Source organism: Methylibium sp. Root1272, from assembly GCF_001425905.1.
Taxonomy (GTDB): Bacteria; Pseudomonadota; Gammaproteobacteria; order Burkholderiales; family Burkholderiaceae_C; genus Methylibium.
The window spans coordinates 107700-163250 of sequence record NZ_LMDY01000013.1 but is presented as its reverse complement, the minus strand read 5'-3'; the positions used below and the strand labels follow the sequence as shown (position 1 = coordinate 163250).

52 protein-coding genes (2 of these 52 running past the window's edge) are annotated in these 55551 nt (G+C 69.8%); 18 read left to right on the top strand and 34 right to left on the bottom strand.

The annotated features are described in order from the left end of the window. The 6 genes from ASC67_RS09805 to ASC67_RS09780 all read right to left on the bottom strand — a co-directional run. Window positions 1-375 carry the 5' portion of an alpha/beta fold hydrolase gene (locus tag ASC67_RS09805; RefSeq protein WP_056318831.1) on the bottom strand. It extends 531 nt beyond the left edge of the window, so only the first 375 of its 906 coding nucleotides appear in the window; the start codon lies at window positions 373-375; its stop codon lies off the left edge, out of view. Between the two features lie 35 nt (window positions 376-410). Beyond that, window positions 411-758, bottom strand: coding sequence for a hypothetical protein (locus ASC67_RS09800; RefSeq protein WP_056318828.1), 348 nt, complete (start codon window positions 756-758; stop codon window positions 411-413). Continuing rightward, entirely contained in the window at window positions 755-1297 is a 543-nt protein-coding gene (gene gloA, locus ASC67_RS09795; protein ID WP_056318825.1) for a lactoylglutathione lyase, read from the bottom strand. The genes ASC67_RS09800 and gloA overlap by 4 nt, the downstream gene beginning before the upstream one ends. Before the next feature lie 107 nt (window positions 1298-1404). Next, window positions 1405-3105 (bottom strand): nitric oxide reductase activation protein NorD, encoded by a 1701-nt coding sequence (locus ASC67_RS09790; protein WP_056318821.1) that lies wholly within the window; start codon window positions 3103-3105, stop codon window positions 1405-1407. A gap of 14 nt (window positions 3106-3119) precedes the next feature. Further along, window positions 3120-3962 (bottom strand): CbbQ/NirQ/NorQ/GpvN family protein, encoded by an 843-nt coding sequence (locus ASC67_RS09785; protein ID WP_200946884.1) that lies wholly within the window; start codon window positions 3960-3962, stop codon window positions 3120-3122. 16 nt (window positions 3963-3978) lie between these two features. Then, window positions 3979-5019 carry an aliphatic amidase gene (locus ASC67_RS09780; RefSeq protein WP_056318819.1) on the bottom strand — a complete coding sequence of 347 codons (1041 nt, stop codon included), beginning with the start codon at window positions 5017-5019 and terminating at the stop codon, window positions 3979-3981. Window positions 5020-5217: 198 nt separating this feature from the next. On the opposite strand from ASC67_RS09780, the gene ASC67_RS09775 reads away from it, so the two are divergent. Beyond that, complete coding sequence (locus ASC67_RS09775; protein WP_156466718.1) at window positions 5218-5565, top strand: (2Fe-2S) ferredoxin domain-containing protein; 348 nt, start codon at window positions 5218-5220, stop codon at window positions 5563-5565. A gap of 40 nt (window positions 5566-5605) precedes the next feature. Here the strand turns inward: ASC67_RS09775 and ASC67_RS09770 are convergent, their stop codons facing one another. Further along, entirely contained in the window at window positions 5606-6088 is a 483-nt protein-coding gene (locus tag ASC67_RS09770) for a GyrI-like domain-containing protein (protein ID WP_056318807.1), read from the bottom strand. Window positions 6089-6244: 156 nt separating this feature from the next. On the opposite strand from ASC67_RS09770, the gene ASC67_RS09765 reads away from it, so the two are divergent. Then, complete coding sequence (locus ASC67_RS09765; protein ID WP_056318803.1) at window positions 6245-7345, top strand: RNA methyltransferase; 1101 nt, start codon at window positions 6245-6247, stop codon at window positions 7343-7345. 158 nt (window positions 7346-7503) lie between these two features. Here ASC67_RS09765 and ASC67_RS09760 read toward each other — a convergent pair whose 3' ends face one another. The 4 genes from ASC67_RS09760 to ASC67_RS09745 all read right to left on the bottom strand — a co-directional run bounded on the left by ASC67_RS09760 (window position 7504) and on the right by ASC67_RS09745 (window position 12432). Beyond that, window positions 7504-9945: a DNA/RNA helicase domain-containing protein gene (locus ASC67_RS09760; protein WP_056318799.1), complete on the bottom strand. Its 2442-nt coding sequence runs from the start codon at window positions 9943-9945 to the stop codon at window positions 7504-7506. A gap of 13 nt (window positions 9946-9958) precedes the next feature. Continuing rightward, the gene (locus tag ASC67_RS09755) at window positions 9959-10309 is read right to left on the bottom strand and encodes a nucleotide pyrophosphohydrolase (RefSeq protein ID WP_056318795.1); all 351 of its coding nucleotides are present in this window, start codon (window positions 10307-10309) and stop codon (window positions 9959-9961) included. 127 nt (window positions 10310-10436) lie between these two features. After that, the gene (locus tag ASC67_RS09750; protein WP_056318792.1) at window positions 10437-11120 is read right to left on the bottom strand and encodes a hypothetical protein; all 684 of its coding nucleotides are present in this window, start codon (window positions 11118-11120) and stop codon (window positions 10437-10439) included. Between the two features lie 46 nt (window positions 11121-11166). Further along, window positions 11167-12432 (bottom strand): hypothetical protein, encoded by a 1266-nt coding sequence (locus ASC67_RS09745; RefSeq protein WP_056318788.1) that lies wholly within the window; start codon window positions 12430-12432, stop codon window positions 11167-11169. Window positions 12433-12593: 161 nt separating this feature from the next. Between ASC67_RS09745 and phaP the strand changes: the two genes are divergently transcribed. From phaP to ASC67_RS09730, 3 genes are all read left to right on the top strand, one after another. Next, complete coding sequence (gene phaP / locus ASC67_RS09740; RefSeq protein ID WP_056318784.1) at window positions 12594-13130, top strand: TIGR01841 family phasin; 537 nt, start codon at window positions 12594-12596, stop codon at window positions 13128-13130. A 19-nt stretch (window positions 13131-13149) separates the two neighbouring features. Next, window positions 13150-13491: a hypothetical protein gene (locus tag ASC67_RS09735; protein ID WP_056318779.1), complete on the top strand. Its 342-nt coding sequence runs from the start codon at window positions 13150-13152 to the stop codon at window positions 13489-13491. 81 nt (window positions 13492-13572) lie between these two features. Further along, the gene (locus ASC67_RS09730) at window positions 13573-13935 is read left to right on the top strand and encodes a DUF1161 domain-containing protein (protein WP_082535929.1); all 363 of its coding nucleotides are present in this window, start codon (window positions 13573-13575) and stop codon (window positions 13933-13935) included. 9 nt (window positions 13936-13944) lie between these two features. Here the strand turns inward: ASC67_RS09730 and ASC67_RS09725 are convergent, their stop codons facing one another. Further along, complete coding sequence (locus tag ASC67_RS09725; RefSeq protein ID WP_056318776.1) at window positions 13945-15258, bottom strand: amidase; 1314 nt, start codon at window positions 15256-15258, stop codon at window positions 13945-13947. Between the two features lie 197 nt (window positions 15259-15455). Here ASC67_RS09725 and ASC67_RS09720 point away from each other — a divergent pair, with 197 nt between their 5' ends. Beyond that, complete coding sequence (locus ASC67_RS09720; protein ID WP_056318772.1) at window positions 15456-15809, top strand: DUF1428 domain-containing protein; 354 nt, start codon at window positions 15456-15458, stop codon at window positions 15807-15809. An 83-nt stretch (window positions 15810-15892) separates the two neighbouring features. Then, window positions 15893-16384, top strand: a complete 492-nt coding sequence (locus tag ASC67_RS09715) for a LapA family protein (RefSeq protein ID WP_056318768.1) — start codon at window positions 15893-15895, stop codon at window positions 16382-16384. A gap of 101 nt (window positions 16385-16485) precedes the next feature. Here the strand turns inward: ASC67_RS09715 and ASC67_RS09710 are convergent, their stop codons facing one another. Next, window positions 16486-17943 (bottom strand): acetamidase/formamidase family protein, encoded by a 1458-nt coding sequence (locus tag ASC67_RS09710; protein WP_056318764.1) that lies wholly within the window; start codon window positions 17941-17943, stop codon window positions 16486-16488. A gap of 184 nt (window positions 17944-18127) precedes the next feature. Here ASC67_RS09710 and ASC67_RS09705 point away from each other — a divergent pair, with 184 nt between their 5' ends. Next, window positions 18128-20662 carry an acetamidase/formamidase family protein gene (locus tag ASC67_RS09705; protein ID WP_056318761.1) on the top strand — a complete coding sequence of 845 codons (2535 nt, stop codon included), beginning with the start codon at window positions 18128-18130 and terminating at the stop codon, window positions 20660-20662. Here the strand turns inward: ASC67_RS09705 and ASC67_RS09700 are convergent. Further along, window positions 20635-21651: a 1-aminocyclopropane-1-carboxylate deaminase gene (locus ASC67_RS09700; RefSeq protein ID WP_056318756.1), complete on the bottom strand. Its 1017-nt coding sequence runs from the start codon at window positions 21649-21651 to the stop codon at window positions 20635-20637. The genes ASC67_RS09705 and ASC67_RS09700 overlap by 28 nt on opposite strands. A gap of 142 nt (window positions 21652-21793) precedes the next feature. Between ASC67_RS09700 and ASC67_RS09695 the strand changes: the two genes are divergently transcribed. After that, window positions 21794-22315: an Lrp/AsnC family transcriptional regulator gene (locus ASC67_RS09695; protein WP_056318751.1), complete on the top strand. Its 522-nt coding sequence runs from the start codon at window positions 21794-21796 to the stop codon at window positions 22313-22315. A gap of 336 nt (window positions 22316-22651) precedes the next feature. Here ASC67_RS09695 and ASC67_RS09690 read toward each other — a convergent pair whose 3' ends face one another. Further along, complete coding sequence (locus ASC67_RS09690) at window positions 22652-23746, bottom strand: fatty acid desaturase (protein ID WP_200946880.1); 1095 nt, start codon at window positions 23744-23746, stop codon at window positions 22652-22654. A gap of 194 nt (window positions 23747-23940) precedes the next feature. Between ASC67_RS09690 and ASC67_RS09685 the strand changes: the two genes are divergently transcribed. Continuing rightward, window positions 23941-25158, top strand: a complete 1218-nt coding sequence (locus tag ASC67_RS09685; RefSeq protein ID WP_056318747.1) for a multidrug effflux MFS transporter — start codon at window positions 23941-23943, stop codon at window positions 25156-25158. 43 nt (window positions 25159-25201) lie between these two features. Here ASC67_RS09685 and ASC67_RS09680 read toward each other — a convergent pair whose 3' ends face one another. From ASC67_RS09680 to urtA, 8 genes are all read right to left on the bottom strand, one after another. Beyond that, on the bottom strand, window positions 25202-25516 hold the full coding sequence (locus ASC67_RS09680; RefSeq protein WP_056318742.1) for a hypothetical protein: 315 nt from the start codon (window positions 25514-25516) through the stop codon (window positions 25202-25204). Window positions 25517-25616: 100 nt separating this feature from the next. Next, window positions 25617-25967, bottom strand: coding sequence for a zinc ribbon domain-containing protein (locus ASC67_RS09675; protein WP_056318740.1), 351 nt, complete (start codon window positions 25965-25967; stop codon window positions 25617-25619). Between the two features lie 107 nt (window positions 25968-26074). Continuing rightward, window positions 26075-27304, bottom strand: coding sequence for a formamidase (gene fmdA, locus ASC67_RS09670; protein ID WP_056318736.1), 1230 nt, complete (start codon window positions 27302-27304; stop codon window positions 26075-26077). 43 nt (window positions 27305-27347) lie between these two features. Then, the gene (gene urtE, locus ASC67_RS09665; RefSeq protein WP_056318732.1) at window positions 27348-28037 is read right to left on the bottom strand and encodes an urea ABC transporter ATP-binding subunit UrtE; all 690 of its coding nucleotides are present in this window, start codon (window positions 28035-28037) and stop codon (window positions 27348-27350) included. A 13-nt stretch (window positions 28038-28050) separates the two neighbouring features. Further along, window positions 28051-28794 carry an urea ABC transporter ATP-binding protein UrtD gene (urtD, locus tag ASC67_RS09660; RefSeq protein WP_056318728.1) on the bottom strand — a complete coding sequence of 248 codons (744 nt, stop codon included), beginning with the start codon at window positions 28792-28794 and terminating at the stop codon, window positions 28051-28053. Window positions 28795-28810: 16 nt separating this feature from the next. Further along, window positions 28811-30025, bottom strand: coding sequence for an urea ABC transporter permease subunit UrtC (urtC, locus tag ASC67_RS09655; RefSeq protein WP_056318726.1), 1215 nt, complete (start codon window positions 30023-30025; stop codon window positions 28811-28813). A gap of 31 nt (window positions 30026-30056) precedes the next feature. Then, window positions 30057-30971, bottom strand: a complete 915-nt coding sequence (urtB, locus tag ASC67_RS09650; protein ID WP_056318722.1) for an urea ABC transporter permease subunit UrtB — start codon at window positions 30969-30971, stop codon at window positions 30057-30059. A gap of 75 nt (window positions 30972-31046) precedes the next feature. Continuing rightward, on the bottom strand, window positions 31047-32303 hold the full coding sequence (urtA, locus tag ASC67_RS09645; protein ID WP_056318718.1) for an urea ABC transporter substrate-binding protein: 1257 nt from the start codon (window positions 32301-32303) through the stop codon (window positions 31047-31049). 204 nt (window positions 32304-32507) lie between these two features. Between urtA and ASC67_RS09640 the strand changes: the two genes are divergently transcribed. The 5 genes from ASC67_RS09640 to ASC67_RS09620 all read left to right on the top strand — a co-directional run bounded on the left by ASC67_RS09640 (window position 32508) and on the right by ASC67_RS09620 (window position 39833). Beyond that, complete coding sequence (locus ASC67_RS09640; RefSeq protein ID WP_056318715.1) at window positions 32508-35885, top strand: ATP-binding protein; 3378 nt, start codon at window positions 32508-32510, stop codon at window positions 35883-35885. Continuing rightward, the gene (locus ASC67_RS09635) at window positions 35869-36789 is read left to right on the top strand and encodes a response regulator transcription factor (RefSeq protein WP_056318712.1); all 921 of its coding nucleotides are present in this window, start codon (window positions 35869-35871) and stop codon (window positions 36787-36789) included. The genes ASC67_RS09640 and ASC67_RS09635 overlap by 17 nt, the downstream gene beginning before the upstream one ends. 166 nt (window positions 36790-36955) lie before the next feature. After that, window positions 36956-38119: a homoserine O-acetyltransferase gene (locus ASC67_RS09630; protein WP_056318709.1), complete on the top strand. Its 1164-nt coding sequence runs from the start codon at window positions 36956-36958 to the stop codon at window positions 38117-38119. Beyond that, window positions 38116-38700, top strand: a complete 585-nt coding sequence (gene metW, locus ASC67_RS09625) for a methionine biosynthesis protein MetW (protein WP_056318705.1) — start codon at window positions 38116-38118, stop codon at window positions 38698-38700. The genes ASC67_RS09630 and metW overlap by 4 nt, the downstream gene beginning before the upstream one ends. Window positions 38701-39023: 323 nt before the next feature. After that, window positions 39024-39833 carry a TenA family transcriptional regulator gene (locus ASC67_RS09620; RefSeq protein WP_056318701.1) on the top strand — a complete coding sequence of 270 codons (810 nt, stop codon included), beginning with the start codon at window positions 39024-39026 and terminating at the stop codon, window positions 39831-39833. A gap of 83 nt (window positions 39834-39916) precedes the next feature. Here ASC67_RS09620 and ASC67_RS09615 read toward each other — a convergent pair whose 3' ends face one another. The 3 genes from ASC67_RS09615 to ASC67_RS09605 are packed head-to-tail and all read right to left on the bottom strand — an operon-like array spanning window position 39917 to window position 45891. After that, complete coding sequence (locus ASC67_RS09615) at window positions 39917-41416, bottom strand: efflux transporter outer membrane subunit (protein WP_056318698.1); 1500 nt, start codon at window positions 41414-41416, stop codon at window positions 39917-39919. After that, entirely contained in the window at window positions 41409-44630 is a 3222-nt protein-coding gene (locus ASC67_RS09610; RefSeq protein WP_056318696.1) for an efflux RND transporter permease subunit, read from the bottom strand. The genes ASC67_RS09615 and ASC67_RS09610 overlap by 8 nt, the downstream gene beginning before the upstream one ends. Window positions 44631-44646: 16 nt before the next feature. Next, a complete protein-coding gene (locus ASC67_RS09605) occupies window positions 44647-45891 on the bottom strand; it encodes an efflux RND transporter periplasmic adaptor subunit (protein WP_056318693.1) in 1245 nt (414 codons plus the stop codon). A gap of 306 nt (window positions 45892-46197) precedes the next feature. On the opposite strand from ASC67_RS09605, the gene ASC67_RS09600 reads away from it, so the two are divergent. From ASC67_RS09600 to ASC67_RS09590, 3 genes are read left to right on the top strand one after another with little or no spacing between them, the layout of a single operon-like run. Next, entirely contained in the window at window positions 46198-47706 is a 1509-nt protein-coding gene (locus ASC67_RS09600; RefSeq protein ID WP_056318688.1) for a M20 family metallopeptidase, read from the top strand. A 60-nt stretch (window positions 47707-47766) separates the two neighbouring features. After that, window positions 47767-48144: a CidA/LrgA family protein gene (locus tag ASC67_RS09595; protein WP_056318683.1), complete on the top strand. Its 378-nt coding sequence runs from the start codon at window positions 47767-47769 to the stop codon at window positions 48142-48144. Further along, complete coding sequence (locus ASC67_RS09590; RefSeq protein ID WP_056318679.1) at window positions 48141-48908, top strand: LrgB family protein; 768 nt, start codon at window positions 48141-48143, stop codon at window positions 48906-48908. The genes ASC67_RS09595 and ASC67_RS09590 overlap by 4 nt, the downstream gene beginning before the upstream one ends. A gap of 16 nt (window positions 48909-48924) precedes the next feature. On the opposite strand, the gene ASC67_RS09585 is transcribed toward ASC67_RS09590, so the two are convergent. The 8 genes from ASC67_RS09585 to ASC67_RS09550 form a co-directional block, all read right to left on the bottom strand. Then, entirely contained in the window at window positions 48925-49440 is a 516-nt protein-coding gene (locus ASC67_RS09585; RefSeq protein WP_056318676.1) for a hypothetical protein, read from the bottom strand. Then, window positions 49437-50198: a 5'-methylthioadenosine/adenosylhomocysteine nucleosidase gene (locus tag ASC67_RS09580; protein WP_056318672.1), complete on the bottom strand. Its 762-nt coding sequence runs from the start codon at window positions 50196-50198 to the stop codon at window positions 49437-49439. The genes ASC67_RS09585 and ASC67_RS09580 overlap by 4 nt, the downstream gene beginning before the upstream one ends. A gap of 29 nt (window positions 50199-50227) precedes the next feature. Next, complete coding sequence (locus tag ASC67_RS09575; protein WP_056318668.1) at window positions 50228-50740, bottom strand: hypothetical protein; 513 nt, start codon at window positions 50738-50740, stop codon at window positions 50228-50230. Window positions 50741-50870: 130 nt separating this feature from the next. Further along, window positions 50871-52544, bottom strand: coding sequence for a long-chain-fatty-acid--CoA ligase (locus tag ASC67_RS09570; protein ID WP_056318663.1), 1674 nt, complete (start codon window positions 52542-52544; stop codon window positions 50871-50873). Window positions 52545-52689: 145 nt separating this feature from the next. Beyond that, on the bottom strand, window positions 52690-54111 hold the full coding sequence (locus ASC67_RS09565; protein ID WP_056318660.1) for an NAD(P)(+) transhydrogenase (Re/Si-specific) subunit beta: 1422 nt from the start codon (window positions 54109-54111) through the stop codon (window positions 52690-52692). A 3-nt stretch (window positions 54112-54114) separates the two neighbouring features. Then, on the bottom strand, window positions 54115-54435 hold the full coding sequence (locus ASC67_RS09560; protein WP_011831143.1) for an NAD(P) transhydrogenase subunit alpha: 321 nt from the start codon (window positions 54433-54435) through the stop codon (window positions 54115-54117). A gap of 18 nt (window positions 54436-54453) precedes the next feature. Next, window positions 54454-54816, bottom strand: a complete 363-nt coding sequence (gene panD / locus ASC67_RS09555; RefSeq protein ID WP_056318657.1) for an aspartate 1-decarboxylase — start codon at window positions 54814-54816, stop codon at window positions 54454-54456. Further along, on the bottom strand, window positions 54813-55551 hold the 3' portion of the coding sequence (locus ASC67_RS09550) for a Re/Si-specific NAD(P)(+) transhydrogenase subunit alpha (protein ID WP_056318654.1). It continues 380 nt past the right edge of the window; the window shows 739 of its 1119 coding nt (coding positions 381-1119); its start codon lies off the right edge, out of view — the gene reads right to left on this strand; it ends in the stop codon at window positions 54813-54815. The genes panD and ASC67_RS09550 overlap by 4 nt, the downstream gene beginning before the upstream one ends.

Sequence of the window (55551 nt, the reverse complement as noted above, 5' to 3'; positions counted from 1 at the left end):
CTTCGGATGGTCCAGCGCCAGCCGGTGCGCCACGCGCCCGCCGCGGTCGTGGCCGGCCACGAAGAAGCGCTCGTGGCCCAGTGCGCGCATCACGCCCAGCACGTCGGCCGCCATCGCGCGCTTGCTGTAGTTGGCGTGGTCGTGCGTGCCCGGCGGCTTGGCCGAGCGGCCGTAGCCGCGCAGGTCGGGCATCACCAGCCGGTAGCGCTCACCGAGCCGCTGCGCTGCGCGATGCCAGATCGCGTGCGTCTGCGGGTAGCCGTGCAGCAGCAGCAGCGGCGGCCCGTCGGCCTGGCCGCCGTAGCGGGCGAACAGCGGCACGCCGTCGATGTCGAACGTGCGGCTCTCGAAACCTTCGAACCAACTGCTGCCCATCGTCGTCACCCCGTTCGTTGTCCGTTGATGCGCCGTCATTCCTCGTCGGCGGTGATCACCAGCCCCAGCCGCGCGGCGCGCTGCGTCTGCGCCACCGCGGTCAGCCGCAGCGGCTGGCCGGCCGGCACCTGGCGGCGCAGCCGCACGTCGAGCGAATCGCGGCCGCCCGGCTGCGTGCTCACGCGGCGCGACCACGCCAGCGCGCCGTCCACCAGCACCCGCAGCTCGTGCCAGGCCTCGCCGCTGCCCTGCGCCTTCACGGCCAGGCTGCAGTAGATCTCGAAGCCCCGCTCGCGGCTCGCGTGCGGCGGGATCTCCAGCCGGGCCACGTCGCGCTCGCCGGCGTCGGCAGACCAGCGCTCGGGCGCCGCGGCGTCGCTCAAGCCGGGCGTCCCAGCTTCGCCAGCCGCGCCGGCTCGACGATCTCGATCCAGTAGCCGTCGGCGTCCTTGATGAAGGCCACGTCCTTCATCTTGCCCTGCTCGGGCCGCTTCACGTAGGTCACGCCGTTCTCGTCGAACCAGCGCACCGCGGCGTCGAGGTCGGGCACCGAGATGCAGATGTGGCCGAAGCCCTGCGGCTTGGCGTTGCCGTCGTGGTAATTGAACTCGGCGTCGTTCTCGGTGCCCCAGTTGTGCGTCAGCTCCAGGATGCCGCGCTGCGCGAAGGTCCAGGCGGTGCGCTCGCCCACGTCCTGCGGCGCCGTGGCGGCCTCCTCGGCCTGCGCCAGGAAGTAGAGCGAGAAGCTCATCTCCGGAAAGTCCAGCTTGCGCAGCAGGCGCATGCCGAGTACGCGTGTGTAGAAGTCCAGCGCAACCTTCGGGTCCTTCACGCGCAGCATGCTGTGGTTCAGCGTGAAGCCCTTCGTCGCGGCCGGGGCCTGTTCGCAGACGCCGGGCTGGGGTTCGGTGTTGAAGCTCATGGGAAGGGTCCTGTGTCGGGGTCGGGGAGGGCGGGGCCCACGATGATGCCGCAGCACGCCGCCCCTGGCAGCCGGCCAAACCAAGCCCCGCCGCCCGCGCGGGGCGTTCAGCGCCCGGGGCTCGCCAGCGCCGCGCGCGCCAGCAGCGCCGGCAGCGCGTCGGCCCTTGCCGGCACGCAGTAGCCGCCGGCGCCGAAGATGCGCCGCAGCGCCGGAGCCGCCGCCGGGTCCAGCCCCACGCAGCGCACCGTGATGCCACGCCGCGCCGCAGCCTGCACCGCGCGGCGCGCGTCCTCCACCAGGTAGCGGGTGTCGTGCGTGTCGATGTCGTGCGGCTCGCCGTCGCTCACCAGCACCAGCGTGCGCCGCGTGGCGCGTTGCCGGCCCAGCAGCGCGGTGGCATGGCGCAGCGCCGCGCCCAGCCGGGTCGACAGGCCGGCGGCCAGCCCGTCCAGGCGCGCCGCCGCTTCGGCGTCCAGCGCGTCGCCGAAGTCCTTCAGCCGCCGGTAGTGCACCGCCTCGCGGCCCTCGGAGCAGAAGCCGTGGATCGCGCAGGCGTGGCGCGGCCCCTGGGCGCTGCGGGCCGCCAGCCAGGCCGCCTGGCGCGCCGCCTGCAGCAGGCTGGTCGCACCGTCGTGTCCGCGCACCGGCCCCGCACTGGAGGCCGACGCATCGATCAGCCACAGGCTGGCGCGCGGCTCGGCCTGCCGCGCGCGGCGGCGGTGCACGCGCGCGTCGGGGGCCAGGCCGGCGCGGCCGGCGGTGGCGGCCTGCCCCAGCGCGTCGAGGTCGAACTCGTCGCCGTCGTGCTGTGCGCCGCGCGCGAACGCCGGCGTCACCGGCACGCGCGGCGGCCTGCGCCGCGCGGTGCGGGCGGCCACCGCCTCACGCCCCGATCGCGGCAGGGCGAGCGGCCGCGTCTCCAGCACCGTGCACCAGGCGGGCCGCTGGCGCGCGATCAGCCGGTCCCATTCGGGGTAGCGGTAGCGCGCGGCCTCGGGTGGTGCCTGCGCGGGCTGCGGCGGTTGTCGTTCATCGCTCGCGCCGGCCGCCTGCGGCTGCGGCACCGGGGTCTCGGCCGCCGGCGCGGCCTGCTCGGGCAGCCACAGCCAGGCGTTGTCGTCGCGGTAGCTCGGCTGCACCAGGTACTCGCGGTCGTTGAAGCCGGCGCGCATCTGGCCGATGTCGTGGCCCAGCCGCGCGGCCAGCGTGCGCAGCGCGGCGGTGTGCGGTACCGCGAGCACCTGGCCGTGGTCGTCCAGGAAGAACAGCCGCCGGCCCTTCGCCACCCAGGGGTGCGGGTCGCCGTAGCCGGCGTCGAGCAGGCTGCGCGCCAGCCGCTGCATCAGCGCCTCGAAGCCGTCGCCCAGCGCCGGGCTGGCGGTGTGAAAGCGCAGCCACAGCCGGCGCAGTCCGGGCAGCTCGCGGCAGGCCAGGTGCTCCACCCGCGCGTCCTCCAGCAGCCCGACCAGCGCGCGCACCACCGGCCCGCTGTGGCCGCGCGCCAGCGGCTGGCTGCCGTAGGCGCGGTGCGCGGCGGCGTGGGTGGCCGCGGCGCGGTACCAGTGCCGCGCCGCGCCGTCGTCGGCATCGTGCGCGGCCAGCGCCACCGTGGGCGGCAGGTGCACGCCGCGAGCCGACAGCCAGGGCCGCGGCGCGTCGGCCTCGGCCAGTGCCGGCGCGGCGCGCCACAGCGTGCGCAGGTAGGGGCCGAGCTCGGCGCGCATGTCGGCCAGCGCCAGCCACGGCGGTGCGCCCGCAGCAGGGGAGGAGGCAGCGGCCGCGCGGGCCGGCAACGGGGCGGCCATGCGCGGGGCGGCGATCAGAAGCTGGCGTCCACCGCCGCCCGCAGCGCGGCGCCGAGGTCGGGGTCGTCGGACAGCGGCGCCACCAGCGCCATGCGGCAGGCCGCGGCCGGCGCGGTGCCGCCGGCGATCAGCTGCGCGGCGCGCACCAGCATGCGCGTCGACGCGCCTTCGTCCAGGCCCTCGCCCTGCAGGCGGCGCGTGCGCACGCCCAGCGCCACCAGGCTGGCGGCCAGGTCGGTGGGGATGCCGGACTCGCGCGCCACGATCTCCACCTCCACCTCGGTGCCGGGGTAGCTGCAGTCCAGCGCGCAGAAGCGCTGCCGGGTGGCAGCCTTCAGCTCGCGCGGCGCGCCCGGCGTGCCGGGGTTGTAGGACACCACCAGCTGGAAGTCGGGGTGCGCCTTCAGCAGCTCGTTGCGGCGGTCGATGGGCAGCAGGCGCCGCGTGTCGGTGAGCGGGTGGATCACCGCCAGCGTGTCGGCCCGCGCCTCCACCACCTCGTCGAGGTAGCAGATGGCGCCGTGCCGCACCGCCAGCGTCAGCGGGCCGTCCTGCCAGTGCGTGCCGTCGGCGTCGAGCAGGTGGCGGCCCACCAGGTCGCCCACGCTGGTGTCGTCGTTGCAGGCCACGGTGATGAGCGGGCGCTGCAGCGCCCAGGCCATGCGCTCCACCAGCCGCGTCTTGCCGCAGCCGGTGGGGCCCTTCAGCATGACCGGCAGGCGCTGCGCGCAGGCCGCCTCGAACAGCGCCAGCTCGTCGCCGACGCTGCGGTAGTAGGGCTCGGCCGCCACGCGGTAGGCGTCCATCAGCATGAGGGCGGCCGCGGCGGGCGCCGCCCGGGGCGTGGGCGCGAGCATGTCGATCGCGCCCGCCTCAGCGGTGGCCCACGCTGCTCTGGTGGGGCAGGCCCTCGATGGGGGCCTCGTCGGTGCCCACCGTGCTGCGGGTGAAGGACTCCACCTTCTCGCGCATCGCCTCCGGGTCGGCGATCCACTGCGCATAGAAGTCGTAGGGGCAGGCGGCCACGCCCTTGTCGCCCTCGCGCGAATTGATCATGCCGGTGTAGCCCCGGTGCAGCAGCTTGAACAGATGGTTCTCGCTCTGGCCGTTGCGGCGGAAGTCGCGGATCAGGCTCTTGCTGAGCGCCGCGTACTGGATGCCCATTTCCTCCTCGCCGCACTCGCCCAGCGTGCGGCCGTCGAAGCCGATGATCGCGCTGTGCCCGAAGTACGAGTACACGCCGTCGAAGCCGGCCGCGTTGGCCACCGCCACGTAGGTGTTGTTGGCGAAGGCCATCGCCTTGCTGATCAGCACCTGCTGCTCCTTGGCCGGGTACATGTAGCCTTGGCAGCGCACGATCAGCTCCGCGCCCTTCATCGCGCAGTCGCGCCAGATCTCCGGGTAGTTGCCGTCGTCGCAGATGATGAGGCTGACCTTCAGGCCCTTCGGGCCTTCGCTCACGTAGGTGCAGTTGCCCGGGTACCAGCCCTCGATGGGCACCCACGGCATGATCTTGCGGTACTTCTGGACGATTTCGCCCTGGTCGTTCATCAGGATCAGCGTGTTGTACGGCGCCTTGTTCGGGTGCTCCTCGTGCTGCTCGCCGGTGAGCGAGAACACGCCCCACACCTTGGCCTTGCGGCAGGCGGCGGCGAAGATCTCCGTCTCGGCGCCCGGCACCGTGGCTGCGTTGGCGTACATCTCGGCGCTGTCGTACATGATCCCGTGGGTGCTGTACTCCGGGAAGATCACCAGGTCCAGCCCCGGCAGCCCGGCCTTCATGCCCACCACCATGTCGGCGATCTGCTTCGCGTTGGCCAGCACCTCGGCCTTCGTGTGCAGGCGCGGCATCTTGTAGTTGATGACGGCCACGCCCACGGTGTCCTTGCTGCTGGAAATGTCGCCATGGATCATGGAAAGCCCCCGAGTGCCGCGCAGTGAGAAACAGGAAAGAACAACAACAACGAGCCCATTCTTGAAAATGCCCTCCGGCCGGTGAATACGTTGAACGACGTAGGGGCCCGGGCACGGAAAAGCAAAAGCCGCAGCGCAGTGCGCGGTCTATCGGCTGCCGCCGGGCCGGCCGCGCCGGATGTGTCGTACGGTGGCTTCGTGACGAAACACGGCCCCGCTCCACTGCCCACGCTGCTGCGTGAGCACGACCTGCCCGAACGCCTGGACGTGCCGTGGCACGACGTGGTGCTGGTCTGCCGCCAGTGCCAGAAGCGCAGCAACGGCCCGAAGGCGCTGAAGGCCAAGCCGGTGGCCGCGGCCTTGCGAGCCGCGCTGAAGCAAGCGCCGCAGCGGCCGCGCGTGGTGCTCACCAACTGCCTGGGCCTGTGCCCGCGCGGCGCCCTGGCCGTGGTGGCGCCTTCGGCCGTGCAGGGTGCCGGGGCCTACGCGGCGCGCAGCGAGGCGCAGGCCGTCGCGGCCGTGACCGCGCACGCCGCGGGGCAGTGAAGGCGGGTGGCCACCGTGTGTGCCGCTGCGGCGCTGGTGACTACATTGCCTGCAGCGGCACGCACAGCAGGCAGGTGAGGTAGCCGGTCTTCACGTCGATCTCCATCGGCCGGTCGTACCACTCCAGCGCCGGGCCGTCGGTGGCCTGCCGGCCGCTGGCGGGCAGCCATTCGCGGAACAGCCGGCTCCAGGCCTGGTGCAGCGCTGCGATGCCGGCGCCGCTGTAGCGCACGCAGGCATACGGGCCGCCGGGCAGCACCTGCACCGCCACGTCGGCTTCGGGCTGGAAGGCCGCATCCACCTCCACGCAGCAGTCATAACGGCATTGCTCGGGCGCGGTGAACGGCGGCCGGTCTTGCGCCGCGCCCAGCACGCGGCGGTCCGGCTGGAACAGCCCGCGCTGCGCGGCCCAGGCCGAGAAGCGCAGCCACGTCTGCGAGATGGCCGGGCTGCCGTACGGCCCCACGTGGCGCAGGTAGGCCACGCGGGTGGCGGGAAACTGCAGGATCGTCACGTCGTCCATGGTCGTGGGGCTCCGGAGCCGGGGTGGGTGGGCCCACATCGTCAGGGCCTGCCGGCATTGTGAAGTTGCGACGATGGCCCGGGGCGCGAAGGCCTTGCCTACACTGAGGTTCCGCCGCACGCCACAGCCTCCTCCTCCGTTTCCCCTTCCTTCCCCATGCGCATCGAACACCTCCGCGAGCGCCTGCGCGCCCTGGGCGCGCGGCCCGGCCACGAGCAGAGCGTGCTGCGCCACTGGGCCTGCGCGCTGCCGCAGCAGCGCCGCAGCGCGAGGGAAGACGTGCTGCCGCTCGCGCTGCGCGAGGCCCTGCCGGCGCTGGAGGCCGAGCTGCAGGGGCTGGCGCAACTGCGCTCCGAGCACCCGGCCGAAGACGGCTCGGCCCGCTTGCTGGTGGCGCTGGCCGACGGCCAGACGGTGGAGAGCGTGCTGCTGCCGCGCGACGGTTTGTGCGTGTCCACCCAGGTGGGCTGCGCGGTGGGCTGCGTGTTCTGCATGACCGGCCAGAGCGGCCTGCTGCGCCAGCTGGGCAGCGCCGAGATCGTGGCCCAGGTGGCGTTGGCGCGCGGCCTCGGCAACCACAGCGGGCGCGCGGTGAAGAAGGTGGTGTTCATGGGCATGGGCGAGCCCGCGCACAACCTGGACAACGTGCTCGAAGCGATAGACCTGCTGGGCACCGCCGGCGGCGTGGGCCACAAGAACCTAGTGTTCTCCACCGTGGGCGACGAGCGTGTGTTCGAGCGCCTGCAGAACCTGGGCGAGGGCGCGGTGAAGCCCGCACTGGCGCTGTCTCTGCACACCACCAAGCGCGAGCTGCGCGCGCAACTGCTGCCGCGCGCACCGCGGATCGACCCCGAGGAACTGGTGGCCTATGGCGAACGCTACGCCCGCGCCACCGGCTACCCGGTGCAGTACCAGTGGACGCTGATCGACGGCGTGAACGACGGCGACGACGAGATCGACGGCATCGTGCGCCTGCTGGCCGGCCGCTACGCGGTGATGAACCTCATCCCCTACAACACCGTAGACGGGCTGGCTTTCCAGCGCCCGGCCTGGGAGCGCGCGGTGGCGATGGCCGGCGCGCTGCACCGGCGCGGCGTGCTGACCAAGCTGAGAAGGTCAGCGGGGCAGGATGTGGAGGGGGGGTGTGGGCAGTTGAGGGCAAGGGCGGGGGGCGAGACTCGGCGGATTGAGATCAGGCCCGCGCTCGGCGCGACTCTGCATTCTTTGTCCGACCGCGACCTAGCTATTGCTGAGTAGCGTCATCGGCGCAGGTCAGCTATCGAATAGAAGCGTGCGGCTTATCAGGCGTGCGCCGAATAGCTGATGGTTCCGTTGAACATAGCATCACGAACTGACGCGACGCTCTGCGCGACGAGTTGATGACCGCCGATCACTGCCCGTCGCGCTCATTCTTTTCAGCCGGGCTCTCCCGCCAAGACCATCAGCATCTCGGCGACAACGAGGAAGCCCTCTTGGCCTTCATGCACGCTGATCTCGATAGATTCAAACCCAGGCTGATCCGAGTCTGGTCGTAGCGTGATGCGTTCGTGCCGCCAGCCCCCGTCCTCTGTCGGCACTTTCTCGCTCTCGTAGACCTTGACGGTGTACCGTCCCCCGGTCTCGGGATCTGAGATGCTGCGGTGTTGAACCACCACAATTTTCCCCTCGCGCGTCCCCGCCGGATTCGCGCGGAATAGGCACCATGAACCGTTTGGAATGCGGCGGTTCATCGACTCGCCAATGACTTGGGCCACGAATAAGCCTGACTGGGGCCGTACCCAATCCGGTAAAGCCACCCAATCGTCAGCGCCGTCCTCCAGTGCCTGCGCTTCCGAAAAGGCGCCGGCAGCGAATTGCAGGTCGACGACCGGCGCAGCCACGGCGCCGGCCTCGCGCTCTTCCTTCGTGACCCGCCGCAACGGGACGACATTCGACGGCCTACCGGCTGATGCAGGAGAGACGGTGTTTTCGCCATCGGTACCGGCCATTACGGGCCCAGCACGCAATCGGGACCGAAGGTATGCCGCCAGGGGCGCATCGGTGCAGTAGACGTAGCATCCCTTCATGCCCCGAGTCATGAGGGTCCGATAGGTATTCTTGACGATGGCGTCCGCTAGATCACGTGCGGCTGCAGGCTCTGCCTTAAGCATCGCTTTAAGACCCTTGACCGACTGGTCCGACGACGCACGCTTCGTTGCGTCGGTCACGATGTGCCCGTCGCGGTAAACGAGATCTGGCCCGATGATGACGCCCACGTAGTCCAGTTCCAGGCCCTGGCAGGTGTGGATGCACCCCACTTGCTCCACCGATCCCTTCGTCACGATCCACAGGCTGCCGTCCTTGTCGAGGTTCCAGCGGCGCCGATAGTCGAACTCGGGCAGCTCGATGTCCCAGGCCTGAGCGTTCTTTTTGCTCGGCCACTTCCAACAGTAGCCCGCAACGACGCGTGACCGGTTGTTGGCGCGGTTCTTCAACTCAACCAGTGCGTGCAGTTCGGCCGGGTTGTCGAAGACGCGGAAGTCGTACTCGTCTGTGTCGAGGGTCTGGTTCGCGGTCTCGCGAATGTCTAGCGTGTGATCCAGCCAAGCGAGGTAGCCGTCCGAGCCGTTGCATCGAAACTGCGAGGAGAGTTCTAGTTCGGTCACCTCGGCTCCGAGTTCGCGTGCGTGGCGCCGAAGCACTTCGGTGTGGCCGATGTCGAGCAATGTGACCCGCTGATCGTCATCGACGAAGAACACGGTGCAGCGTGCGGACCGGATCAACTCCTTCACTTGGTTGTCGCCGAGATTGCGGTACAGGCCGCTCTTTTCGTTGAGGCGGTGCGCCTCGTCAACGATCAAGGTGTCGTAGCTGTCGGCTTCGTCGTTCACGAACGCTCCCGAGCCGCTGAACAGATTGCTGATGCGTGTCTTCGTGAACGTGCCGGCCAGCTTGGATTCGTACACGGCGCGAGGCGCCGCGTTCTTTGATACGTAGCGCACATTGCGCTTGCGTGCGATCAGTGTTCCGAGCAGGTTGATGGCAATGACCGACTTTCCCGTCCCCGGCCCGCCCTGAACGATGACAACCTGCTTCTTCTCTTCTGCGCGTGCGTCGGCCTCCAAGATGCTCTCATGCGCCACCTTCTGGTCATCGATCAGCACGAACTCAGGCTTGCCTTGCAGCAGCCCGGCCACGCTGTCGATCAGCAGTTTCGACGGCCGGATACGCCCGTTCTCGATGGCGTACAGCGCGCCCTTTCGGTCGCCGCGGCGCACGTGTTCACGGATGAAGGCTTGCAGCTTGGCGCGTTCTTGCGCCAAGAACAGCGGAGCGCGTTCGAGATGGGAGCGGTAGTGCGGGTGATCGATCTCGCCGTCGCGCGGGTGGTTGTGCAAGTAGGCGCAGGGCTGCAGTGTCATCGCGCCGTCTTGCACTGCGGCGTTGAAATCCTGCAGATAGGCGGCGTAAGACCAGGCTTGGTAAGACGGGTGCGGTCCTTCGCGTTCACTCGCGCGCCCGCCTCGGCGTGCCCAGACGATGGCGTCCTTTTCGCTGCGACGAGATTCCGACCACTGCTTGAGCTCGACGATGATGACCTTGGTGCGCGCAGCGGCGTCCTCGCCGGCAATCACGAAATCGATGCGCTTGGAACTCTGCGGCAACTGGTATTCGATCGCGATGCCCGCGTCGTCAGGGATTTCCTCGTCGCAGAGCACCTTGGCCATCTCTAACAGTGAGTGCTTCCAGGCCTGCATCTCCGACGGACTGACGCCGTGGCCGGTAGCGCTTCGATAATGCCGCGACACGACATCCTCAATGTCGTCGCGCAGGGCGTGATGCAGGAACTGGCTCTTGCTGGCTTGGTAGATGATCACTGTGGATATGTACTCACAGTTCGTCGTACTTCTTGCTGGTGCCGCGCGCCCGATCTACCGGGTACTTCAGCTCGTTGAGCTTGAGCTTGGCCTGCGCCGCGGCGATGGGGTCGATGCCCAGTGCGCCCGCAATCTGAATCAAGTACAGCAGCACGTCGGCCACTTCCTCGCCCACCGCGTCGCGCTTTTCGGGTGACAGAGCGCGGCTTTGCTCTTCGGTCAGCCATTGGAAGTGCTCCAACAGCTCGCCAGCTTCAACAATCAGCGCCGAAGCAAGATTTTTTGGTGAATGGAACTGCTGCCAATCACGGTCCGTGGCGAACTGATCAAGCTGCTTTGCTAGGGCGCGGAGTGGGTCAGTCATGCTCTTCGCATTGCGCAGTCAGTGCGTTGGTATTCGTGCTCATTTTGTCGAGTAGGACTGGCATCAATCCAATGGCCGCACCATCCTACTCGTGCCGTGATTGGCGCCGGCTGCTTATCCGCAGTAGTCAGGCGCCCACCCGCCTCGGTCTCCTCACCACCCGCACCTTCCCACTCGCCCCCCCGCCGCAATACAGCAGCCCAGCCCCGTCCGACTCCAGCCCGCTCACGCCGGTGCCGGTGGGCATTTCCAGCCGCTCCAGCACGTCACCGCTCGCCGGGTCGATGCGGCGCAGTTCGCTCTCGTCGCCTTCCCACGTGCCGTGCCACAGGTCGCCGTCCACCCAGGTCACGCCGGTCACGTGGCGGTTGGATTCGATGGTGCGCAGGACCTTGCCGGTGGAGGGGTCGATCTGGTGGATCTTGCGGTCCAGGTACTGCCCCACCCACAGGCTGCCCTCGGCCCAGGTGAGCCCCGAGTCGCGGCCCTCACCGGGTGCGGGGATGGACGCCAGCACTTGGCCGGTGGCCGGGTCGATCTTGTCGATGCGCGCCTCGGCGATCTGGTACAGGTGCTTGCCGTCGAAGGCGGTGCCGGCGTCGGCGGCGCAGGCCAGCGTGCGCGTGGTCTCGCCGCTCGCGGGGTCGAAGGCCACCAGCCGCTCGCCGGTGGCGGCCCACACGCGCTGGCCGTCGTGCGTCACGCCGTGGACGCGCTCGGCGCCGTCGAAGGGGCCGTACTCGCGCACGATCTCTGCGGTGGCGGTGCGCGTCGGTGGGGTGGTATGGAGGGTGCTGCTGTTGCTGCTCATGCTCAGGTTCCTTGCGTTCGTCGTTGCCGATGCGGTGGAACCCAATCTACGTGAGCGGCAGCGCGGCAGGGAGTAACAAGTTCGTCGTGAATCCGGCCAGCGGCGGTGCCAGCCAGCGCTGCGCGCGGGCCCGCCCGATGGCGCGCACGCGGCCCGCCGCCTCCAGCTCCACCAGCGCGCGCTGCACCGTGCGCTGGCTCGCGCCCAGCGCCAGCGCCAGCGCCGAGGTGGACCACGCGGCGCAGTCGGCCAGCAGCGCCAGCAGCGAGGCGCGGTCGCCATCGAGCGGCGGCACCAGCACCGCCACGGCGGCGGCATCACCCTCATGAACCCGCGGCACGAGCAGGAAGCCGCGCTCCGTGGCCTCGATGCGCGCCAGCGGTGCGGCCAGCTTCCGAAGGCGGCCGATCTCCACGCGCAGCCGGGCGCGGTGCGTCTCGTCGGGGCGGCGGGTGCGGAAGGCGTGAGCGATCAGCGCATTGCGGTCGGCGTCGCCGGGCCAGGCCTCGGCCAGCGCGCGCGCCAGCGCGAACAGCAGCGGCCGGCGCGCCAGCGGCAGCCAGGTGGCGCCGTCGCCGTGCAGGCCGCGGCGGCAGGCGTCGACCACCAGCGCGCCGGAGGCGAGCAGCGCTTCCACCTCGGCCAGGCGCAGCGGTTGTTCGCGGCCCGCGGGCAGCAGGCGCCGCGCGGCAGGGCGCTCGAGTGCAGCACGCGCCTCGGCCACCTCGGCCTGCAATGCCGGTACGCCGGAGCGCTGAGCCGCGGCGTGAGCGCGGGCCAGGGCCGCCTGCGCCGGCGCGGTGTGCAGCGAGCGCCACGCCAGCTCGGCGGTGGCCAGCTCGGCCACCGCTCGCAGCGCCGGGGGCAGGCGGTCGTCGTTGTGGTCGCCGCGTGGGGGGTTGTCGAGGTGGCCCAGTTCGGCCTCGGCCTCCTGCAGCCGGCCGAGCAGCAGCAGCCGGCGCACCGCGATCAGCCGCGCCTGCAATGCATTGGCGCGGTCGCCGCGCGCCGCCAGCGCCGCCGCCGCGGCGGCCAGCATGCCGGGCGCGCCGCGCAGGTCGCGCATCGCGAGCGCCACCTCGGCCTCGGCCACCACGCAGCGGGCGTGGGCCAGGGTCTCGTGGCTGCTGCCGAAGCGGCGCGCGGCGCGTTTCAGCAGCTCGCGGGCGCGCGCATGCTCGCCCAGCTGCGCCATCGCGATGCCGCGCAGCGCCAGCGCCGGCGGGTCGTCGCGAAGCGCCACTCGCTTGAGCGCACCCAGTGCGTCGCCGGCGGCGAGGGCGCGTGCGGCGGCGGCGATCAGGGAGTCCATGGCCGCAGGGTAAGCCGGTGGCGGTGTTCTAGAACTTGCCCTCTAGATTGCTGCAACGCAACAAATCTATGCCCCACTCGCGGATTTCTTCAGTAAGATGAGCGCATGCTGCAGCGCAGCAATATGCGTCCCCCTCTCACATCAATCGACTGGAGCTTCCCATGCTGAACACCGAACAATTCGCCGCCACCAACAAGGCCAACTTCGAGGCCATGATGGGCCTGACCGCCAAGGCCTTCCAGGGCGTCGAGCAGCTCACCGCGCTCAACCTGCAGGTCGTGAAGGCCGGCCTCGGCGAAGTGGCTGAAACCGGTATGGCCGCGCTGTCGGCCAAGGACCCGCAAGCCCTGCTGGCGCTGCAAGCGGCCCCGCTGCAAAGCGCTGCCGACAAGGCCACCGCCTACGGCAAGCAGGTGTACGGCATCGTCGCCGGCTTCAAGGCCGACGTGGAGAAGCTCGCTGCCGAGCAGGCCGCTGCGGCGCAGAGCTCGTTCGTCGCGCTGGTCGAGTCCGCCGGCAAGAACGCGCCCGAAGGTGCGGGCAACGGCATCGCGCTGTTCAAGTCGTCGCTGGCGACCATGAACAACGCCTTCGACGGTCTGCAGAAGGCCGGCCGCCAGGCCGCCGAGACCGCCGAAGCCAACTACGCCGCCGTGACCGGTTCGGTGATCAAGGCCGCCAAGACCAAGCGCGGTTGATTCCTGGCAAGAGCGTGCCATGAGCGCCTCGTCGCTGCGGCTGCAGCTCGGGCTGGAGGATCTTCTCGGAGACCTCCGGCACGCGCGCAGGAGCGGCGACCTGGGCCGACTGGCCTTGCTGCTGTACTGTGAAGTCCGGCGCTGGGCCCGCATGGCGGGCGAGCATCAGCTCGCCGAGCATTCGTCGGAGCTGTTCCTGCATGGCCCGCACACCGGCCGCGAGGAGTTCCTCGCGCAGGTCGACGACCTGATCGTCGAGCTGGAGAGCGCACACCCCGGGTACGCCCGAGGCGCGTTGCTCGAACCTGCCGCCAGACCCTCGGGCGAGAGCCCCGTGGCGGCGCATCCCGCGAAACACTGACGACGCCGTTCCTCACGTTTCGTCACAGGGCCCGCCGCTAGACTGCCCTTCGTTCGGTTTTTTGTTCAAGGCGGGCGCGCGATGCGGATCAAGACCTCTTCCCTTTCCCTCTGCGCCGGCGCAGCGGTGCTGCTCTGTGGTTTCACCGGCGCGGCCGGTGCTGCGCAGAGCTGCGAGCAGTTGCTCGAGCGCATCGACGCGAAGGTACGCGCCTCGGGCGCTACGCACTACACGCTCACCACGGTGGATGCCGATGCCGCCGTGGGCGCAGCCGCCAAGGTGGTGGGCAGCTGCGAGCTGGGCACCAGGAAGATCGTCTACGCGCGTGGCGAGGAGGGCACGGCGGCGGCGGCCGTTGCGGCAGCGCCGGCCCGGCCACGCGGCGAGCCCCTGCTCACCGAATGCAAGGACGGCTCGGTGTCGGTGGGCGGCGACTGCAAGTAGGCGTGGTCCTCAGCGCTGCGGCAGCAGCAGCGCCTCCAGCACGGCCGCCGCACGCAGGCAGCCGGCATCGGCGCCGCGTGCGCCCGTCACCTGCAGGCCCAGCGGCGCGCCGTGCGGGCCGCGCAGGCCCGGCACGCTGACACAGGGCGTGCCCAGCAGCGTCCACAGCCGGTTGTAGCTGGCCGCGCCGGTGCTGTGCTCGCTCAGCAGCGGTGCTTCGTCGGGCGCGCTGGGGGTCAGCAACACATCCACACCGTGCGCGGCCAGGCCGTCCTCGGCCAGGGCCTCGCGTGCCGCGGCGGCCGTGCGCTGCGCCGCGTCGTAGTCGGCATCGCTGATGGATTCCTCAGCCTCTCGCAGGTAGTCGCGCAGCAGCGGCGACAGCGCGTCGGCGTGCTGCGCAAGCTCGGTGTGCAGGCTGCGCACCGCCTCCCAGCCCTGCACGGTGGCCTGGGCCTCGAAGGCGTCGGCGGCCCAGGGCGGCAGGCGCACCTCTTTCACCGTGTGGCCGGCCGCGCGCAGCCGCGCCGCGGCGTCGTGCAGCGCGGCAGCCATCGCCGGTGACAGCGCGCCCCACGGGAACTCGGTCACCAGGCCGAAGCGAGGGGCCGTGGTCGATGCGGGCGCCGTTGCGGCGAAGCGCCGTCCCGCCAGCGCCTGTGCGAAGAAGGCCGCGTCGGCCACGCTGTGGGTGAACAGCCCCACGGTGTCGAGCGACCATGAGAAGCAGCGCACGCCGGCCGTTGGCAGCCAGCCAAAGCTGGGCTTGTAGCCCACCGCGCCGCAGTACGACGCGGGCCGGATCACCGAGCCGCCGGTCTGCGTGCCGATGGCCAGCTCCACCAGCCCGGCCGCCACCGCGGCCGCCGAGCCGGCTGACGAGCCGCCGGGCGTGCGGCCCGCCGCGTTCGGGTTGCGCGTGGCGGTGGGGTGCAGGTAGGCGAACTCGGTGCTGGTGGTCTTGCCGATCACCACGCCGCCGGCGCGGCGGATCGCGCCCACCAGCGCGGCGTCGCTGCGCGGCCGGTGGCCGGCGTGAATGGGCGAGCCGTAGGCGGTGGGCAGCGCGGCGGTGTCCACGATGTCCTTCACCGCGACCGGCAGGCCGTGCAGCGGGCCGTGGTGTTCGCGCTGCGCCGCGGCGGCCTCGCGCCGGGCCACGTCGCGCGGCAGCAGCGCGGTGAAGGCGCCCAGCGCGGCCTCCTGCGCGTCGATGCGGGCCAGCGTGTCGTCCGCCAGCGTGGCGGCGTCCAGCGTGCCGGCGGCGAGGCGGGCGATGGTGTTCGGGGGGGTGCTGTCGTCGTGGTGCTTGTCGGTCTCCACGGGGTCTCCTGGGTAGTGCCGCGGCCGATCGTAGGCGCATGTCGCACCTGCCGTGTCGGACATCTCGAAAGGCTTAGGGTGAAGCTTCGCACCGGCGTGGCGCCGGGACGTTCGGATGTAAGCGTTGGTCAGGCGCTGTCGATTCCGCGGGCGCCGGATCGTCGTGTCAGGACATCAACCCCTCGAGGAGAACCGCGATGAACTATGTCGATGGATTCGTGCTGGCCGTGCCCACCGCCAAGCGTGAGGCCTACACCCAGATCGCCCAGAAGGCCTCGGTGGTGTTCAAGGACCACGGCGCGCTGAGCGTCGTGGAGTGCTGGGGCGACGACGTGCCCGAAGGCAAGCTCACGTCGTTCCCGATGGCGGTGAAGCGCAAGGACGACGAGACGGTGGTGTTCTCGTGGATCACCTGGCCCGACCGCAAGACGCGCGACAGCGGCATGGAGAAGGCCATGGCCGACCCGCGCTTGAAGGACGGCATGGATCAGTGCCCCTTCGACGGCCAGCGCATGATCTTCGGCGGCTTCCAGGTGATCGTCGACGCCTGAGCGGCCCGGCGCGGGTTCGCCGTCGTTGCGGCGGCCTCGGTGTATGGTCGGCCTCCGACCCAGATCCCTGAGGAGCAGCAACGATGAACTTTCGCGCACTGGCGATCGCGGTGGTGGTGGCCGCGCTGGGGCTGTTCGCCCTGCTCAACTGGCCGGCGTTCACCGCGCCGACCGCGCTGAACCTCGGCTTCGCGGAGGTGAACGCGCCGCTCGGCCTGATCATGCTGGTGGCCAGCGGCGTGCTGGTGGCGCTGTTCCTCGTCTACATCGTGTTCCAGCAGGCCGGCGTGATCATGGAAGCGCGCCGCTACGCGAAGGAGCTGAAGTCGCACCGCGAGCTGGCCGACACCGCCGAGGCCTCGCGCTTCACCGAGCTGCGCGCCTTCCTCGACGGCGAGCTGCGCAAGATGGAGGCGCAGGGCGCGGCGGCCACGCGTGAGCTGGGCGCACGCCTCGAGCGGCTGGAACTGCAGTTGCAGGAGAAGCTCGCCGAGTCCACCCGCACGCTGTCGGCCTACGTGGGTGAGGTGGACGACAAGCTCGACCGGCTGCTGCCGCCGCAACTGCCGCGTTAGCGGCCTGCGCTCTCCCTCTCCCGCAAGCGGGAGAGGGCACCCTCACCCCAACCCTCTCCCGCTGGCGGGAGAGGGAGTCACGGGGTGTTTCGGCAAGGCGCTCAGCCGCCGCGCGCGGGGAAGATGCTCTTCTTCACCACCGCGTGCACGCCCCAGTTGCCGTCCACCACCTGCGTGATGCCGAAGTCGACCGCGATCGACATCAGAGAGATCGCCTCGTCCTCGCCCAGGCCCTGCGTGGTCATCAGGAAGTGGCGCATCTTGTGATACGCGTCGCGCAGCGCCTTGTCGACCGAGGACTTGCTGTAGATGTCGTTCTGCGCATTGGGGCCCAGCTCGGCCAGGTAGTTGGCGTAGCTGAAGCCGTGCAGCAGCCACTCGTCCTGCGTCTCGAGCAGCGGGTACTTCAGCTCGGCCAGCGGCGTGCCGGGCAGGCTGTTCTTCTTGTGCAGGATGAGCTGGAAGGTGCCGGTCAGCGAGCACTCGATGGCGGTGCCGCAGAGCTCGGAGTCGCCCTGCGACGCGTGCGGGTCGCCCACCGAGAACATGGCGCCGGGCACCGCCACCGGGTAGTAGACGGTGGCGCCCTTGCCGATGCGCCAGTTGTCGATGTTGCCGCCGGTGTAGTTGGGCGGGATGGAGTTCACCATCTCGGCCTCGACCGGCGCCACGCCCATGGTCCCGAAGTGCGGCCGCACCGGGATGCGGATGTTCTTCAGCACGTTCTCGTTCTTGGTGATGGTGCGGTGGTCGACCGGCACGCCGGGGTAGTCGATCGTCGGGTGCACCACGCCGAAGGGGTCGGTCTGCGGCGTCCACTTGAAGTTGTAGACCGCGCGTGCCCAGTTGCGCTCGCCGGTGGCGTCGACCTCGTAGATGGTGATCACCTCGCGCTTCTTCGGCTCGGTGATCGTGTCGCCGTAGTGGAAGCCCCACCACGCGGCGGCGTTGCTGCCGAAGGCGCGGCCCTTGTAGGCCGGGTTGGCGCTGGGCCGGGTGGCCACGTCGACGATGCGCACCTCCAGGATGTCGCCCGGCTCCGCGCCCTTGATGCGCACCGGCCCGGTGCAGATGTGCACGCCTTCGCCGCCACCGGCCCCCACCTTGGCGTCCATCGCGCCGGCGCCGCGGCGGTTCACGTTCTTCTTCTTGGCGTCCCAGTGGAACACGCTCTCGGCGCCGGGGTCGCCCTTGATCATGCGTTCGGCGTCGTCGTTGGCGTGGTGGGTCAGCGTCTCGATGGTCACGAAGTCACCCGACTCCACTTCCACCACCGGCTTGGCCGACTTGCTGAAGTAGCCCCACAGCACCGTGCCGGCGGAGGCCGGGATGTAGTAGTGCGAGGTCAGCCCCGAGCCCGGCTTGGCGGCGCTCTGCGCGAAGGCGCTGGGCGTCATCGCCACGTTCAGCGAGGCCGCCGAGACGGTAGCGCCGCCGACCGCCAGCGCGTCGCGCAGGAAGCTGCGGCGCGCGACCTTGAACTCCTCGCGGACTTCGGCCTCGGCCTCGGGCGTGGCGGGGCCGTGGTTGCAGCCGGGACCGCAGATGTGCTCGTACATGGTGATGAACCCTCGTGAAGACGTGGATGGAGACGACGAGGGGCAGTGTGTCGGCCGCGGCCCCGGCGGCGCTTGTCGTGCAGCGCCCAAAAACTTGTCGGCGCCTTGTCGGCGGCCGCCGCCGACGCGGGCGGGCGCGCTCCATGCATGAAGCGAGGCATCCCGACCGGGAGTGCCCGCCACCATGCTCGACGACCTCCGCCGCTTCTCCACCGACGCCTTCCCGGAAGACCTGCGCCCGGCCGCCTGGGCCGAGGTCATGGCCAAGGTGCTGATGGCCCCGGCCGCGCCGGCCTATGCGGCGCCGCCGCTGGCGGGCTACGTGTCGGCGCGCAGCTCGGCGCTGGATTCGGTGTTCGCGCGGCTCAGCTCGTCGCCGCAGGTGTGGCTGCCGCACCCCGGCAACGCCCGGCGCGGCGGCCACACGGTGCTGATGCTGGCGCTGCTGGAGGGCAGCGGCCTGGTGGTGGAGGGGCAGGAGTCGGTGGCCCTGGCGGCCGGCGGCATCGTGCTGCTCGACCCGGCGCGGCCCTGGCGCGTGGAGCTCGTGACCGATTTCCGCGCGGTGGTGATCCGGCTCGAATCGGCCAGCTTCGTGCTGCGCCTGGTGCGCACCAGCGGGCAGGACCTCAACACCATCTCGCCGAAGACCGGCGTGGGCGCGGTCTGCCTGAACCTGGTGCGCTCGATCGCCGACGAGCTGGACCAGCTGGGCCGCCACGAGCTGCTGCCGATCGAGGCGACGCTGATGGAGCTGCTGGTCACCTGCCTGTCGCACGTGGACGACGAGGACGCGCGGGCCGCGGCATCACCGGACGACTCCACCTCGGTGCAGCTCGGCCACCTGCGGCGCGTGTGCCGCACGGTCGAGGCGCGGCTCGGCGATGCCGAGCTGACGCTGGAGGCGATCGCGGCGCTGGAGGGGCTGTCGCCGCGCTACATCCAGAAGCTGTTCAAGGCCGCGTCGGCCAGCTTCGGCGAGTACCTGAAGGCGCGCCGCCTGGAGCGCTGCCGGCTCGACCTGGCCAACCGCGCGCTGGCGCACTTCACGATCGCCGAGCTGTGCTTCCGCTGGGGCTTCGGCGATGCCGCCAACTTCAGCCGTGCCTTCACCGCGCGCTTCGGTGTCTCGCCCAAGGCCTACCGCGCCGCGCCGCCGGCCGACCCGGCGCAGGGCCCCACGCAGCGCGGTGCGCCGGCGGCCGGCGTGACCACCACGACCTCCGCACGCGCGGCCGCGGTGGCCGACACGCCCGAGGCGCGCCGCCGCCAGTTCGAGGCGGTGCTGACGGATCACGAGCGCTACGCGCTGGCGCTGGCGCTCGCACCGAAGCGCGCGGTGCCGCACGCTTCGGAGGCGGTGCTCGCGGAGGCACTGCCCGGCGCCGCGCACGCGCCGGAGTACCACTACATCCCGGTGTCCGATCGGACGGTGCACTGGGGCTACCTGAGCCGCACGCTGAAGCCGGTGATCAGCGTGCGCTCGGGCGACGTGGTGACGATCGAGACGCTGACCCAGCACGCCAGCGACGACCGCGAACGCATGATCGACGGCGACCCCGGCGCCGAGAGCGTGTTCCACTGGACCGCCACGCGCAAGGCGGTGGCGCGGCGCGGCGCCGGGCCGATGGATGCGTCGGTGTTCGGCCGCGGCGCGGGCGAGGGCTTCGGCGTGCACATCTGCACCGGGCCGGTCCACGTGCGGGGCGCCGAGCCGGGCGACGTGCTGGAGGTGCGCATCCTCGACATCCGCGCGCGCCCGAGCTGCCACCCGCAGCACCGCGGCAAGCTGTTCGGCAGCAATGCCGCGGCCTGGTGGGGCTACCAGTACCACGACCTGCTGACCGAGCCGAAGAAGCGCGAGGTGGTCACGCTCTACGAGCTGCAGACCGACGTGGCGGAGCCGTATGCGAAGGCCGTCTACAGCTTCCGCTGGACGCCGCAGACCGACCCCGACGGCGTGCGCCACGAGACCATCGACTACCCCGGCGTGCCGGTCGACCCCGCCAGCGTCGACAGGCGCTACGGCGTGCTGGCGAAGGCGCGCGTGCCGATCCGCCCGCACTTCGGCCTGCTGGCGGTGGCGCCGAAGGAGAGCGGGCTGATCGACTCCGTGCCGCCGGGCTACTTCGGCGGCAACCTCGACAACTGGCGCGCCGGCAAGGGCGCGCGGCTGTTCCTGCCGGTGTCGGTGGAGGGCGCGCTGTTCTCGGTGGGCGACCCGCATGCCTCGCAGGGCGACGGCGAGGTCTGCGGCACCGCGATCGAGTGCTCGCTGACCGGCAGCTTCCAGCTCGTGCTGCACAAGCGCGCGCAGATCGCCGACGGCTTCCTCGCCGACCTGAACCACCCCTTCCTCGACGCCGAGGACGCCTGGGTGGTGCAGGGCTTCAGCTTCGCCAACCACCTGGCCGAGCTGGGCCCGCAGGCGCAGACCCAGGTCTACCAGAAGTCCTCGCTGGACCTGGCGATGCGCGACGCCTTCCGCAAGGCGCGCCGCTACCTGATGCAGGCCCACGGCCTGGACGAGGACGAGGCGCTGTCGCTGATGTCGGTGGCGGTGGACTTCGGCGTGACCCAGGTCGCCGACGGCAACTGGGGCGTGCACGCGGTGATCCGCAAGGCGATCTTTCCGCCGCAGGCGGAGGGCGACGGGGCGGGCGCGGCGCCTGCCTCGTCGTCGGCGCCGGCTCAGCCGTTGCGGAACAGGAAGCTGTAGGCGTTGAGTGCCGGCACGCCGCCGAGGTGGGCGTACAGCACCTTGGAGCCGGCGGGAAACTCGCCGCGCTTCACCTTGTCGATCATGCCGTGCATCGACTTGCCCTCGTACACCGGGTCGGTGAGCATGCCTTCCTGGCGCGCGCACAGGCGGATCGCCTCCAGCGTGCCCTCGCTCGGCAGGCCGTACTCGGGGCCGCCGTAGCGGGTGTCGAGCACCACGTCCTGCGCGGTGATCTCGCGGCCCAGGCCCACCAGCTCGGCGGTGTTCTGCGCGATGCGCAGGATCTGCGCATGGGTCTGCTCCGGCTTGGCCGAGGCGTCGATGCCGATCACGCGCTCGGCCCGGCCGTCGGCCGCGAAGCCCACCACCATGCCGGCCTGCGTGCTGCCGGTCACCGAGCAGACCACGATGTAGTCGAACCTGAAGCCGAGCTCGGCCTCCTGCGCGCGCACCTCCTCGGCGAAGCCGACGAAGCCCAGGCCGCCGAGCCGGTGCTCGGAGCAGCCGGCCGGGATGGGGAAGGGCTTGCCGCCAGCGGCCCGCACGTCGGCCATCGCCTGCTCCCAGCTCGGGCGGATGCCGATGTCGAAGCCGGCGGCGTCGAGCCGCACGTCGGCGCCGAGGATGCGCGACATCTCGATGTTGCCCACGCGGTCGTACACCGCGTCGGAGTAGTTGACCCAGTTCTCCTGCACCAGCACGCACTTCATGCCGAGGTGGGCCGCGACGGCGGCGACCTGGCGCGTCTGGTTGGACTGGATGCCGCCGATCGACACCAGCGTGTCGCAGCCCTGGGCCAGCGCCTCGGGGATCAGGTACTCGAGCTTGCGGGTCTTGTTGCCGCCGAAGGCGAGGCCGCTGTTGCAGTCCTCGCGCTTCGCATAGAGCTCGACCTGGCCGCCGAGGTGCGCGCTCAGGCGCGCGAGCGGCTGGATGGGCGTGGGGCCGAAGGTCAGCGGGTGGCGGGGGAAGCGCTGGAGGTTCATGGCGGGGTTCCTGCGATGGCGAAGACGATGGTCGTCATCTTAGGAAAATCGCCTGAAATCAGGGTTGCAAAGAAGGACGTTCTTGCGCAGCATAGAAAGGCTTATCAGCCTGAAAGAAGCCTTGGATTGCTTTAAATAGATCATGTGCGCAACAAAAGTTCGTCAACGTGCCGCGCCCACTCGTGCGCCGACACCACCGCCCGCGGCGACCCTGGACCGCACCGACAAGGCCATCCTGCGGGCGCTGCAGCGCGACGCCTCGGTGTCGAACGTGGCGCTGGCCGCGAAGGTGAACCTCAGCGCGCCGGCCTGTCTGCGCCGCGTCGAGCGGCTCAAGCAGGCGGGGCTGATCAAGGGCATCGTCGCGCTGCTGAACCCGGCCGCGCTGGACGCCGGCATGCTGGTGATGATCGGTGTGGTGCTGGACCGCTCGACGCCGGACTCCTTCGCCGATTTCGAGAAGGCCGCCGCCCGCGTGTCGGGCTGCATGGAGTGCCACGTGGTCACCGGCGAGTTCGACTACTTCATGCTGGTGCGCACGCGCGACAACGACAGCTTCAACCGCCTGCACGCCGAGCAGCTTCTGCATCTGCCGGGGGTGCGGCAGATCCGCTCGTTCATGGTGCTCAAGCAGGTGCTGTCGACGACGCAGTTTCCGGTTTGATAGACGGTTGCTTTCGAACGGACTAGACGGGTGAGCGTCTGGCGCGAGATCAGGACGGCAGGGCGCTCTGCTGCGCTCATGTCCCCCGCGGCCAGCCCTGCGGGCCGACCGCTCCTCCTCTACTTCGCTCCGCAAAGCGCCCCACCGTCCTGATCGACCACCGTCATTGGTGTTCGACCGTCGCAACTCACCTTTGTGTCTGCCAAGGACGTCGGGTGGCCGACGGAGCGAAGTAGAGGAGGAGGCCAGGCGTAGCCTGGCCGGGGGACATGAGCGCAGTCGGCCACCCGATGGCCTTGGCCGCCTGGCACATCGACGATGCGCAAAGGAAACGCTTTACCCCGCAGCCAACGGCGCACTGGTCCGGCGGCCCGAGAAATCGGTCCAGCAGCCGGCCTCGAAGTCGTAGAGCTTGCAGCGCCGCGCGGTTTCGGCGTACCAGCGCCACGAGAACGGCTGCACGACGATGTGCCCTGCAAGCCGCTCTTCCAGCAGCCGCTGCGCGCGCTTCAGGCGGTACAGCGGCACGCTCATGTCCACGTGGTGCGCGGTGTGCTCCATGATGTGGTGCAGCGCGCTGCCCATGAAGGAGCGGAAGGTGAGGTGGACGGTGGTGGATACGAAGGGCTGGGCCGCCGCCCAGCGCGTCTTGTCCTCGTACCACGCCACACCGGTGTGCGTGTGGTGCACGTAGACCACGAAGCCGATCATGCCGTTCCAGAACAGGAAGGGCAGCACGAAGCCCGCGACGACCAGCAGCGCGGCCGACTGGCCGGTGGCGGCCGCGGCGGCCACCAGGCCGGCGATCCACGCCGCCGCGCCGGCGACCACGAGCACGCCGTCCCAGAAGAACACCGCGCGCCGCGTCGGCATGGTGCGCCGGTTCGGGAACAGCAGCCGGCTCCACCAGATCTCCACCAGGTAGTAGAGCCAGGGCGCCCAGCCGCTGCGGTACAGGCGCTCGAGCCCGCGCCGCCAGCGCGGCAGCGCGCGGTAGGCCGCGAGCGTGCGCGGCTCCCAGACGAAATCGAAGCCCTTCAGGTTGGTGTAGCCGTGGTGCACCACGTTGTGCCCCACCTCCCACAGGCTGTAGGGCGTGAGCGAGGGCAAGAACACCAGGCGGCCCAGCCAGCGGTTCAGCCGACGGTGCGGCGTGAGGCTCTGGTGGCAGGCGTCGTGGCCGAGGATGAACAGGCGGCCGATGACGAAGCCGGCCGCCATGCCCGCCAGCAGCTTCATCGGCAGCGTCTCGAACATCACGGTGCCGGCCAGCGCGGCGCCCAGCAACAGCAAGTCGACGAGCGTCAGCGCGAGCGCGTAGGGCGTGCTGCGCGAAGACAGCGGTGCGAGCCAGGCGCGGATCCGCTTGCGGTGGGGGATGGCGCTCGGGGCGGCGGACGGTGGCGCGAGGTCGGGACGGGCAGCAGGCATCGGGGGCGGGTAGCGCGAGCGCAAGCGGATCGGAACGCCGGAGGCTAGGGCCGCCGGTGGGGTGCTGTCCTTGACGGCGATCAAGAGGGCTTGGGGGGCGCGTGTGCTTGTCCGTGCGCGCACGCGGTGCCCGCGATTCGAGGATGATCGGCGGCCCGATCGATTGCCCGCGCCCACCGCCTTTCCCGTCCCCGATGAATTCGCACTTCCTGCGCATGGCCCTGGTGCTGGGCCTGCTGTCCTCGATCGGTCCGTTCGCGATCGACATGTACCTGCCCGCGCTGCCGGCCATCGGCGTGGCGCTGCATGCCGACGTGCACGCGGTGCAGATGAGCCTGATGGCCTTCTTCGTGTCGTTCGCGATCAGCCAGCTGGTCTACGGCCCGGCGTCCGACATGTTCGGCCGCAAACCGCCGCTGTACGTGGGCATCGGGCTGTTCATCGTCGGCAGCGTGGGCTGCGCGCTCGCGCCCGACATCGGCTGGCTGATCGCCTTCCGCTTCCTGCAGGGCCTGGGCGGCGGCGCGCCGATCGTGGTGCCGCGCGCCATCGTGCGCGACCTGCACACCGGCGTGGAGGCCACGCGGCTGATGTCGCTGCTGCTGCTGGTGTTCAGCGTGTCGCCCATCCTCGCGCCGCTGGTCGGCAGTTTCGTGATCGACGCCGCCGGCTGGCGCGCGATCTTCTGGGCGGTCACCGGCATCGGCGTGGTGGGCCTGCTGCTGGTCGCGCTGACGCTGGAGGAGACGCGGCCCGCCGCGCAGCGCACGCAGAGCGACGTGGCGAGCACGTTGCGCGCCTTCGCGCTGCTGCTGCGCGACCGCCACTTCCTCGGGCTCACCGCGATCGGCGCCTTCGGCATGGCCAGCTTCTTCATCTTCCTGGCCAACTCGTCCTTCGTGTTCATCGGCCACTACGGGCTGACGCCGCGGCAGTACAGCCTGGCGTTCAGCGTGAACGCGGCCTCGTTCATCGGCGTGTCGCAGTTCGCCGGCCGGCTGACGGCACGCTACGGCCTCGCGAGCATCGTGCGGGTGGCGGTGCTCGGCTTCGCGCTGTCGCTGGGCGCGTTGCTGGTGCTCAACCTGCTCGGCATCGACCGGCTCGACGTGATGATCGTCGTCATGCTCATCGGCTACGGCTTCCTCGGCCTGGTGGTGCCCACCACCTCGGTGATGGCGCTCGACGACCACGGCGAGATCGCCGGCGCCGCGTCGGCGCTGATGGGCACGCTGCAACTGGTGCTGGGCGCGGTGGTGATCGCGGTGATGAGCGGCTTCGCCGACGGCAGCGCGCGGCCGATGGTGGCCGGCATGGCCGCCGCGGCGCTGTGCGCGCTGGTGCTGACGCGGCTGACGCTCGGTGGGCGCCGTGCGGCGGTGCCGAAGGCCGCCACGCGGCCCTGCGCCTGAGCCCTCGTGACGATCGGGCGGACGTCGGCGAGGAGGACGCGCCCTAGCTGCCGGCCGACTTGAGCTTCTGCCCGCCGCTCTCGATCACCTCGCCGGTCTTGCGCACGCCCTTGCGGACCGCGCGGCCGGTGGCCTCGGCGCCGGTCTCGACGGCCTCGCCGGTCCAGCGGGCACCGCGCTCGATGGCGGCGCCGGTCTTCTTCGCGCCGCGTTCGACGGCCGCACCGGTCTTGGCGGCGGCGTTCGACACGGCCTCGCCGGTCGCGCTCGCGGCCTGCTTCACCTTCGACGGTTCCTCTGCGGCCACGGAGGCGGCGCAGGCGATCAGGGCAACGGCGATGACGGTGGTCTTGCGCATGGGCTCGCTCCTCGCGGACGGTGCGCCGGCGTCCCGCGGAGAGGCCGGCCGACCGGATTCTGCGCGCTCCGGTCGCAGGCCCTGTAGCAGGGCGTGTCCGTCAGTGGCTGATCATCCAGGGCCGCTTGCTCGGGAAGGCCTTGGCGCCGTTGGCCGCGGTCACCGTGGCGCCGCGCCGCGAGGACGAGCCGGAGGAACAGCAGCCGCAGCCGGACGGGTGCTTGAGGCGCTGGTAGTCGCGCGAGCTCTTGGGTTCATGGCGCGCGCGTTCGTTGACCTCGATCGCGCTGCGGGTGCTGCCGGCCATCAGCGCCAGCCGCGGCGCGCTGACGAAGACGCGCGGCGACTCGCGCTGGCAGTCGGGGCAGGCGGCCGGCTCGTTGCGGGCGGCCAGCGTGCGGAAGGCGTCGAAGCCGCCGCAGTCGGGGCAGGCGTAGTCGTAGGTGGGCATGGTGGCTGAGGCGATGGCGCGTTGGCTGGAGCTGCCCCCTCACCCCGGCCCTCTCCCCCGCCGGGGTGAGGGAGCCAGAGAGGAAGCGCGGACGGTGGCGTGACGGCTCAGAGGTCGGGCGACAGCGGCATGTCGATCGAGCCGTCGAGGTACTTCACCGGCCCGGCGGCGCTGGGGTTGATGTCGAAATCGAAGATCTGCGTCGGCAGCCACAGCGTGGCGCAGGCGTTCGGGATGTCGACCACGCCGCTGATGTGCCCCTGCACCGGCGCCGTGCCGAGGATGGAGTGCGCCTGCGCGCCGGAGTAGCCGAACTTCTTCAGGTACTCGATGGCGTTCAGGCAGGCCTGGCGGTAGGCCACGTGCACGTCGAGGTAGTGCTGCTGGCCGTGCTCGTCGACCGAGATGCCTTCGAAGATGATGTAGTCGTTGTAGTGCGGCGTGATCGGGCTGGGCTTGAAGATCGGATTCTTGATGCCGTACTTGGCCATGCCGCCCTTGATCAGGCTCACCTTCATGTGCACCCAGCCGGCCATCTCGATCGCGCCGCAGAAGGTGATCTCGCCGTCGCCCTGGCTGAAGTGCAGGTCGCCCACGCTGAGGCCGGCGCCGTCCACGTACACCGGGAAGTAGATCTTCGAGCCGCGCGACAGGTCCTTGATGTCGCAGTTGCCGCCGTGCTCGCGCGGCGGCACGGTGCGCGCGCCCTCGGCGGCGGCCTTGGCCTTGGCCTCGCCGGTCATCTTGCCCATGTGGGCGGTGGCCGCGAACGGCGGGCAGGCCAGCGCGGGCACGCGGTCGGGGTCGGTCGCGATGAAGGCGGTCTCGCGCTCGTTCCACAGGTCGAGCATCTTCCTGTCCGGCAGGCAGCCGATCAGCCCGGGGTGGATCAGGCCGGCGAACTGCACGCCGGGCACGTGGCGCGAGCTGGTGAACATGCCGTGGAAGTCCCAGATCGACTTCTGCGCCTGCGGGAAGTGGTCGGTCAGGAAGCCGCCGCCGTTCTTCTTGCTGAAGAAGCCGTTGAAGCCCCACAGGCTGTCGGGCTTGGCGCCGATGTCGAGCAGGTCCACCACCAGCAGGTCGCCGGGCTCGGCGCCCTTCACGCCCACCGGACCCGACAGGTAGTGCACCGTGGTCAGGTCGATGTCGCGCACGTCGTCGGCGCTGTCGTTGTTCTTGATGAAGCCGCCGGTCCAGTCGAAGGTCTCGAGGATGAAGTCGTCGCCCGGCTTGACCCAGCAGGCCATCGGGATGTCCGGGTGCCAGCGGTTGTGGATCAGCTCGTTCTCGGTGGGCGACTTCGTCAGGTCGACCTTGATCAGGGTGTCGGTCATGAGGGGCTCCTTGGGCGGGGTTGTCTCGGGGGCGCTTTGGGGGTCAAACGGAGAGGTACTGCTTGATGTGGGCCACGTCGGTGCTGGCGCGCGGGGTCTCGTGCACGAGCCGGCCGCCCTCGATGACGAACAGCCGGTCGGCCACGTCCATCGCGAAGCTCAGCACCTGCTCGGAGACCACGATCGTGATCTCGCGCATCTTGCGGATCTCGTTGAGCGCCTTCGCGATGTCCTTGATGATCGAAGGCTGGATGCCTTCGGTCGGCTCGTCGAGCAGCAGCACCTTGGGGTTGGTGACCAGCGCGCGGGCGATCGCGAGCTGCTGCTGCTGGCCGCCCGACAGGTTGCCGCCCTTGCGGCGGCGCATGTCGAACAGCACCGGGAACAGCGCGAAGATCTCTTCCGGGATCTCCTTGTGCTTCGCGTTCTCCAGGCCGGTCTGGATGTTCTCCTCGACGCTGAGCGTCGGGAAGATCATGCGGCCCTGCGGCACGTAGGCGATGCCCTTGGCGACGCGGCGGTAGCTCTCGTCCTTGGAGACGTCGTGGCCGTCGATCTCGATCGTTCCCGACTTCAGCGGCAGGATGCCGATCAGCGACTTGAACAGCGTGGTCTTGCCCATGCCGTTGCGGCCCATGATCGCGACCGTCTCGTTCTTCTTGGCCGAGAAGTCGATGCCGTGCAGGGCCTCGCTCTGGCCGTAGGCGACGTGCAGGTTCTTGACGTTGAGCATGGTGGCGATCTCCTCAATGTCCGAGATAGACGTCGATAACCTTGGGGTCGTTCTGCACCTTGTCCATCGAGCCTTCGGCGAGGATCTTTCCCTGGTGCATCACGGTCACCTTGTGGGCGATCTGCTTCACGAAGTCCATGTCGTGCTCGATCACGATGACCGCGCGGTTCTTGCAGATGCGCTGCAGCAGCTCGGCGGTGAGTTCGCGCTCGCGCGCGCTCATGCCCGCGATCGGCTCGTCGAGCATCAGCAGCTCGGGCTCCTGCATCAGCAGCATGCCGATCTCGAGCCACTGCTTCTGGCCGTGGCTCAGCAGGCCGGCCTCGGTCTCCAGCAGCGTGGCGAGGCCGATCTCCTCGGCCACCACCTGCACGCGTGCCTTCACGGTGTCGTCGCACTTGAAGAACAGCGCCCCGGTGACCGAGCGGCCCCTGGGGAACGACACCTCGAGGTTCTTGAACACCGACAGGTTCTCGTAGATCGACGGCGTCTGGAACTTGCGGCCGATGCCCAGGCGCACGCGCTTGTGCTCGGCCATCTTCGTGAGCTCGATGTTCTGGAAGCGGATGCTGCCGTGGCTCGCCTTGGTCTTGCCGCAGATCAGGTCGAGCAGCGTGGTCTTGCCGGCGCCGTTCGGGCCGATGATCACGCGCAGCTCGTTCTTGTCGATGTAGAGCGTGAGCTTGTCGATGGCCTTGAAGCCATCGAAGGAGACCGTCAGGTCCTCGACTGCCAGCGCGAAATCCGTGTTGCTCATGTCGTGGGTCCTCGGTTCAGGCGCGCTGGCCGCTCACGCCGCCGGGCAGCTTCGGGTCGCCGGATGGCGGCGTGGCGCGGGCCGGCTTGGGCGGCGCATCGGGGTAGGCGGCGTGCGCGGCGGCGACGCGTTCGCGGGTCGATCGGCGGTCGGCCTGGCGCTTCGTCCACCACGGCTTCACATGGCTCTCCCACAGACCGGCCAGCCCCATCGGGAAGGCCAGCGTCACGCCGATGAACAGCGCGGCCATCAGGAACAGCCACAGGTCCGGGAAGCTTTCCGAGAAGAAGGTCTTGCCGGCATTGACCAGCAGCGTGCCGTAGACCGCGCCGATCAGGCTCATGCGCCCGCCGACTGCGGCGTAGATCACCATCTCGATCGACGGCACGATGCCGACGAAGCTGGGTGACATGAAGCCCACCTGCAGCGAGAACAGCGCGCCGCCGATGCCCGACAGCGCCGCTGCCAGGCAGAAGGTGAAGATCTTGAAGTTGGCGACGTCGTAGCCGGAGAAGCGCACCCGGTCTTCCTTGTCGCGCATCGCCAGCAGCAGGGTGCCGAGCTTGCTGGTCTGGATCCAGCGGCACAGCAGGATGCTGGCCACCAGCAGCGCCACGCAGAGGTAGTAGAGGACGTACTTGGCGCTGTCGGTGCGCGTGTCCCAGCCCAGCACGGTCTTCAGGTCGGTCATGCCGTTGACGCCGCCGGTGTAGCCCTGCTGGCCGATGATCAGCACCGTGAGGATCAGCGCGACCGCCTGCGTGATGATCGCGAAGTACACGCCGCCGACGCGGCGCTTGAACATCGCGAAGCTGATGATCCAGGCCAGCAGCGTGGGCACCGCGATCACCAGGATCAGACTCAGCGGCAGGCTCTTGAACGGCAGCCACATCAGCGGCAGCTCGGTGATCTGGTTCCAGTCCATGAAGTCGGGAATGCCCGGCGTGGTCTGGATCTTGGTGGTCACCGGGTCGGACGCCTCGAGCTTCAGGAACATCGCCATCGCGTAGCCGCCGAGGCCGAAGAACACGCCCTGGCCCAGGCTCAGCACGCCGCCGTAGCCCCACACCATCACCAGGCCGACGGCGACGAAGGCGTAGGTGAGGTACTTGCCGACCAGGTTGAGGCGGAAGATGTCCAGCGTGAGCGGCAGCACGACCGCGAGCAGCAGGATCAGCAGCAGCAGGCTGCCGAGCCCCGAGTTCTTAGACCACGCGAGCAGCGATTTCATGGGAAGGGGTCCTCTGCGTCGGAAAACGGTGTCAGCGCCGGACCTTGACGGCGAACAGGCCTTGCGGGCGGAACATCAGGATCAGCACGATCAGCGACAGCGTCAGCACCTTGGCCATCGAGCCGGTCATGAAGAATTCGGAGATCGACTGCGTCTGCGCGATGCCGAAGGCCGAGACCACGGTGCCGAAGAGGCTGGCCGCGCCGCCGAAGGTGACCACCAGGAAGGCGTCGACGATGTAGAGCGAGCCGGAGGTCGGGCCGGTGGAGCCGATGGTCGTGAAGGCCGCACCGGCGACGCCGGCGATGCCACAGCCGATCGCGAAGGTCAGGCGGTCGGTCTTCATCGTGTTGATGCCGATCGCGTTGGCCATCGTGCGGTTGCTGACGGTGGCGCGCACGCGCAGGCCCCAGCGGCTGCGGTACAGCGCGATCAGCACCAGCGTGGTGACCAGCGCAGTCAGGCCCAGCACGAACATGCCGTTGATCGGGATATCCAGCCCCTCGTGCGGCGCCCAGGAGCCGAGCAGCCAGTCGGGCAGCGTCGGGCTCACTTCCTTCGGGCCGATGAAGGTGCGGAAGATCTGCTGCAGGCCCAGGCTCACGCCCCAGGTGGCAAGCAGCGTGTCGAGCGGGCGCTTGTACAGGTGGCGGATCAGCCCCCACTCGACACCCCAGCCGACGATGAAGGCGAACACGAAGGCCAGCACGATGGCGACCGGGAAGTAGTAGGGCACCAGCGTCGGCGCGAACTTCTCGGTCAGCGTGGAGCCCAGGAAGATGGTGTAGGCGCCGATCGTCATGAACTCGCCGTGCGCCATGTTGATGACGCCCATCTGGCCGAAGATGATGGCCAGCCCCAGCCCCATCAGCAGCAGCACCGCGAACAGGCTCAGGCCCGCGAAGCCCTGCATCAGGCCGATGTTCATCATGTCGGAGAAGGTCATCGCGGCGTCCTGGTGTGTGCGTCTTCGGCCCCCTCTCCCGCGGGCGGGAGAGGGCTGGGGTGAGGGCTCGGCCTCTTATTGATATCCCTTGGGGAAGGGATCGGGCTTGATCAGCTCGGGCGACTCGGCCACCACCTTGAAGGTGGCGTCGGGCTGGCCCTGGCCGATGCGCGCCTTGCTCCACAGGTGGTGGTTGGCGTCGAGCTTCACGTAGCCTTCGGGCGCGGTCTTCAGCTCGATGCCGGGCGAGGCCGCGACCACCTTGTCGACGTCGAAGCTGCCGGCCTTCTCGACCGCCGCCTTCCACAGCCACGGGCCCAGGTAGCCGGCCTGCGTCACGTCGCCGATCACGGCGTCCTTGCCGTACTTGGCCTTGAAGGCCTCGACGAACTTCTTGTTGTTGTCGTTGGTCAGCGACTGGAAGTACTTCATCGACGAGTAGAAGCCGGCGAAGTTCTCGCCGCCCACACCGGTCATCTCGTCTTCCGTCACCGACAGCGTCAGCAGGAACTGCTTGTCGCCGGTGATGCCGGCGGCCTTGAGCTGCTTGTAGAAGGCCACGTTGGAGCCGCCCACCACCGCCGCGAAGATGCAGTCGGGCTTGGCGACCTTGATCTTGTTGATCAGCGAGTTGAAGTTGGTGTGGCCCAGCGGGTAGTACTCCTCGCCCTTGACCGTGCCCTTCTGGAAGTTCTCGATGTGCTTGCGCGCGATCTTCATCGAGGTGCGCGGCCAGATGTAGTCGGAGCCGACCAGGAAGAAAGTCTTGGCCTTCTTCTCCTTCGCGCCCCAGTCCAGGCCCCAGATGATCTGCTGGGTGGCTTCCTGGCCGGTGTAGATGACGTTCTTGCTCTGCTCCAGGCCCTCGTAGAAGGTCGGGTAGTACAGCAGCCCGTTCTCCTTCTCGAACACCGGCAGCACCGCCTTGCGCGAGGCGCTGGTCCAGCAGCCGAACACGGTGGCGACGCGGTCGTTGACGAGCAGCTTCTTGCTCTTCTCGGCGAAGTTCGGCCAGTCGGAGGCGCCGTCCTCGGAGATCACCTTGATCTTGCGGCCGAGGATGCCGCCCATCGCGTTGATCTGGTCGATGGCGAGCTGCTCGGCCTGCACCGAGCCGGTCTCCGAGATGGCCATCGTGCCGGTCTTGGAGTGCAGCTGGCCCACCGTCACCTCGGTGTCGGTGATGGCGAGCTTGGTGGTGTTGACCTTGGCGGTCGGGAACTGCTGGGCCAGCGCCCAGGCCGGCATGCCGGCCAGCGGCAGCGCGCCGAGGCCCTGCAGCAGGCGACGGCGATCGACGGAGAACGGGGCGTCATCACGATCTTGGGACATGGCTAGCGACTCCTGCGGACGGTGGTTGGAAGAGGCGGCATGAAGCGAAAGCAGCCGCGACGGAAGCGATGGTGCGGACAAGCGTGCGCAGGCCGAATACGTCAATCGACGTAGCCCGCAAATGCGGCGCAGGGCCCGCAAACGGTGCCTGGTGCGGCCCGGCGCAGTTCTTGCACCAGCACGGGGAAGAACTGGAAGTGCACCGTGTCGATCGCTACGCAGAAGATCTTTCGCATCCGGCGTGACTACAACGCCTGGGTCGCCGACGAGTCCATGGAGGACTACGCGCTGCGCTTCACGCCGCGCAGCTTTCGCAAGTGGTCGGAGTGGCGCGTCGGCAACGCCGCGTTCGGCGCCACCTCCTTCCTGGCGCTCGAGGCCATCGGCGCGTCGGTGGCGCTGAACTACGGCTTCTCGAACGCGCTGTGGGCCATCCTGGTGGTGTGCGTGGTGACCTTCTTCACCGGCCTGCCGATCAGCTACTACGCCGCGAAGTACGGCGTCGACATGGACCTGCTGACGCGCGGCGCCGGCTTCGGCTACCTCGGCTCCACGCTCACCTCGCTGATCTACGCCAGCTTCACGTTCATCTTCTTCGCGCTCGAGGCGGCCATCCTGGCGCTGGCGCTGCAGATGTACTTCGACTGGCCGCTGGCGCTGTGCTACCTGCTGTCGTCGCTGGGCATCGTCCCGCTGGTCATGCACGGCATCACGCTGATCTCGCGGCTGCAGCTGTGGACGCAGCCGGTGTGGATCGTGCTGTTCTTCTGCCCCTACGTGGCGATCCTGCTGAAGAACCCCGAGGCCTTCGCCGACTTCACCGGCCTGGCCGGCCGCAGCTCGGGCAGCAGCGGCTTCAGCTGGCTCATGTTCGGTGCGGCCGCCACGGTGGCGTTCTCGCTGGTGGTGCAGATCGGCGAGCAGGTCGACTACCTGCGCTTCCTGCCGGAGAAGACGAAGAAGAACCGGGTGCGCTGGTGGACCGCGGTGCTGGTGGCCGGGCCCGGCTGGATCGTGCCGGGCGCGATCAAGATGCTGGGCGGCGCCTTCCTCGCCTTCATCGCCCTGCAGCACCAGATCCCGACCGACAAGGCGATCGAGCCGACGCAGATGTACCTGGCGGGCTTCTCCTACGTGTTCGAGAACTCGACCTGGGTGCTGCTGGCCACCACGGTGTTCGTCGTCGTGTCGCAGGTCAAGATCAACCTGACCAATGCCTACGCCGGCTCGCTGGCGTGGTCCAACTTCTTCGGCCGGCTGACGCACAGCCATCCGGGCCGCGTGGTCTGGCTGGTGTTCAACGTGCTGATCGCGATGTTGCTGATGACGCTGGGCGTGTTCGAGGCGCTCGAGCGCGTGCTCGGCCTCTACAGCAACGTGGCGATCGCCTGGGTCGGCGCGCTGGTGGCCGACCTGGTGATCAACAAGCCGCTGGGCTGGAGCCCGAAGCACATCGAATTCAAGCGCGCCCACCTCTACGACATCAACCCGGTCGGGCTGGGCGCGATGCTGTTCGCGGCCACCTTGGCGATCGTGGCCTACGCCGGCGTGCTGGGCCCGGTGGCCGAGGCCTTCGCGCCCTTCATCGCGCTGCTGACGGCGATGGTGGTTTCGCCGCTGCTGGCCTGGCTGACGCGCGGGCGCTACTACGTGGCGCGCGAGAGCCGCACCGAGTGGGCGCCCGGCCAGATGGTGGCCTGCTCGGTGTGCGACAACCGCTTCGAGTCCGAGGACATGGCGCACTGCCCGGCCTACGAGGCACCGATCTGCTCGCTGTGCTGCACGCTCGACTCGCGCTGCCACGACCGCTGCAAGAGCGGCTCGCGCGCGGCCGAGCAGGTGGGCGCGGCGCTCAGCGTGGTGCTGCCGGCCTCGCTGGCTTCGCACGTGAACTCGCGCGTCGCGCACTACCTGGTGACGGTGGTGTCGCTGCTGGCGCTGCTGGCGGTGATCTTCGGCGTGGTCTACGACCAGGAGAGCACGCTGCGCGGTGCGCAGGGGCTGGCGCTGCAGGGGCCGTTCCTGAAGGTGTTCGCGCTGCTGGCGCTGGTGGCGGCGGTGGGCGCCTGGTGGATGGTGCTGGGCAGCGAGAGCCGCCACCTCGCGCAGGAGGAGTCGAACCGCCAGAACCAGCTGCTGACGCGCGAGATCGACGCGCACCAGCGCACCGACGCGGCGCTGCAGGCGGCCAAGGAGGTGGCCGAGTCGGCCAACCAGGCGAAGACGCGCTACGTGGCCGGCATGACGCACGAGCTGCGCACGCCGCTCAACAGCATCCTGGGCTATGCGCAGATCCTGCTGAAGGACGGCGTGCTGAGCGCCGCGCCGCGCGAGGCGGTGCACACCATCCGTCGCAGCGGCGAGCACCTGATGGGGCTGATCGACGGCCTGCTCGACCTGGCCCGCATCGAGGCCGGCCGGCTGCGGCTGGAGCCGGCTGCGCTGCCGCTGCCGGCCTTCCTGGACGAGCTGGTGCGCATGGTGCAGCCGCAGGCGCAGGCCAAGCGCCTGACCTTCGCCTACACCCACAGCGGCCGCATGCCGGCCTGGGTGCATGCCGACGCCAAGCGGCTGCGGCAGATCCTGATCAACCTGTTGAGCAACGCGGTGCGCTTCACCGACGAGGGCACGGTGACGCTGCACGTCGACTGCCGGCGCGAGGTGGTGCGCTTCGACGTGGTGGACACCGGCATCGGCATCGCGCGGCAGGACCAGCAGCGCATCTTCATGCCCTTCGAGCGCGGCGCGGCGGGGCGCCGGCGCGGCGAACCGGGCACCGGGCTGGGCCTCACCATCACGGCGCTGCTCACCTCGCTGATGGGCGGCGAGCTGAGCCTCGCCAGCGAGCCCGGGCGCGGCAGCACCTTCAGCGTGCGGCTTTACCTGCGCGAGGTCAGCGACCCCGGCCCGCAGGCCGAGGCGCCGCGCCAGGTGGGCGGCTACGTGGGCCCGCGGCGCACGCTGCTGGTCGTGGACGACCAGCCGGTGCAGCGCCAGATGCTGGCCGGCATGCTGGCGCCGCTGGGCTTCGTGCTGCGCGAGGCGGCCAGCGGCAGCGAATGCCTCGATAGTCTGCGAGAAGCGGTGCCCGACGCGATCCTGCTCGACATCACGATGGATTACCTCGACGGCTGGCAGACCGCGCGGCTGGTGCGCGACGCCGGCTACACGCTGCCGATCCTGATCGTGTCGGCCAACATGTTCGAGAACCAGCCCGAACGCCTGCTGGCCGCGCAGTGCCAGGCCTTCATCGGCAAGCCGGTGATCGAGTCGGAGCTGATCGCGACGCTGCAGCGCCACCTCGGCATCGAGTGGATCGCCGCGCACGCGCCGGCCCTGCCGCCGCTGCCGCCGGAGGCGCCGGCCGACCTGCGCCGCCTGCCGGCCGAGGCGCGCGCCGAGCTGCTGCGGCTGGCGCAGATCGGTCACGTGCACGGCCTGCGGCGGCAGCTCGACGCGATCGAGGCCGGGGACGCCCGCCATGCCGCGGCCTGCGCGCGGCTGCGCGCCTGCCTCGCGAGCTTCGATCTCGAAGGCCTGCAGGCCTGCCTGACGGAGGCCGCCGATGGACAGCCGGCCTGAGCCGCCGCGGGCCGAGGCCGCGCGCCCGGTGGTGCTGGTGGTCGACGACGCCCCCAGCAGCCTGGGCATGCTGTGCGACACGCTGGAAGACGCCGGCTACACGGTGCTGATCGCGCGCGACGGCGAGGCGGCGCTGCAGCGCCTGCGCCTGGTGGCGCCCGACGTGATCCTGCTCGACGCGATGATGCCGGGGATGTCGGGTTTCGAGACCTGCCGCGCCCTCAAGGCCGACCCGGCGCTGACGCACATCCCGGTGATCTTCATGACCGGGCTGTCGGAGACCGCGCACGTGGTCGAGGGCTTCGCGTGCGGTGGGGTCGACTACGTGGTCAAGCCGATCCGCGCGCCCGAGGTGCTGGCGCGGCTGCACACGCACGCCCGCAATGCGCGCATCACGCGGCTCGCGCGCGAGGCAGTCGACGTGGCCGGGCTGGGCGTGCTGCTGGTCGATGCGCACGGCCGCATCGCCTGGCGCTCGCCGCAGGCCGAACGCTGGCTCGCGGCCTGCGGCCCGGACGGCCCGGGCGACGTGATCGCACCGGCCGAGGCCGGCACCGAGCGCGTGTTCCAGATGCCCGGTTCTCCCTTGCCTCAGCGCCTGACGCTGCGCAGCCTCGGCCCGGCCGGCATGGGCGAGACGATGTGGCTGCTGGAACTGCAGCGCGGCGACGGCAGCGACGGCGCCGCCTCGCCGTCCCGGCTCAGCGCGGCGGCGCTGACGCCGCGCGAGACCGAGGTGCTGTCGTGGCTGGCCAAGGGCAAGACCAACCGCGACATCGGCGACATCCTCGGCGTGAGCCCGCGCACCGTGAACAAGCACCTCGAGCACGTCTTCGAGAAGCTCGGCGTCGAGACGCGCGCCGCCGCAGCGGCACTGGCGAGCACGCAGTGGGGCGGGGACTAGGGCCGGGATCGGCCTCGCTATACTGCAGGCCACAGCGCCGATTTGATCCGGATTGCGGGCGCTCAACAAATGCAGCTAAAGAGGGGCCCTCGACCGTTCACCACCGTCACCCGGCCTCGCTAGCGCAGCGACGCCGGGTTGTCTTTTTCTTGGGTTGAACATCGGGATGGCTTCGGTCGGCATCGTCACTCCACAGTCCTTGCGCCTGAGCGCCCCGCTGCCGCTGCGCAGCGGCGCCGTGCTCGACGACTGCACCCTGGTCTACGAGACCTACGGCACGCTCGATGCCACGCGCAGCAATGCCGTGCTGGTGTGCCACGCGCTCAATGCCTCGCACCACGTGGCCGGCCGCTACGAGGGCCAGGACAAGAGCGAGGGCTGGTGGGACAACCTGATCGGGCCCGGCAAGCCGCTGGACACCGACCGGTTCTTCGTCATCGGCGTCAACAACCCGGGCTCGTGCTTCGGCTCGACCGGGCCGGCCTCCACCGACCCGAAGACCGGCCGGCCCTATGGCGCCGACTTCCCGGTGGTCACCGTCGAGGACTGGGTGGATGCCCAGGCCCGCTTGCTCGACGCGCTGGGCATCGAACAGCTGGCCGCCGTGATCGGCGGCAGCCTGGGCGGCATGCAGGCGATGAGCTGGACGCTGCGCCACCCGCAGCGCGTGCGGCACGCCATCGTGGTGGCCTCGGCGCCCAACCTGTCGGCCCAGAACATCGCCTTCAACGAGGTGGCGCGGCGCTCCATCGTCACCGACCCCGACTTCCACGGCGGCCACTACTACGCCCACGGCGTGGTGCCCAAGCGCGGCCTGCGCGTGGCGCGCATGGTCGGCCACATCACCTACCTCAGCGACGACGTGATGGCGAGCAAGTTCGGCCGCCAGACGCTGAACCCCGAGCTCGCCTACAGCACGCAGGACATCGAGTTCCAGATCGAGAGCTACCTGCGCTACCAGGGCGACAAGTTCAGCGACTACTTCGACGCCAACACCTACCTGCTGATCACGCGCGCGCTCGACTACTTCGACCCGGCGCGCGAGTTCGACGGCGACCTGAGCCGGGCGCTGGCCGGCGCCACGGCGAAGTTCCTGGTGATCAGCTTCACCACCGACTGGCGCTTCTCGCCCGAGCGCTCGCGCGAGATCGTCAAGGCGCTGGTCGACAACCGGCGCGACGTGAGCTACGCCGAGATCGACGCACCGCACGGCCACGATGCCTTCCTGATGACCGACACGCGCTATCACAACGTGCTGCGCGCCTACTTCGCCCGCGTTGCCGACGAACCCGTCGCGCCGGCCGGCGGGCTCAAGAGGTTCGCGGTATGAGCGAAAGGAAGGACCTGGAGCTGATCGCGCAGCTCGTGCCGCAGGGCTCGCGCGTGCTCGACCTCGGCTGCGGCAACGGTGCGCTGCTGGCGCTGCTGCGCGACAGCCGCGGCTGCAGCGGCTACGGTGTCGAGCTCGACGACGCCAAGGTGCACGAATGCGTCCAGCGCGGCGTCAACGTGATCCAGCGCAACCTCGACGAGGGGCTGGCCATCTTCGCCGACCAGGCCTTCGACGTGGTTCTGCAGCTCGACACGCTGCAGAACCTGCGCAACACCGAGGCGATGCTGATCGAGACGGTGCGCGTGGGCCGGCTCGGCATCGTCAGCTTCCCGAACTTCGCGCACTGGCCCAACCGCGTGTCGGTGCTGCGCGGTCGCATGCCGGTGACCAAGGTGCTGCCCTACCAGTGGTACGACACACCCAACATCCGCGTCGGCACCTTCGCCGATTTCGAGGTGCTGGCGCGCAAGAACGGCCTGCGCGTGCTCGACAGCTTCGGCCTGCAGAACGGTCAAGCTGTGCGGCGCTGGCCCAACCTGATGGCCGGCACGGCGCTGTTCAAGTTCGAGCGCGCCTGAGCATCGTCGGGCGGCCGCATCGCGCTGCTCCCGCTGTGCCCTGCAGCGTTCGTGCGGGAGCAGAAGGCGCCCGGCCCGTAGTGGTTTCCAGTACAGGACTTTCGGTCTTTCGCCTGCCGCCGCTGGAGGCTTGTGCGGTTGGCTGCCTGTGGCAGGCGGCGTCAGGATGCGAACGACACGGAGCCGAGGTGTGGCGCGAATGTTGCAACCCGCTGTGAAGCAATGCACGCACCGTCACCAATTTCGCTTATTGTCCGGACTGTGCTGGGTCGCCGAACGGGACGGCGGTCGGTTCAACGTAATCAAGTACGAGGAGCGTATTCGTGAGCGATGACTTCATTCGGGAAGGGGAGCTGACCGACATCCGCAGCTATCCGGCGTGGGCGCAAGACCTGGTCGAGAGCTGTGCCGAGACGCGAGAGCGGGTCGCCTCGCACGAACTCTTCCATCGCATGCGCGACAACGAGCTCGACGCCAACCAGATCAGCACCTTCCTGGTCGGCGTGTGGCCGGTGATCGAGCAGTTCCCTCAGTACATGGCGCAGAACCTGCTGAAGCTGCAGTACGGCCGCGCTCGTGGGCACGACCTGGCGCGCCGCTACCTGATCCGCAACATCCGCGTCGAGCAGAACCATGCCGATCACTGGGTCGAGTGGGCCACCGCCAGCGGCGTGAGCCGCGACGAACTGCTGTACGGCGAGGTGCCGACCGAGACGCATGCGCTGTCGCACTGGTGCTGGCACACCTGCGAACGCGACACGCTGGCCGCCGCGATGGCCGCCACCAACTACTCGATCGAGGGCGTGACCGGCGATTGGTCGGCGCTGGTCTGCTCGTCCGACGTGTACGAGCAGAACTTCCCGCTCGACGTGCGCGCCAAGGCCATGAAGTGGCTGAAGCTGCACGCCAAGTACGACGACACCCATCCCTGGGAAGCGCTCGAGATCATCTGCTCGGTCATGGGCACCGACCCGACGCAGCGCGGCGTGTCGCTGATCCGCTCGCGCGTGCTGAAGAGCTACGAGTACATGCGGCTCACGCTCGACTACTCGCTCAACGCCGAGCAGGCCGCCACCATCCCGGGCCAGCTGCTGTCGCTGGTCTACCCGGAGGAGCGCAAGCGCGCGGCCTGAAGCGGTAGATGACCGGCCCCTCCCGCCCGCGGGAGGGGCTCACGGCCTCGCCAGGGTGCGAACCCGGCGAGGCCGTGGTGTTTTCAGCGGGGGCTGTTGCTGCTGACGGCCACCGGCGCCGCGGCGGCATCGGCGGGGGCGGTCCAGCCGCCGCCCAGCGCGCGGTAGACGCTGACCAGCGCGGTGGCCGTGCCGACCTGGGCCTGCACCAGCTGGTCGCGGCTGGCGAGCACCTCGCGCTCGGCATCCAGCACCACCAGGAAGTCGGTCACACCGGCGTCGTAGCGCAGCCGGGCCAGCTCGGCGGCCTCCTCGGCGCTGCGCGCGGCGCGGTCCAGGCGTTCGGCACGCTGCGCGTTGCGGGTGAACTGCGTCAGCGCGCCTTCGGTTTCTTCCAGCGCGGTCGCCACCGTCTGCTCGTAGCTCGCGAGGCTGGCCTGGGCGCGCGCCTCGCTGGCGGCGATGCGCGAGCGCACGCGGCCGAAGTCCAGCACGCTCCAGCTCAGGCCCGCGCCCAGCGAGTAGATCGCCGATTCGCTGCGGCCCAGGTCGCCGAGTGTGGCCGCGTTCAGGCCCAGCAGGCCCGACAGCGAGATGCGCGGATAGAGGTCGGCCTTGGCGACGCCGATGCTGGCGGTGGCTGCGGCGAGCTGGCGTTCGGCGGCGATCAGGTCGGGCCGGCGCGCGAGCCAGGCCTCGGTCGTGCCCAGCGGCAGCGCCGCGAGGTCGGTCACCGGCAGTCCGGGCAGCGCCGTCACCGGCGCGAGCGTGGCCGCCAGCGCGCGCGGCGGCTGGGCGCTCAGCGTGGCCAGGCGGTAGATCGTGCGGTCGATCGCGGCCTGCAGCGCGGGCCGCGTGGCCTCGGTGTTCTCGACCAGCGTGCGTGCCCTGGCGATGTCGAGCTGGGTGCCGCGGCCGGCGTCGAGCCGGGCTTCGGTGATGCGCAGCGACTCGCGCTGGTTGACCAGTGAGGTGTCGGCGACCTGCAGCCGCTGCTGCAGGCCGCGCAGCTCCAGGTAGTTGCGCGCCACCTCGGCGGCCACCGCGGTGTGGGCCGCGTGCAGGCCGGCCTCGCTGGCGGCGACCAGCGCCGCGGCCGACTCGCTGGCGCGGCGGTTGCGGCCGAAGAAGTCGAGCTCCCAGTTCGCGACGAAGCCGGCGTCGTAGACCGTGCCGGTGCGGTCGCTGCGTGACAGACCCGGCGCCTGCGTGATCGGCGTGACGCCGCGCGTCGCGCCGGCGCTGACACCGATGTCCGGCAGCAGCTGCGCGTTGGCCAAGCCGAGATCGGCGCGCGCTTCCTGCAGCCGCGCCTGGGCGATGCGCACGTCGCCGTTGGCGGCCAGCGCGCGGTCGACCAGCGTGCTCAGCGCCTCGTCGCCGAAGCCGCGCCAGAAGCTGGCGATGTCGGCCGACACCGGCTGGGTGTTGCTGGCCGACGCGCCGGCATTGATGAATTCGGCATCCACCGTGCTGGCGGGTCGCTCGTAGTTGGGGCCGACCGCGCAGCCGGTGGCGAGCAGGGCGGCCGCGGCCAGGACGCCGAGACGGAAGGGCAGCCGGAGGAAAGGGGCATCACGCATGGTCGTCTCCCGTCGGGGCGCGCGGCTTCAGCGGCGCGGCATGGGCGGTGGGCAGGTGCTTCTTGGGGGCCAGCTTGCGCAGCAGCACGTAGAACACCGGCGTCAGGAACAGGCCGAACACCGTGACGCCGAGCATGCCGCTCGCCACCGCGATGCCCATCGCCTGGCGCATCTCGGCGCCGGCGCCGCTGGACAGCACCAGCGGAATGACGCCGGCGATGAAGGCGATCGACGTCATCAGGATCGGGCGCAACCGCATCCGGCAGGCCTCGACCACCGCCTTGACGGTGCTGCGGCCGTGGTCCTCCAGCTCGCGGGCGAACTCGACGATCAGGATGGCGTTCTTGCAGGCCAGCCCCACCAGCACCACGAAGGCGATCTGCGTGAAGATGTTGTTGTCGGCCGGCTGGCCCAGGAAGCCGCTGAGCCACACGCCGGTGATCGCGCTCAGGATGCACATCGGCACGATCAGGATGATCGCCAGCGGCAGCGTGGTGCTCTCGTAGGTGGCCGCCAGCACCAGGAACACCAGCAGCACGCACAGCGGGAAGATGTAGATCATCGTGTTGCCGGCGGTCTTCTCCTGGTAGACCAGCTCGGTCCACTCGTAGCTGATGCCGCGCGGCAGCGTCTCCTTCAGGATCTTCTCCATCTCGGCCTGCGCCTCGCCCGAGCTGAAGCCCGGCTTGGCCGCGCCGTTGAAGTCGGCGGTGTAGAAGCCGTTGTAGCGGCCCACCGAACCCGGCCCGAACGTGGGCTCGATGCGCATCATGGCCGACAGCGGCACCATCTCGCCGGCGGCGTTGCGGACCTTCAGCGCGCCGATGTCCTCGGCCTTGGCGCGGTAGCCGGAGTCGGCCTGCACGATCACCTGGTAGGTCTTGCCGAAGCGGTTGAAGTCGTTGACGTAGAGCGAGCCCAGGTAGGTCTGCATCGTCTCGTAGATGTCGCTGAGCTTGACCCCCATCTGCTTGGCCTTGGTGCGGTCGACGTTGGCGAACAGCTGCGGCACGTTGATCTGGTAGTTCGAGAACGCCTGCGTGATCGTGCTGTTGGGGTTGCCGTAGATGCGGCCCATCAGCTGCTGCACCGCGCCGTTGAGCGCGCCCTCGCCCAGCGAGTCGCGGTCCTGCAGCTGCAGCTTGAAGCCGCCGGCATTGCCCAGGCCGCTGACCGGCGGTGGCGACAGCACGAACATAAACGCGTCCTGGATGGCGCCCAGCCGCTGGTTGACCTGCCCGACGATCGCGTCGGCGCTCTGCTCCGGCGCCGTGCGGTTCTCGAACTCGTCGAGGCTCAGGAACACGATGCCCGAATTCGGCGCCGCGGTGAAGCCGTTGATCGACAGGCCGGGGAAGGCCACCGAGCTCTTCACGCCCGGGACCGACAGCGCGATCTCGCTCAGTTGCCGGATCACCTTGGTGGTGCGCTCGAGGCTCGCGCCATCGGGCAGCTGGGCGATGCCGATCAGGTACTGCTTGTCCTGCTGCGGCACGAAGCCCGGCGGGACCAGCTTGAACAGCAGCACCGTGGCCACCAGCAGCACGGCGTAGATCACCAGCGCGATCGACTTGCGCTTGACGACCGTGCCGGTGACGCCGCGGCTGTAGCGGTCGGCATTGCGCGTGAAGAAGCGGTTGAACCAGCGGAAGAAGCGGCCGAACACCTTGTCCATGCCGCGCGTCAGCCAGTCCTTCTTCGCGTGGTGCGGCTTCAGCAGGATCGCGCTGAGTGCCGGCGACAGGGTCAGCGAGTTGAAGGCCGAGATCACCGTGGAGATCGCGATGGTCACCGCGAACTGCTTGTAGAACTGGCCGGACAGGCCGGACACGAAGGCCAGTGGCACGAACACCGCGCACAGCACCAGGCCGATCGCGATGATCGGGCCCGACACCTCCTGCATCGCCTTCACGCTCGCATCGCGCGGGCTCAGGCCGGCTTCGATGTTGCGCTCCACGTTCTCCACCACCACGATCGCGTCGTCGACCACGATGCCGATCGCCAGCACCAGCCCGAACAGCGTGAGGGTGTTGATCGAGAAGCCCAGCGCCAGCAGCACCGCGAAGGTACCGACGATGGACACCGGCACCGCCAGCAGCGGGATGATGGACGCGCGCCACGTCTGCAGGAAGACGATGACCACCAGCACCACCAGCGCGATCGCCTCGACCAGCGTGTGGATCACCTTCTCGATCGAGGTGGCGACGAAGCGCGTCGGGTCGTAGACGATGGCGTAGTCGACGCCGGGCGGGAAGTCGGCCTTCAGGCGCTCCATCGTCGCGCGCACCTCGTTCGACAGCTGCAGCGCATTGGAGTTGGGCGCCTGGAAGATGCCGATCGCGGCCGCTTCCTTGTTGTTCAGCAGCGAGCCGAGCGAGTAGGTGTTGGGTCCGAGCTCCACGCGACCGAGGTCGCGCACGCGGATCACCGAGCCGTCGGCGGTGTCGGCCCGCACGATGATGTCGCCGAACTCCTGCTCGCTGCTGAGCCGGCCCTGGGTGTTGATCGCGAGCTGGAACTCGGTGTTGTTCGGTGACGGCGGCGCGCCCACGACGCCGGCGGCGACCTGCGCGTTCTGCTCGCGGATCGCGCCCACCACGTCGGCCGAGGTCAGGCCGCGGGCCGACAGCTTCTGCGGGTCGAGCCAGATGCGCATCGCGTAGTCGCCCGAACCGAAGGTCTGCACCGAGCCCATGCCCTGGATGCGCAGCAGCGGGTCGCGCACGTTCAGCGTGGCGTAGTTGCGCAGGTAGAGCGCGTCGTACTTGTTGTCCGGCGAGACCATGTGCACCACCATGGTCAGGTTCGGCGAGCTCTTCTCGGTGGTCACGCCGATCTGGCGCACCACCTCGGGCAGGCGCGGCAGCGCGCGGTTCACGCGGTTCTGCACCGCGGTCTCGGCCACCTCCGGGTTGGTGCCGATCTTGAAGCTGATCGTCAGCGTCAGGGCGCCGTCGGCCGAGGCCTGGCTGCCCATGTAGAGCATGTTCTCGATGCCGTTGATCTGCTCCTCCAGCGGCGTGGCCACCGTCTCGGCGATCACGCGCGGGTTGGCGCCGGGGAACTGCGCGCGCACCACCACCTGCGGCGGCGCGACTTCGGGGTACTCGGAGATCGGCAGCTTGAAGATCGCGATCGCGCCGACCAGCGTGATGAAGACCGACAGCACGGCCGCGAAGATCGGCCGGTCGATGAAGAAGCGGGACAGGTTCATGGAAGCCGCTCCCGGGTCAGGCGGCGCGCGCGGCCGTCACCGGCGCGCGCAGCGCGGCCTTCTTCTCGTCCTTCTTGCCGCCGGCGCCCGGCGGCGGCGCGACCGGCTTCTCTACCGGCATGCCGCGGGCGTCGACATCGAGCTTCTCCGGCGCCAGCGGCGCGCCCGGGCGCACCCGCTGCAGGCCGCTGACGACCACCAGCTCGCCCGGCTTCAGGCCGCTGGTGACGACGCGCATGCCGTCGATCAGCGCGCCGAGCTTGACCTCGCGGAACTCGGCGACGTTGTTGGCGCCGACCACGAACACGAACTTCTTGCTCTGGTCGGTGCCGATCGCACGCTCGGGCGTCAGCACTGCGTCGTAGGAGGTGCTGCCCGCCACCTGCAGCCGCGCGAACAGGCCCGGCGTGAACTGGCCCTGGGCGTTGTCGAATACCGCGCGGATGCGGATCGCGCCGGTCTGCGTGTTGAGGCGGTTGTCGATGAAGTCGACCTTGCCGGTGTGCGGGAAGCCGCTCTCGTTGGCCAGGCCCATCTTCACGTTCAGCTGGGCGTCGTTGGCCTTGCGCAGGCGCAGGTAGGTCTGTTCGCTGCCGTCGAAGTAGGCGTAGACCTTGTGCGTGGCCACCAGCGTGGTCAGCACCGTCTTGTCGTCGACCAGGTTGCCGGCCGTGATGTTGGCGCGCGACAGGCGCCCGGCGATCGGCGCGCGCACCGCGGTGTACTCGACGTTGAGGCGCGCCACGCGCAGGGCCGCCTCGGCGGCGCGGATGTCGGCCAGCGAGGTGCGCTCGCCGGAGCCGAGCTGGTCGAACTCCTGGCGCGACACGGCCTTGGCGTCCAGCAGCTTCTGCGCGCGGGCCAGTTCGGCCTTGGCCAGTTCGGCGCGCGACTGCGCGGCGGCGAGCTGCGACTCGGCGCGCGCCACCTCGGCCTGGTAGGGGCGGGGATCGATCGTGAACAGCAGCGCGCCCTTCTTGACGGTGGCGCCGTCGATGAAGTGCACGCGGTCGATCGTGCCGCCGATGCGCGGGCGGATGTCGACGGTCTCGAGCGCCTCGAGGCGGCCGGTGAACTCCTCGCTGTCGGCGATCGGCTTCTGCACCGCCGGGGCCACCGACACCGGCGGGGCCGGCGGCGGGCCGCCCTGCGCCTCGGCGCGCTCGCCGCAGGCCGTCAGCACGCCGGCGGCCAGCGACGCGGCGATCAGCAGCACGGCGGCACGCCGGAACGGAACGGGGGAGGCAACAGAGTCACGCATGAGAGCACCTAGGAGAAAGAGGTGATGAGGCATCGAGGCCTCCGCGACAGCCGTGCGAAGTCCTCCCTGAGGGGCGCACACGTTCGGTGATCGTCCATCACTCGACGCGTGTCTTTTGTGCAGGAGGGGGATATTACTGACCCAACGGTCATCAAGTGGTGACCGTGAAATGCCCCCGAAGCCCGCAAGCCTATTGCAGGACGGCTTGCAAGTCTCCGGCCAGACCCGCTCGCGGGCAGGATGCCCTGTCAGGGCGCTGCCTATACTGGCCCGTCGCTCCACCGCGCGCGTCCAGCGCTCACCGCCATGAATGCTCCCGACCGCCTGCCCGGCCTCGACGCCGGCGCCTTGCAGGGCCACGTCGACCAGGCCTGGGACGCGCAGATCGTTCCCGAGCTGATCGACTACATCGCCATCCCCGCCAAGAGCCCGATGTTCGACGCGGACTGGGCCACGCACGGCCACATCGACCAGGTGGTGCGGCGTGCCGCGGCCTGGGTCGAGCGGCAGCGACTCGCCGGTCTGAAGCTCGAAGTCATCGCGCTGCGCGAGGCCGACGGCACGCCGCGCACGCCGGTGATCTTCTTCGAGCTGCCGGCTACCACGCCGGGCGGCAACGCGGCCGGGGCGCCCACCGTGCTGCTCTACGGCCACCTCGACAAGCAGCCCGAGTTCAGCGGCTGGCGCGGCGACCTGGGGCCGTGGACGCCGAAGCTCGAGGACGGCCTGCTCTACGGCCGTGGCGGCGCCGACGACGGCTATGCGGTCTATGCCGCCGTCACGGCGCTGCAGGCGCTCGACGCGCAGGGCGTGCCGCGGCCGCGCTGCATCGGGCTGATCGAGACCTGCGAAGAGTCGGGATCGGGGGATCTGCCGGCCTACATCGATGCGCTCAAGCCGCGGCTCGGCGACGTGAGCCTGGTGGTCTGCCTCGACTCCGGCGCGGGCAACTACGACCAGCTCTGGCTCACCACCTCGCTGCGCGGGAACGTCACGGGAACGCTCAAGGTCGAGGTGCTGAGCGAAGGGGTGCACTCCGGTGACTCGAGCGGCATCGTGCCGTCGAGCCTGCGCGTGCTGCGCCAGCTGCTCGACCGGCTGGAGGACGCCGCCACCGGCCGCCTGCTGCCGCAGAGCCTGCACTGCGAGATCCCGGCCGAGCGCGTGGCCCAGGCGGCCGAGACGGCACGCGTGCTCGGCGACGAGGTCTGGAAGCGCTTTCCCTGGGCCTGCGGCGCCGACGGCGGTCCGGTGCTGCCGATGACCACCGACGCCACCGAGGCGTTGCTGAACCGCACCTGGCGGCCGACGCTCAGCGTGACCGGCGCGGCCGGCCTGCCGGCGATCGCCGACGCCGGCAACGTGCTGCGGCCGGTCACCGCCTTCAAGCTGAGCCTGCGCCTGCCGCCGCTGGTCGACGGCCACGACGCGGCGGTGCGGCTCAAGGCGCTGCTGGAAGACAACGCACCCTACAACGCCAAGGTGGTGTTCGCGCCGGACGGTCGGGTCGGCGCCTGGGGTGCCAGCGGCTGGAACGCCCCGCCGATCGAGCCCTGGCTCGAGCACGCGCTGCAGTCCGCCTCGCGTGCGCACTACGGCGCGCCCTGCGGCTATGTCGGCCAGGGCGGCACGATCCCGCTGATGAGCCTGCTGCAGCAGGGCTTCCCGAAGGCCCAGATGATGGTCTGCGGCGTGCTCGGGCCCCGAAGCAACGCCCATGGCCCGAACGAGTTCCTGCACCTGAGCTACGGCAAGCGGCTCACGGCCGCGGTGGCGCAGGTGATCGCGGCGTTGCCCGCGGGCCCTGACGCCTGAGCTCATGGAGCCTCCGGCGGCCTCGTTTCCTCCATCCCGGCCCGCACGCCGCGGTCGACCATGATCCAGGGCCTGGCCGCGCTGTTGCTGTTCCAGTCGCTCGGCGAGGCGATCGCGCAGCTCACGCACGCGCCGGTGCCCGGGCCGGTGATCGGGCTGGTGCTGCTGCTCGCCGGCCTGCTGCTGCGTCAGCGCCTGCGCAAGCCGGCCTGGGCGCCGCTCGAGCAGGCCGCCGACGGCCTGCTGGCCCATCTGTCGATCTTCTTCATCCCGGCGGCCGTCGGCGTGATGCTGTACTGGGAGCCGCTGGTGCGCGAGGGTCTGGCGTGGGTGGTGGCGCTGGTGGCCAGCACCGCCGCGGCCATCGCCGTGACGGCGTGGTTCCTGTCGCGCCGGCTGGGGTCGGACGACGCCGACGACAAGGCGCCGGCGCCATGAGCGAGCCTCGTGCGCTGACGCTGCCGGTCGGCCTGAGCGGCGCGCTGGAGCCGCTGGCCGAGGTGTGGGTCTACCTGGCCGCGACGCCGCTGTTCGGGCTGACGCTGACCTTGGGCGCCTATGTGATCGCCGAGCGCGTGTCGGCGCGCAGCGGGCGCCATCCGCTGGCCAATCCGGTGCTGTGGTCGGTGCTGGCGATCATCGCAGTGCTCGCGCTGACCGGAACGCCCTACCGGCGCTACTTCGAGGGCGCGCAGTTCGTGCATTTCCTGCTCGGCACCGCGACGGTCGCGCTGGCGGTGCCGCTGGCGCGGCTGTGGCCGGAGCTGCGGGCCCGCGCCGGGACCTTGCTGCTCGCGCTGCTGCTGGGGGCCGCGGCTTCGATCGCGGTGGCGCTCGGCACGGCCTGGGCGCTGGGCGGATCGAAGCTGATCCTGGCGTCGCTGTTGCCGAAATCGGTGACGGCGCCGATCGCGATGGGCATTGCCGAGCGCATTGGCGGCTCGGCCACGCTGGCGGCGGTGTTCGCGGTGACGACCGGCATCGTCGGTGCGCTGATCGTCACGCCGTTGCTCAACGCGATGGGGGTGCGCGACTGGGCGGCGCGCGGCTTCGCGGTCGGGCTCGCCGCGCACGGCATCGGCACGGCACGCGCCTGGTCGATCAATCCGCGCGCCGGCGCCTATGCCAGCCTGGCGATGGGCCTGCACGGCATCGCCGGAGCGCTGCTGCTGCCGTGGCTGGCGCGCTGGCTGCCGGGCTGACGGCGCGTCCGTCCGTTCAGCCGCAGCGGCGGGCCCGCCAGCGACGCCAGAGCTGGCGCCAGGCGGCGGCGACGCGCGTGGCGGCCCGCGCGACCGCCGTCGAACGCCACCAGGCCTTGACGCGCTGCTTGTAGGCCGACCAGGCGTCGAGCGCGTGCGCCAGCCAGCGGTAGTGGCGCAGCTGCGGCTCGGTCAGCACGAACAGGCGGCCGAGCAGGGCGGTCCCGAGCAGCTTGGCCGCGACGATCAGCGCCAGGCCCAGCCCCGCCTGACCGGCGTGGACGAGCCACAGCGCGAGCAGCTTGACGGGCAGCAGTCCCAGCGTCGGCGTGAGGAACAGGGCCAGCGCGATCGGCGGCGGCACCTGCCGCAGGCGGTCTTCCAGGCGCGCGATCGGTGGCCAGCGCGCCAGGCGGCCGAGCGCGCGCGACAGCGGACGCCAGCCCCACTCCTCGAACAGGATCAGCAGCACGACCGGGACGCCGGCGACGGCGCGCAGGCCGCGCCCCAGCCGGGCTAGGGCGCGGTTCACGCCGGTTCGACGCGGCGCAGCCAGGTGCGCACGATGGCCGCGCCCAGCGGGCCGGCCACTTCGGCGACGAAACGGCCGAAGTCCACGTGCGCGCTGTCGTCGGCGCAATCGGACAGCGTGCGCAGCACCGCGAACGGCAGATCGCAGTCGTGGCAGACCTGGGCCACCGCCGCCCCTTCCATCTCCACCGCCAACGCATCCGGCAGCTCGGTGCGCAGGGCGGTGCGCTCGAGCGAGGTGGCGACGAAACGGTCGCCGCTGACCACCAGGCCCTCGTGCACGCGCGGTCGATCGATGCCGAGCGCGGCGAAGCTGGAATCGAGCCCGATGCGCTCGACCTCCAGCGCGTCGCGCGCGGCCCGCGCCAGTGCGTCGCTCAGGTCGGCATCGGTCGGGAAGCGCGAGCGGCCGGTCAGCGGCACCTCGTGGCGCGGAAACAGCGGCGAGGCGTCCATGTCGTGCTGCAGCAGCTCGCGCGCGACGACCACGTCACCGATCGACGCCCCGGGCTGCAACGCACCGGCCACGCCGGTGAACACCAGCGCATCGACGCCGTAGCGGTCGGCCAGCAGCAGCGCGGTGGTGGCCGCGGCCACCTTGCCGATGCCCGAACGCACCAGCACCACGTCATGGCCGTCGAGCCGGCCGCGGTGGAAGGCCCGGCCGGCATGGTGCTCCGTCACGGGCGATTGCAGCGCTGCGAGCAACGTGCGCAGCTCTTCTTCGAGGGCCGCGACGAGAGCGAAGCGCAACCCCATCGCGGGATCCTGTCGGTGCGTGCCGCCGTTCAGGGCAGCAGCAAGGCGCGCCGCGCGGAGCGCGCCACCGCGGCCCCCTTGGCGCGCTCGATCTCGGCCAGCAGGTCGCGGGCCACCAATTGCAGGCCGGCCAGGCCGTCGGCCTTCTCGATCGCCAGCACGAAGCGGTAGCCCTTCATCAGGCCGAGGTGCTGCTTCGCCAGGCTGGGCAGCAGGTCGTAGAGGTCCGAATAGGACAGCGACGAGGCCTCCAGCGCACCCGAGCCGGTGGTGGGAGCCGCGCTGGAGGTGGCGGACGGTTCGGGCTCGGCCGGCGGCACGCTGGGTGCGACGCTCGGGCCACCGAGCAGGCTCACGAGGCCGGCATCGACGAGCGTCTGCAGGTCTGCGGCGCTGGCACCTTGCACCATCGACACCCAGTTCGCGCCGTCCCTGCTGGGATCGATGATCAGCAGCAGATTGCGCGCGGTGCGCGTCAGCGCATGCACGCGGGCGCGGATCTCGGCTCGGCCCGTCTCAGTCTTCGTGTAGCGATCGGCCATCGTGCATCAACAGCTTGCTCTGCCTCGATACGATTCAGCGCGCAGTGTACGGGCCGCCATCGGCTGGCGTGCCGCGGTGAGTGGCAAAAGATCGGAGCTCGTGACACGGCGCACGCCGTGGCGCCGGGGCTCAGGCCTTGTCGCGCAGCTCGCGGCGCAGGATCTTGCCGACCGGCGTCTTGGGCAGTTCGGTGCGGAACTCGACGGTCTTCGGTCGCTTGTAGCCGGTCAGGTTGGCCTCGCAGTAGGTGCGCACCTGGGCCTCGGTCACCGCGGGATCGCTGCGCACGATCACGAGCTTGACCGCCTCGCCGCACTTGGCGTCGGCCACGCCGATCGCGGCGCACTCCAGCACGCCGGGCATCTGCGTCACCACTTCCTCGACCTCGTTCGGGTAGACGTTGAAGCCGCTCACCAGGATCATGTCCTTCTTGCGGTCGACGATCCTGAAGTAGCCGCGCTCGTCGACCACCCCGATGTCGCCCGAGCGGAAGTAGCCGTCGGCCGTCATCGCCTTCGCGGTCTCGTCCGGCCGCTGCCAGTAGCCGGCCATCACCTGCGGGCCCTTGATCGCGATCTCGCCCGGCGTGCCCAGCGGCACTTCGTTGCCGTCGTCGTCGATCAGCTTCAGCTCGGTGTTGGGCATCGGCAGGCCGATGTTGCCGCTGTAGGCGGTGCTGTCGACCGGGTTGCAGGTCGCCGACGGCGAGGTCTCCGACAGGCCGTAGCCCTCGACGATGGGGCAGCCGGTCTTCTCGAGCCACAGCTTGGCGGTGGCGCTCTGCACCGCCATGCCGCCGCCGACCGAGATCTTCAGGTGACTCCAGTCGACGCTGCCGAAGTCGGCGTGATGCGCCATCGCGTTGAACAGCGTGTTCACCGCCGGAAAGCTGTGGATGCGCTGGCCCTTGAGCTGCTTGAACATCGCCGGCAGGTCGCGCGGGTTGGCGATCAGGATGTTGCAGCCGCCCATGCGCAGGCCCAGCATCATGTTCGTGTTGAAGCCGAAGATGTGATAGATCGGCAGCGCGCACACGGTGTTGATCTGCTCGCCGGCCGGGATGTGCTTCAAGGCCGGCTGGTACCAGGCCTCGGACTGCAGGATGTTGGCGACCAGGTGACGGTGCAGCAGCACGGCGCCCTTGCTCACGCCGGTGGTGCCGCCGGTGTACTGCAGCACGGCGATGTCGTCCGGCCCCACCCTGGCCGGCGTGTACGACTTGCCGCGGCCGGCGGCCAGCGCGTCGTTGAAGCGCACCGCGCCGGGCAGCTCGAACGCCGGCACCATCTTCTTCAGCTTGCGCACGACGGTGTTGACGATCAGCGACTTCGGGAAGCCCAGCAGGTCGCCGAGCGCCGTGACCACCACCTTCTTCGACGGCACCGCCGACATCACCTTCTGCAGCACGTGCGCGAAGTTCTCGATGATCACGATGGCCTTCGCGCCCGAATCCTTGAGCTGGTGCTCCAGCTCGCGCGGCGTGTACAGCGGGTTGACGTTGACCACCACGTAGCCGGCACGCAGGATGGCGGCCACGGCGACCGGGTACTGGGGCACGTTGGGCATCATCACCGCGACGCGGTCGCCAGCGGCCAGGCCCAGCGTCTGCAGGTAGGCCGCGAACGAGCGCGACATCTCGTCGACCTGGGCGAAGCTGAACGCCTTGCCCATGAACTTGTAGGCCGACAGGCTGCTGAACTTCTTGAAGCTGTCGTCGATCAGCGCGACCAGTGACGGGTACTGCGCAACGTCGATGGCGTGCGGCACGCCGGCCGGGTAGTGCTTGAGCCAGATCGGGTCCATGGGCAGCTCCATACGCGAAAAGTCATTCTGACTTCGCGCTGACAGGGCTCCTCTCAGGGAATGCGATAGCCCGTGCTGGAGCGGGCTGTCTAGGGCCGTTGGCGCCACCCCTTCGAGAGAGGCCGCGCGGCCCCGCGGCCGCGGCTCACTCGATGGCCTTGACCATGTCCTCGACGACCTTCTTGGCATCGCCGAAGACCATCATGGTCTTGTCCATGTAGAACAGCTCGTTGTCCAGGCCCGCGTAGCCGGCGGCCATCGAGCGCTTGTTGACGATGATCGTCTTGGCCTTGTAGGCCTCGAGGATGGGCATGCCGTAGATCGGGCTGCCCTTGGTCATCGCCGCCGGGTTCACCACGTCGTTGGCGCCCAGGATGATGGCCACGTCGGCCTGGCCGAACTCGCCGTTGATGTCCTCCATCTCGAACACCTGGTCGTAGGGCACCTCGGCCTCGGCCAGCAGCACGTTCATGTGCCCCGGCATGCGCCCGGCCACCGGATGGATCGCGTACTTGACCGTCACGCCCTTGTGCGTGAGCTTCTCGGCCAGCTCCTTGACCGCATGCTGCGCGCGCGCCACCGCCAGGCCGTAGCCCGGCACGATCACCACCGTCTCGGCATTGCCCAGCACGAAGGCCGCGTCGTCGGCGCTGCCGCTCTTGACGGGCCGGGCCTCGGTCTTGCCGGCCGTGGCGGCCGTGGCATCGCCGCCGAAGCCGCCCAGGATCACGTTGAAGAACGAGCGGTTCATCGCCTTGCACATGATGTAGCTCAGGATCGCGCCCGAGCTGCCCACCAGCGAGCCGGCGATGATCAGCATGCTGTTGTTCAGGCTGAAGCCGATGCCCGCGGCCGCCCAGCCCGAGTAGCTGTTGAGCATCGACACCACCACCGGCATGTCGGCCCCGCCGATCGGGATGATGATGGTCACGCCGATCACGAAGGCCAGCGCCAGCAGCAGCGCGAAGTCCAGCTTGGACTCGCTGATCGCGTAGCCGACGATGAAGAACAGCAGCGCCAGGCCGAGCACGGCGTTCAGTGCATGCTGGCCCTTGAACACCACCGGCGCGCCCTGGAACAGGCGGAACTTGTAGCTGCCCGAGAGCTTGCCGAAGGCGATCACCGAACCGCTGAAGGTGATCGCGCCGATGGCCGCGCCCAGCGCCAGCTCGACGCGGTTGCCGACCGGCACCGCGCCGCCCTTCTCGACGATGCCGAAGGCCCAGGGCTCGACCGCCGCTGCGACCGCGATGAACACCGCCGCCAGGCCGATCATGCTGTGGAAGAAGGCCACCAGCTCGGGCATCTTGGTCATCTCGACGGTCTTGGCGCGCCACGCGCCGTAGCCGCCGCCGACCACCAGGCCGACCAGGACCCAGCCCAGCCCGAGGGCCGAGCCGGCCAGCTTCACGATCAGCGCGGCGGTGGTCAGCGTGGCGATCGCCATGCCGACCATGCCGAACAGGTTGCCGCGGATCGAGGTGGTCGGGTGGCTCAGGCCCTTCAAGGCCTGGATGAAGCAGATGCTGGCGACCAGGTAGAGCAGGGTGACGAGATTGAGGCTCATGGCTTATTTCCCCTGCGCCGTCGCTGCGGGCTTCTTGTCCTTCTTCTTGAACATCTCCAGCATGCGTCGCGTGACGAGGAAGCCGCCGAAGATGTTCACCGCAGCCAGCGCCACCGCCAGCACGCCCATGGTCTTGCCCAGGCCGGTCTCGGTCAGCGCGGCGGCGAGCATCGCGCCGACGATCACGATGGCCGAGATGGCGTTGGTCACCGCCATCAGCGGCGTGTGCAGCGCCGGCGTGACGGTCCACACCACGTGGTAGCCGACGTAGATGGCCAGCACGAAGATGATCAGGTTGAGGATGGTGGGACTGACGATGTCCATCTTGTTGTCTCCTGGCAATCAGAACTTGCGGACCGACTCGATGCGGTTGCCCGCTCCGAGCAGCACGACCTTGGGCTTGTGGGCGGCGACCTCGTTCTCGTTCATCGGCGCGTAGGTGCAGATGATCAGCAGGTCGCCGACGTGGGCCTTGCGGGCCGCGGCGCCGTTGAGCGAGATCACGCCCGAGCCCGGTGGCGCCGGGATGATGTAGGTGGAGAAGCGCTCGCCGTTGTTGACGTTGTAGAGCTCGATCTGCTCGAACTCGCGCATGTCGGCGGCTTCGAGCAGCGCGGCATCGATGCCGCACGAGCCCTCGTAGTGCAGGTCGGCCTCGGTGACCGTGGCGCGATGGAGCTTCGCGCGGAGCATCAGGCGATTCATGTTCTGAGCAGCTGCCCGTCGCGGCACATCAGGCAGGCCTTGACGATGTCGTCCTCGAGGTCGATCTTCAGCGCGGCGGCGTCCTTCTCGAGCACCAGCTTCAGGAAGTCGAGCACGTTGCGCGCATACAGGGCCGATGCGTCGGCCGCCACCAGCGCCGGCAGGTTGGTCTCGCCGACCAGCGTGACGCCGTGCTTCACCACCGTGCGGCCGGCCTCGGTCAGCGGGCAGTTGCCGCCCTGGGGCGCGGCCATGTCGACGATCACCGAGCCGGGCTTCATGGCCTTGACCATGTCCTCGGTCACCAGCACCGGCGCCGGGCGGCCCGGGATCAGCGCGGTGGTGATCACGATGTCGGCCGCGGCCACGCGCTTGGCGACCTCGACCTTCTGACGTTCCAGCCAGGAGGGCGGCATCGGGCGGGCGTAGCCGCCCACGCCCTCGGCGGCTTCCTTCTCCTCGGCGGTCTCGTAGGGCACGTCGATGAACTTGGCGCCCAGCGACTCGACCTGCTCCTTCACCGAGGGCCGCACGTCGGAGGCCTCGATGACGGCGCCCAGGCGCTTGGCGGTGGCGATGGCCTGCAGCCCGGCCACGCCGACGCCCAGGATCACCACGCGCGCGGCCTTCACGGTGCCGGCGGCGGTCATCAGCATCGGGAAGATGCGCTGGTACTTGTCGGCGCCGATCATCACGGCCTTGTAGCCGGCCAGGTTGGCCTGCGAACTCAGCACG

Bases quoted from the DNA above. Each gene is read 5' to 3' on its own strand.
- ASC67_RS09715 (WP_056318768.1), top strand. From the start codon at position 15,893: ATGAACTTTCGCGCACTGGCGATCGCGGTGGTGGTGGCCGCGCTGGGG.
- ASC67_RS09580 (WP_056318672.1), bottom strand. From the start codon at position 50,198: ATGGGGTTGCGCTTCGCTCTCGTCGCGGCCCTCGAAGAAGAGCTGCGC.
- ASC67_RS09765 (WP_056318803.1), top strand. From the start codon at position 6,245: ATGCGCATCGAACACCTCCGCGAGCGCCTGCGCGCCCTGGGCGCGCGG.
- ASC67_RS09675 (WP_056318740.1), bottom strand. From the start codon at position 25,967: ATGCCCACCTACGACTACGCCTGCCCCGACTGCGGCGGCTTCGACGCC.
- ASC67_RS09770 (WP_056318807.1), bottom strand. From the start codon at position 6,088: ATGGACGACGTGACGATCCTGCAGTTTCCCGCCACCCGCGTGGCCTAC.
- ASC67_RS09750 (WP_056318792.1), bottom strand. From the start codon at position 11,120: ATGAGCAGCAACAGCAGCACCCTCCATACCACCCCACCGACGCGCACC.
- ASC67_RS09680 (WP_056318742.1), bottom strand. From the start codon at position 25,516: ATGCGCAAGACCACCGTCATCGCCGTTGCCCTGATCGCCTGCGCCGCC.
- ASC67_RS09790 (WP_056318821.1), bottom strand. From the start codon at position 3,105: ATGGCCGCCCCGTTGCCGGCCCGCGCGGCCGCTGCCTCCTCCCCTGCT.
- phaP (WP_056318784.1), top strand. From the start codon at position 12,594: ATGCTGAACACCGAACAATTCGCCGCCACCAACAAGGCCAACTTCGAG.
- ASC67_RS09630 (WP_056318709.1), top strand. From the start codon at position 36,956: ATGGCTTCGGTCGGCATCGTCACTCCACAGTCCTTGCGCCTGAGCGCC.
- ASC67_RS09570 (WP_056318663.1), bottom strand. From the start codon at position 52,544: ATGGACCCGATCTGGCTCAAGCACTACCCGGCCGGCGTGCCGCACGCC.
- urtE (WP_056318732.1), bottom strand. From the start codon at position 28,037: ATGCTCAACGTCAAGAACCTGCACGTCGCCTACGGCCAGAGCGAGGCC.
- urtC (WP_056318726.1), bottom strand. From the start codon at position 30,025: ATGAAATCGCTGCTCGCGTGGTCTAAGAACTCGGGGCTCGGCAGCCTG.
- ASC67_RS09595 (WP_056318683.1), top strand. From the start codon at position 47,767: ATGATCCAGGGCCTGGCCGCGCTGTTGCTGTTCCAGTCGCTCGGCGAG.
- ASC67_RS09615 (WP_056318698.1), bottom strand. From the start codon at position 41,416: ATGCGTGATGCCCCTTTCCTCCGGCTGCCCTTCCGTCTCGGCGTCCTG.
- fmdA (WP_056318736.1), bottom strand. From the start codon at position 27,304: ATGACCGACACCCTGATCAAGGTCGACCTGACGAAGTCGCCCACCGAG.
- ASC67_RS09780 (WP_056318819.1), bottom strand. From the start codon at position 5,019: ATGATCCATGGCGACATTTCCAGCAGCAAGGACACCGTGGGCGTGGCC.
- ASC67_RS09685 (WP_056318747.1), top strand. From the start codon at position 23,941: ATGAATTCGCACTTCCTGCGCATGGCCCTGGTGCTGGGCCTGCTGTCC.
- ASC67_RS09690 (WP_200946880.1), bottom strand. From the start codon at position 23,746: ATGCCTGCTGCCCGTCCCGACCTCGCGCCACCGTCCGCCGCCCCGAGC.
- urtA (WP_056318718.1), bottom strand. From the start codon at position 32,303: ATGTCCCAAGATCGTGATGACGCCCCGTTCTCCGTCGATCGCCGTCGC.
- urtD (WP_056318728.1), bottom strand. From the start codon at position 28,794: ATGAGCAACACGGATTTCGCGCTGGCAGTCGAGGACCTGACGGTCTCC.
- ASC67_RS09735 (WP_056318779.1), top strand. From the start codon at position 13,150: ATGAGCGCCTCGTCGCTGCGGCTGCAGCTCGGGCTGGAGGATCTTCTC.
- ASC67_RS09720 (WP_056318772.1), top strand. From the start codon at position 15,456: ATGAACTATGTCGATGGATTCGTGCTGGCCGTGCCCACCGCCAAGCGT.
- ASC67_RS09700 (WP_056318756.1), bottom strand. From the start codon at position 21,651: ATGAACCTCCAGCGCTTCCCCCGCCACCCGCTGACCTTCGGCCCCACG.
- ASC67_RS09565 (WP_056318660.1), bottom strand. From the start codon at position 54,111: ATGAGCCTCAATCTCGTCACCCTGCTCTACCTGGTCGCCAGCATCTGC.
- ASC67_RS09610 (WP_056318696.1), bottom strand. From the start codon at position 44,630: ATGAACCTGTCCCGCTTCTTCATCGACCGGCCGATCTTCGCGGCCGTG.
- gloA (WP_056318825.1), bottom strand. From the start codon at position 1,297: ATGAGCTTCAACACCGAACCCCAGCCCGGCGTCTGCGAACAGGCCCCG.
- ASC67_RS09600 (WP_056318688.1), top strand. From the start codon at position 46,198: ATGAATGCTCCCGACCGCCTGCCCGGCCTCGACGCCGGCGCCTTGCAG.
- ASC67_RS09755 (WP_056318795.1), bottom strand. From the start codon at position 10,309: ATGACTGACCCACTCCGCGCCCTAGCAAAGCAGCTTGATCAGTTCGCC.
- urtB (WP_056318722.1), bottom strand. From the start codon at position 30,971: ATGACCTTCTCCGACATGATGAACATCGGCCTGATGCAGGGCTTCGCG.
- ASC67_RS09695 (WP_056318751.1), top strand. From the start codon at position 21,794: ATGTGCGCAACAAAAGTTCGTCAACGTGCCGCGCCCACTCGTGCGCCG.
- ASC67_RS09705 (WP_056318761.1), top strand. From the start codon at position 18,128: ATGCTCGACGACCTCCGCCGCTTCTCCACCGACGCCTTCCCGGAAGAC.
- panD (WP_056318657.1), bottom strand. From the start codon at position 54,816: ATGAATCGCCTGATGCTCCGCGCGAAGCTCCATCGCGCCACGGTCACC.
- ASC67_RS09635 (WP_056318712.1), top strand. From the start codon at position 35,869: ATGGACAGCCGGCCTGAGCCGCCGCGGGCCGAGGCCGCGCGCCCGGTG.
- ASC67_RS09710 (WP_056318764.1), bottom strand. From the start codon at position 17,943: ATGTACGAGCACATCTGCGGTCCCGGCTGCAACCACGGCCCCGCCACG.
- ASC67_RS09575 (WP_056318668.1), bottom strand. From the start codon at position 50,740: ATGGCCGATCGCTACACGAAGACTGAGACGGGCCGAGCCGAGATCCGC.
- ASC67_RS09730 (WP_082535929.1), top strand. From the start codon at position 13,573: ATGCGGATCAAGACCTCTTCCCTTTCCCTCTGCGCCGGCGCAGCGGTG.
- ASC67_RS09590 (WP_056318679.1), top strand. From the start codon at position 48,141: ATGAGCGAGCCTCGTGCGCTGACGCTGCCGGTCGGCCTGAGCGGCGCG.
- ASC67_RS09560 (WP_011831143.1), bottom strand. From the start codon at position 54,435: ATGGACATCGTCAGTCCCACCATCCTCAACCTGATCATCTTCGTGCTG.
- ASC67_RS09745 (WP_056318788.1), bottom strand. From the start codon at position 12,432: ATGGACTCCCTGATCGCCGCCGCCGCACGCGCCCTCGCCGCCGGCGAC.
- metW (WP_056318705.1), top strand. From the start codon at position 38,116: ATGAGCGAAAGGAAGGACCTGGAGCTGATCGCGCAGCTCGTGCCGCAG.
- ASC67_RS09785 (WP_200946884.1), bottom strand. From the start codon at position 3,962: ATGCTCGCGCCCACGCCCCGGGCGGCGCCCGCCGCGGCCGCCCTCATG.
- ASC67_RS09605 (WP_056318693.1), bottom strand. From the start codon at position 45,891: ATGCGTGACTCTGTTGCCTCCCCCGTTCCGTTCCGGCGTGCCGCCGTG.